Origin of the sequence: Streptococcus zalophi (assembly GCF_016481285.1) — a bacterium.
In the GTDB taxonomy this organism is placed as follows: Bacteria; Bacillota; Bacilli; order Lactobacillales; family Streptococcaceae; genus Streptococcus; species Streptococcus zalophi.
In genome coordinates this window covers 1-57671 of sequence record NZ_JAENBP010000005.1, presented here as the reverse complement: position 1 = coordinate 57671, position 57671 = coordinate 1, and the positions used below count along the sequence as shown (strand labels likewise).

Sequence of the window (57671 nt, the reverse complement as noted above, 5' to 3'; positions counted from 1 at the left end):
GACTTCAAGTTTGACTTTACACCAGTTGGTAAGCCTGCTGATCTTCACAAAATGGCTGCTTTAGGAGAAGAAGGTGTTTTACTTCTCTTGTCAGATTCAACCAACGCTGAGATACCAACCTTTACCAATTCTGAAAAAGTTGTTGGACAATCCATCACAAAAATCATCGAAGGCATTCATGGACGGATCATCTTTGCCTCTTTTGCCTCAAACATTTTCCGATTGCAACAAGCAGCTCAAGCAGCGGTTAAAACAGGACGAAAAATTGTGGTCTTTGGTCGATCAATGGAAAAAGCCATGGTCAATGGGACAGAACTCGGCTACATTAAGGTGCCAAAAGGAACCTTTATTGAACCAAAAGACATTAAAAACTACAATGCTAGTGACATCATGATTCTTTGTACGGGAAGTCAAGGAGAATCAATGGCTGCTCTATCTCGTATCGCAAATGGTACCCATAGACAAGTTTCCCTTCAACACGGCGATACTGTTATCTTCTCATCTAGTCCAATCCCTGGTAATACAACCAGTGTTAATAAACTGATTAATACCATCCAAGAAGCTGGTGTAGAAGTTATCCACAGTAAAGTCAATACCGTTCATACCTCTGGACATGGTGGCCAACAAGAGCAAAAACTCATGCTTAGCCTTATCAAACCAAAATTCTTTATGCCTGTCCATGGTGAATACCGTATGCAAAAAGTGCATGCAGGACTAGCTAATGATACTGGTATTCCAAAAGAAAACATCTTTATCATGGAAAATGGTGATGTCTTAGCGGTTACAAGAGATTCAGCTAGAATGGCTGGAAAATTCAATGCCCAAGACATCTACGTTGATGGTAAGGGGATTGGTGATATCGGTGCTGCCGTCTTAAAAGACCGTCGTGATCTATCAGAAGATGGTGTCGTATTAGCTGTTGCCACTGTTGATTTTGATTCTCAAATGATTTTAGCTGGACCAGATATTTTGAGTCGTGGCTTTATCTATATGAGAGAATCTGGTGACTTAATTCGTGAAGCACAACGCTTACTGTTTAATACCATTCGCATTGCTTTAAAAAATAAAGATGCCAGTATTCAATCCTTAAATGGTTCGATTGTTAATGCTCTTCGTCCGTTCTTATACGAAAAAACTGAACGTGAACCAATCATCATTCCGATGATTCTAACACCTGATAAATAATAATAAGCTCTAGACAAATGTCTAGAGCTTATTATAAATCTTTCTTTCTAGCAAAGCATCATAAAAACGCTCATCTTTTGAATGAGCGTTTTTACGGTACCATTTAATAAGGATAGATATAAGTCACTTCACCTGGTGTAACCCCATCATAAGGATTAAACCAGCCTCTATAATTGTCAATCCATTGTTGACCATTAAAGTTTGCCTCTAATACTTGAATGCTTGTTTCACTTTGAACATCAATAACATAGGCCACATGACCATAGCCACCATCTGTCCAGCAAATGATAGAGCCAACCATTGGTGTTGTACCAATCTGGTAACCTAACCAAGAAGCTGTACCAGCCCAGTCACCACCATTTCCCCACCATTCACCAACCCAAGGTGCTAATTGTTGAACACCCCAAGTACATTGACCAATCGGATAACTACCAGTATATTCTTCATTGTCTTCATCAACTGCCACAACTGCAGGTGTTGGATTTGCTACTGTCAATACTTGGCCAGGGAGAATGAGACTTGAAACATCAAGATTATTCATCGCTGCCAATTCATACATATCCATACCATATTGCTGTGCAATACTATAGAAAGAATCACCACTTTGAATGACATGCTCATCTGCCATAGCTACTTGACTGGTTAAAAGAGTCGTTGCTGACACTGCACCAAACAGCATTAATTGTTGTAACCATAATTTTGATGTTTGTCTGACTTTTCTCATTTCTTTCTCCTTATAAACTTGACTTTATACTCATCATAAGCTATTAGTATGTCAAACTATTTAAAATCAAATAACAGTTATAAAGAAAATCGTTAACAAAAAAAGACAAGTCCAATAAGAAAGACTGCCTTTTAAATAAAATTTAATATAATTCAAGATAGTTATCAATTTCCCACTGCGATACGTAAGAAGCATAGCTAGCCCATTCAATACGCTTAGCATCATAAAAATTAGTATAGATATGATCTCCAAGTGCTTCTCTAACAACTGTTGATTTTTTCAAGGCTTTTAAAGCATTATGAAGGGTTGAAGGAAGATCGATAATACCTGCTTTCTTACGTTCTTCAGCCGTCATAGCATAAATATTAGTCTCAATTGGTTTTGGTGCTTCTATTTTATTAACAATACCATCTAAACCAGAAGCCAATAAAACAGCCATGGCTAAATAAGGGTTTGCTGTTGGGTCAACTGAACGTAGTTCCAAACGGGTGCTAGCCCCTCTTGAAGCCGGAACACGGATTAAAGGAGAACGATTACGACCAGCCCAAGCGATATAAACAGGAGCTTCATAGCCTGGTACTAAACGCTTATAAGAATTAACGGTTGGATTTGTAATCGCCGTATAGCTATAAGCATGTGTCATTAAACCGCCAAGGAAATGATAAGCTGTTTTTGACAGTTGCATGCCTCTTTTATCGTCCTCATCGAAAAAGGCATTTCCTTCTTCAGTAAACAATGACATGTTACAATGCATACCAGAACCCGCTATTCCAAATTTAGGTTTAGCCATAAATGTAGCATACATACCATGCTTTCTGGCAATCGTTTTAACAACAAGCTTAAATAACTGAATATTATCACAAGCTGCCAAAACATCGGCATATTTAAAATCAATTTCGTGCTGACCAACAGCACACTCATGATGACTCGCTTCCACTTCAAATCCCATTTCTGTTAGAACACGTACAATTTCACGACGCGTGTTGTCAGCTAAGTCTGTAGGAGCAAGATCGAAATAGCCACCATGGTCATTCGCTTCTAAAGTAGGTTTACCGTTCTCATCCATTTTGAAAAGGAAAAATTCTGGTTCTGGACCAAGGTTAAAGGACTTGAAGCCCAGTTCTTCCATTCGCTTAATATTACGTTTTAAATTGCCTCTTGGGTCACCAGCAAAAGGTTGACCTTCAGCAGTATAAACATCACAAATGAGGCCACCAACTGCGCCATTTTCATCTCCCCATGGAAAGACTGTCCATGTTGATAGATCAGGATAAAGGTACATATCAGATTCATTAATCCGAACAAAACCTTCAATAGAAGATCCATCAAACATTGCTTTATTAGATAGTACTTTATCTAATTGTTCTTTTGTTGCTGGTATTTCAACATTTTTCATGGTTCCCAAAATATCAGTAAACATGAGACGTAAAAATGTCACATTTTTTTCTTCAATCTCACGGCGAATGGTTTTTTCTGTAATTGTCATCATATCTCCTTTTTAATTATAAGAGGCTAAGGTCATTAATAGCAGTTGAAGGGTTAGAAAAACCGCTTTGTTTAGTAAATTCATCATGTAAAATGCGTCGAACTTCTGCATCAGAAAGTGATTTATCTTCTATAAACCGACTTTCATCACGATGCTCGTATTGTTTTTTAATGTCAGCAATCAACATGCCTTCATTGATAAAATCTTTAATTTCTAACAACAAATCCATATCATTGAGTGAATAGAGTCTTCTATTTCCCGTTGATCTTTCTGGTTTGATTAGACCCTGATCTTCATAATAGCGAATTTGTCGTGCTGTTAAATCAGTTAACTTCATAACAGCTCCCATCGGAAAAACAGCTAAGGAACGCCTTAATTCTTTTTCTCTCATGCCGATTCCCCCTTTCTTCTTGTTCATTATATAAGGAAAAAAAATAAAAGTCAACTATTCATGTCATAAAATATAACATAAATAACCAACTTCTATTTTCTAGTTAAATACTGACGTAACTTGTCAACATCGCTATTAATAATAATAGCAATAAAAACACCAACGAAGGTTTCAAAAACTCTAGCAAAGACATAGATAATCGTATCCCCTGAAGGCACAGATAAAGTGATAATCAAAAGTGCTGCTGTTGCACCAATAATACCTGATTTATTATTAATAGCAACATTTAAAACAATGGTTAGCATGGTTAGGATAGGAACAAGAAATAAAGTGACCAAAAAAGAACTGTGAAAGAAGCCATCAACTAAATAGAAAATGAGAGCTAAAAACCCTCCTATACTGTTTCCGATAATACGAGACCAACCAAATGATAAACTTTTATCAAAATCTTCTCTGAGACTAAACACAGTTGTTAAAGCAGCAATCTGAGTCCCTTCCCAGCCTAGAAAATGAAAAAGTAATAAAACAGTAAAGACCGACAAACCTGTCTTTGCCGTTCGCATGCCTATTTTCATCTCTTGTCGATTAAATCTATACTTCATTATATCCACCTTATTTTTGGTATCAAGCACTTAAATTCTAAGATAATCTCATTTGTTTGTCAAGGTATTACTTTTCCTATAAGAAGAACAAATGAAAAACAGCAGACACAAAATCTGCTGTTTGATAGAGATTACATCTTATTTTTCAGTTAATGCTGAAAGACCTGGTAATTCTTTTCCTTCAAGGAGTTCCATTGAAGCACCACCACCAGTTGAAATCCATGAGAACTTGTCAGCACGACCAAGATTGATAGCTGCCGCTGCAGAATCTCCGCCACCAATGATTGATTTGACACCAGGTTGTTTCACGATGGCATCCATAACACCAATTGTTCCAGCTTGGAAATCAGGGTTTTCAAAGACGCCCATAGGACCATTCCAGACAACTGTTTTAGCACCAGTCAAAGCTTCTTCAAATTGAGCAATTGATTTTGGTCCAATGTCCAGTCCAAGGAAACCTTCTGAAACTGCTTCCCCTTCAGTATCACGAACTTCAGTATAATCAGCAAAAGCATTGGCTTCTTTTGAGTCAACTGGTAAGATTAATTTACCATTAGCTTTTTCAAGAAGCGCTTTAGCAATAGCTAATTTATCTTCTTCGACTAATGAATTACCAATCTCAATACCTTGAGCTTTGTAGAAAGTATAAGTCATTCCACCACCGATAAGGACCTTGTCAGCCTTATCTAGGAGATTTTCGATAACACCAATCTTATCAGATACTTTTGAGCCACCTAAAATAGCAACAAAAGGACGCTCAGGTGTTTCAACTGCTTCTTTAATATAGGCAATTTCATTTTCTAATAGGAATCCTGCAACAGCTTTGTCAACGTTAGCAGAAATACCAACGTTTGAAGCATGGGCACGGTGAGCTGTACCAAAGGCATCATTAACAAAGATATCATCACCAAGACTTGCCCAGTATTTACCAAGTTCAGGGTCATTTTTTGATTCTTTTTTACCATCAACATCTTCAAAACGAGTGTTTTCAACAAGAAGCACATCACCGTCTTTTAATTCAGCAATAGCTGCTTCTAATTTTTCACCACGAGTTACACCAGGAAAGACAACATCTTTTCCTAATTTCTTACCAAGATCAAGAGCTACTGGAGCAAGTGATTTGCCTTCTTTATCTGCTTCTTCTTTCACACGACCTAAGTGAGAGAATAAAATCGCACGACCACCATTTTCAACAATATATTTGATAGTAGGAAGTGCAGCAGAAATACGATTATCATTGGTAATAACACCGTCTTTTAAAGGAACATTAAAGTCAACACGAACGAGAACTTTTTTACCTTTTAAATCAACATCTTTAACAGTTAGTTTAGCCATTTCATTAAGACTCCTTATTTTTTAATAAGATAATTATATCACAAATTCATTAAAAGCGATATAAAAAGTAAAGATAGCAAGGATTTTCTGATTTTTTTCAGCAAAAAAGAGATGCTTTATGCATCTCTCTTATTTAAGCTTATTTAGACAATTTTGCAAAGTACTCAAGAGTACGAACAAGTTGTGCAGTGTAAGACATTTCATTGTCGTACCATGAAACTGTTTTAACTAATTGTTGTCCATCAGCAGACTCAGTTACTTCAGTTTGAGTAGCATCAAACAATGAACCATAAGTCATACCAATGATATCTGATGAAACAATTTCATCTTCAGTGTAGCCATAACTTTCGTTTGCTACAGCTTCCATTGCTTTGTTTACTTCTTCAACAGTTACTTTTTTATCTAAGATTGTAACAAGTTCTGTTAATGAACCAACTGGTACAGGAACACGTTGTGCATGTCCTTGAAGTTTACCATTTAATTCTGGGATAACTAAACCAATAGCTTTAGCAGCACCTGTTGAGTTAGGTACAATGTTTTCAGCAGCTGCACGTGCACGACGGAAGTCACCTTTACGGTGTGGACCATCAAGAGTCATTTGGTCACCAGTGTAAGCATGGATTGTTGTCATAGTACCAACTTTAACACCAAAAGCGTCATTCAAAGCTGCTGCCATTGGTGCTAAACAGTTTGTAGTACATGAAGCACCAGAAATAACTGTTTCACTACCATCTAAAACATCATGGTTTGTGTTAAATACGATTGTTTTAACATCGTTTCCACCAGGAGCTGTGATAACAACTTTTTTAGCACCATTTTCATGCAAATGTTTTTCAGCGCCAGCTTTGCTTGCAAAGAATCCAGTTGCTTCAAGAACGATTTCAACACCATCGTTAGCCCAATCAATGTTTTCTGGATTGCTTTCAGCAGAAACTTTTACAAATTTTCCGTTAACTGTAAAGCCATCTTCTTTAACTTCAACGTCACCATCAAAACGACCTTGAGTTGTGTCATATTTTAATAGATGAGCAAGCATTTTAGGGTCAGTAAGGTCGTTAATACGAGCTACTTCAATACCTTCTACATTTTGAATACGACGAAATGCAAGACGTCCGATACGTCCAAATCCGTTAATACCAACTTTAACTACCATTAAAGATTTCCTCCTTATGAAAATCAAATTATTATTTTAGAGAACAATTTTCTCTAATTTGTGAAAAGATTAACTTGTGTTCCTACACAAATACCTTTCGACTATTTATTATATACTTATTTGGTAAAAAATGCAACTAATTAAAATCTAGATCGTTTGATAGATTCATCTATGACAGTGTCGGAAAAAGCAGTATTAACAAGTATCTGGACGTTTTTAACATTGATGAAAAGTTGATTTTTTATGTTATGATAATCTTTTTATAATGAATTGAAATCATTTATCTTTAATCATTCCATCAATAATATCAATCTCATAAATAGAATGCTTGCTACCTTCACTAACCACTAAAGCAATGGCTTTTGCAACTGTTTCCACTGAAAGTGGTCTGCTTGACCATGAAGGACTATTTTTATCAAGTTTTTTTAAGATTTTTTCAGCCAATTTAACTGTGCTTGGTTTTAAAGGACCATACATTAATCCTGGACGGAAAATGGTAGTTTCAAATGATTGTTGCGTCAAATAATTTTCTGACTCTCTCTTAGCTTTGAGATAGTCTTTTGGATTGTTTTCATTAGATAAATCAACCGAAACATAGATAAAGCGAGAAACATCACTTTTAGCGACCTCATCAGCAATAGCTTTTGCTGATTGATAGATGACACGATCAAAAGTGATTCCTTTTTCAGGATCTTCAGCATAAATACCTACTAAATCAATTACCACATCAACATCTTCTAATAGGTGTTGCCACTCTTTACTATTATATAAGTCTGCTTCTACCCAGTTAACTTGAGAGTTAAAACGCTCTGTATTATCAGGATCAACAGCTCTTGTTACAGCTGTTACTTTGATATCTTTTTTTAATAATTCTTTTACCACTGATTGTCCTAAAAAGCCACTAGCACCAAAAATTAAACTATGTGTCATAGGAAAATCCTCCTTTAACTTTTATTATAGAGGCATTATATTCCTTTTTTTATCGCTTGTCATAAAAAATGCTCTCACTCTCATCAGTCTCTTAGCAATCTCTATGATGTCTTTTATCTGAGTCTTTAATCCTATATCAAAAAAAGGTTTACCGAAGTAAACCTTTTAGTGAATGCTATTAAGCATTGCCACCATTTTTCTTAATAATTTCTTCTTGAACTGATTTAGGCACATCTTCATAGTGGTCAAATACCATCATGAATGTTCCACGTCCTTGAGTTGCAGAACGAAGGATAGTTGCATATCCAAACATCTCAGCAAGTGGGACATAAGCACGAACAATTTGGCTTGTTCCATGTGCTTCCATACCATCAACACGTCCACGACGAGCTGTCACGTGTCCCATAACATCCCCAAGATTTTCTTCTGGAGCTGTAATAGTTACTAACATCATTGGCTCAAGAATAACTGGTTGAGCTGACTTAGCTGCTTCTCTTAAAGCAAGTGATGCTGCAATCTTGAAGGCTGTTTCAGATGAGTCGACATCATGGTAAGAACCGTCATAAAGTTTTGCTTTAACGTCAACCATAGGGTAACCAGCAAGAACACCGTTAGCCATAGATTCAATCAATCCTTTTTCAACGGCAGGAACAAATTCACGAGGAACCACACCACCGACGATAGCATTTTCAAATTCGAAGCCTTTACCTTCTTCATTTGGTGTAAATTCAATCCAAACATCACCGAATTGTCCTTTACCACCAGATTGGCGTTTGAAGAATCCACGTGCTTGCGTTGAAGCACGGAATGTTTCACGATATGATACTTGAGGAGCACCAACGTTAGCTTCTACTTTGAATTCACGACGCATACGGTCAACAAGGACATCCAAGTGAAGTTCTCCCATACCAGAGATAACAGTTTCACCTGTTTCAGGGTTAGTTTCAACACGGAAAGTTGGATCTTCTTCTGCTAATTTTTGAAGGGCAATACCCATCTTATCTTGGTCAGCTTTAGACTTAGGTTCAACCATCAATTGGATAACTGGTTCTGGTACTTCAATAGACTCAAGAATAACTTTTGCTTTTTCATCTGTTAATGAATCACCTGTTGTTGTGTCTTTAAGACCAACTGCAGCAGCGATATCACCAGCGTAAACTGTTTCAATTTCTTGACGGCTGTTCGCATGCATTTGAAGGATACGACCAATACGTTCGCGTTTACCTTTAGTTGTATTCATAACATATGAACCACTGTTAAGGACACCTGAATACACACGGAAGAATGATAAACGTCCAACAAATGGGTCTGTCATGATCTTGAAGGCAAGTGCAGCAAATGGTGCGTCATCTGAAGCTGGACGAGTTGTTTCTTCTTCAGTATCAGGATCAATCCCTTTAATGGCAGGAATATCAACTGGACTTGGAAGGTAATCAATAACCGCATCAAGCATCAATTGAACACCTTTGTTTTTGAAGGCTGAACCACAAAGTACTGGGTAAAATTCAACATTGATTGTTGCTTTACGGATACCAGCTTTTAATTCAGCTTCAGTGATTTCTTCACCTTCAAGGTATTTCATGGTTAAGTCTTCATCAGTTTCAGCAACCGCTTCAACTAATTTTTCACGCCATTCTTGTGCTAATTCAAGATATTCTTCTGGAATTTCTTCTTCACGAATATCAGTTCCCAAGTCATTAGTGTAAATCTCAGCCTTCATCGTAACAAGGTCGATAATACCAACAAAGTCATCTTCTGCACCAATAGGTAATTGAATTGGGTGAGCATTAGCTTGTAAACGATCATGGAGTGTACTTACTGAGTAAAGGAAGTCAGCTCCCACTTTATCCATTTTGTTAGCAAATACAATACGAGGAACTTTATATTCAGTTGCTTGACGCCAAACTGTTTCTGTTTGAGGTTCTACACCTGATTGTGAGTCAAGAACGGTTACCGCACCGTCAAGAACACGAAGAGAACGTTGCACTTCAATGGTGAAGTCCACGTGTCCTGGTGTGTCGATAATGTTAACACGGTGGTTTTTCCATTGAGCAGTTGTTGCCGCAGAAGTGATTGTGATTCCACGCTCTTGCTCTTGTTCCATCCAGTCCATTTGTGAGGCACCTTCATGAGTTTCACCGATTTTATGGATTTTACCAGTGTAGTAAAGGATACGCTCTGTTGTTGTTGTTTTACCAGCATCAACGTGAGCCATGATACCGATATTACGTGTTTTTTCTAATGAAAATTCGCGAGCCATTAATTTAGTCTCCTATTTTATTTTTTTCTATTCTTATTATATCATTATTTAGAAAAGACGGATAGGCAGGACCTACCCGTTTTTTAGTCTTAATGGATATATGGTGATATGCCAGCTAAGATTACCAACGGAAGTGAGCGAATGCACGGTTTGCTTCAGCCATTTTGTGAGTGTCTTCACGTTTTTTAACTGAGGCACCAGTGTTATTTGCTGCATCCATAATTTCTTTAGCAAGACGATCTTGCATAGTGTGTTCACCACGTAAACGTGATGCATTAACTAACCAACGAAGACCTAATGTTGTACGACGTTCTGGACGTACTTCAACAGGTACTTGGTAGTTAGAACCACCAACACGACGTGCACGTACTTCAAGTACAGGCATAATATTTTCCATAGCTGTTTCAAATACTTCATTAGCATCTGTTCCAGTTGCTTCTTTAATTTGATCAAATGCACCATAAACAATATTTGAAGCTGTTCCACGTTTTCCATCAAGCATGACGCGGTTGATAAGACGTGTTACAAGTTTTGAGTGGTACAATGGATCTGGTAATACTTCGCGCTTAGGCGCTTGGTTTTTACGACTCATTTCTTATTCTCCCTTCTTAGCCTTTTGGACGCTTAGTACCGTATTTAGAACGGCCTTGTTTACGATCAGTAACACCTGCAGTATCAAGTGCTCCACGAACGATATGGTAACGTACCCCTGGAAGGTCTTTTACACGTCCACCACGAATAAGCACAACACTGTGTTCTTGTAAGTTGTGACCGATTCCTGGAATATATGCAGTTACTTCGATAAGGTTACTTAAACGTACACGAGCAAATTTACGAAGAGCTGAGTTAGGTTTTTTTGGTGTCATTGTTCCAACACGAGTTGCAACACCACGTTTTTGAGGTGATGACAATTTGGTTTGAACTTTTTTATGACTATTATAACCAATGTTCAAAGCTGGTGAGTCAGATTTTTCTACTTTAGATTTACGTGGTTTACGTACCAACTGATTAATTGTAGGCATCTACATTCTCCTGTATTTTTTTATTTTTGGTTGATTAAGCGATTGGTGACATCCTTAATCTTGGTGTACTTTTGCAACATTTGTCAGCACGTCTCTGTACACTTTTGAGAGACCAAAAGTAAAAAGTACCGTCTTATATGGTAACACAAGAATAGCTATTTTGTCAATGATTTTATAAAGAAAAAGGATTCCCAAAGGAAATCCTTTTAGTTATTAAATAGATTACCCAATTCCACATCTATTATCTGATTGTCAATATCAATTTTAGAAATGTGCAAGAGAGATTTGTAATCAAATTGGTAGTGCTTTTGTTGATTATTATCTGCAAAGACGGCCACGCCAACCAAAGTACTTTCAAACTCTTTTAGTAGACTAATCATTCCAGAGATGGTCCCACCACCCTTTAAAAAGTCATCAACGATTAATACTTTACTGTTTGGTTTTAAACTCCGTTTTGAAAGAAACATTTTTTCAATACGATCACTTGACCCACTCGCATAGTTGACACTCACCGTAGAACCTTCAGTAATTTTTAAATCGCGTCTAACAATGACAAATGGTACATTTAAAACATTAGCAACAGCATTTGCTAAAGGAACACCTTTGGTTGCTACTGTCATTACCACATCTATCTTTTCTTCTTTAAACGCATCAGCAATGATACGTCCAATGTTTCTTAGAATTTCAGGTGTGCTTAGTAAATCCGATAAGTAAATATAACCACCCGGAAGGATACGATCACTATTTGAAAGACTAGTCGATAATTCTTCAGTGATTAAACGCGCTTCTTTTTCTGAAATAGTTGGTGTGAAAATAACACCACCGTTAGCACCGGTAATGGTATCGATCTTACCAATAGCACTTTCTTCAAAGGCTTTTTTAATGATAGCAATATCTTCAGAAATGGATGACTTGGCAGATTCGTATTTCTCAGAAAAAGTACTCAAACTCGTTATCTTATAAGGATTATTAATTAAGTAGTTAGAAATAACTACCATGCGTTCACTACGACGTAACTTCATCTTTTCAACCTCAAGTGTTTATTTGTTATATTATATCATAGGATTAAGAAAAAACGAACCTTTTCTCTAAAAAAAGGCTCATTTTTCGTGATTTATGATTCAAAACGAGGTTTATAGAAGGAACGATTGTCCATGGCGAAGATTTTATTGGTCATCTCACCAGGTCCCACACTTTTTAGAGCGGTTGTCATCATCATCATTTCTGCATCGATATTATCAATAAAGTGAAGGATTTCAGCTTCCATAATTTTTGGACGAACAGGGCTACCGTATTCTAATTGTCCGTGATGACTTAAAATAAGATGTCTTAAAACGGTAACCTCTTCTTTACTATCATCAATCCCTAATTCATTAATGACTTTTGTGATTTCCTCATCAATAAGAGCGATATGACCGATAAGGTTCCCTCTTATGGTGTATTGCGTATTTTCTGAACCGGTTAACTCGATGACTTTTGCTAAGTCGTGTAGCATAACACCTGCAAAGAGTAAGCTTTTATTAAGTGCTGGGTAAATATCGCCAATCGCATCTGCTAAACGAACCATAGTTGCTGTGTGATAGGCAAGACCGGACTCAAAAGCATGATGATTGGTTTTTGCTGCTGGAAAAGTGAAAAATTCCTTATCAAATTTACGATAAAGAGCACGAACAATCCTTTGCCAAGTCGCATTTTCAATCTTGAACATCATCTGTTCTAAATAATCCTTAACATCTTCTAGATCAATATCTGATTTTGGTTTGAAGTCACTTGGATTATTTGGTTCCCCGTGACGGACATTTCTAAGGGTAATTTGATTAACTTGAGGTGAACCGTTATAAACTTCACGGCGTCCAGTCATGTGGACAACCTTTCCTGCAACAAACTCATCAACATTATAGGGTTGAGCGTCCCAAAGATTACCATTAATTTCACCCGTATCATCTTGAAAAGTCATAGCGATAAAGTCTTTACCTGCACGGGTTTTTCGAAGTTCTGCTGATTTAATCAAGTAAAAGCCTTCAAATAACTCATCTTTTTTCATCTGATTAATTTTCATTGTCTTCCTCATTTTCTAAGAACGGCGTTTGGAGAAGTGATCGTGTGTAATCATCTTCATAGAGTTCAATATTTCTAAGCGCACGGTCAATCGCATGACTTCTTGTGGTTAATAATTTATCAATATTATTGCTAGCTTGGTTCAATTGTTTTTGAGCTGTCTGTAAGAGACCACCAAATTTACCAAATTCAGATTTGACGTTGCCCAAAACCTTACTAATATCATCGGCATTTTTTTGAATGTTGAGCGTTTTAAAGCCAACAGACAGTGAATTTAAAATGGCTGATAAGGTTGATGGACCTGCCACGACAATATTTTCGTCTCTTCTTAAACTATCAAAAAAGCTGGCATGACGCACCACTTCTGAGTAGAGGCCCTCAGTTGGTAAAAACATAATAGCAAAATTGGTTGTTTGTGGTGGATTAAGGTATTTTTGTTTAATATCCTTGGCAAAACGTTTGATACTCATCAAAAGTGATTTTCTATAACGCTCTATGAGTTCTTTGTCTCCTGATTCGTAGGCATCTTCAAGACGATAATAATCTTCTAGAGGGAACTTTGAGTCAACAGGCAGATAGACATATTCTCCTTGCTGATTACCCGGCAGTTTGATAGCATACTCAACGCGGTCATTAGAGCCTTTAACGGTCGAAAATTCTCTTTCATATTGATTTTCTGTCATGATATCTTCAATGATTTGACCTAGTTGCAGTTCTCCTAAAATACCTCTTGTTTTGGTATTAGATAAGACTTTATTGAGAGTGCCGACATCACGCGCCACCGTCTTCATTTCTCCTAACCCTTTATTAACACTTTCAAGTTGTCTAGAAACAGACTCAAATGACGTTTTAAGGCGACTATGTAAAGTTTTTTCTAATTTTTCTTCCACAGTTTGTCGCATCTCTTCCAAACGTTTTTCGTTGGATGTTTGCATGTCTTTTACAGATTGACCAAGAGATAACGTGATTTGTTCTAAACGTTTATCTGAACTATCTCGATTGGCTGTTAGATTTTGGTGAAGAACATCTCGCATCTCATTTAATTGCTGGTACAAATCCGTCTGTAAGTGATTGAGTTGTGCTTGATGGTCAATCAATTGATTTTTATTGGTCATCTCCATCTGATAGGACAACTGCTCAGAAAAGTGTTCAAGTTGCTGATTAACTGTTTTTGTCAACTGTTTTTCCAACTGGCTAATCTTGAGATAGCTTAACAGAATAACAATTAGACTTAAAAAAATCAGAACGATACTAATGATTAGCATACTAACTCCTATCTTTAGACTGAATCACAATAGCATAGCCTGATGAGACATCAATTGTAATCGGTTGATTGATAAATTCATTACTGGTGTAAATTTGTTTTTTAAAAAAAGTTTGCTTGGTTAATTCGTATTTTGCCCCTGTAATCGTGAGCTCGCTATCGTCATTTGTCATAAATGAGACATAAGTCATATTAGGAATTTTTTCAACAAGATGCTCACCCTTGGGATAAAAACGGATATTGTTTTGGGCATCACATAGAGTGATTTGCGTCATTAAAGGATAAAGATCAGGATCACTTGGTAAAAATAGATTACTCATCTCATGGTCAATCCGACCACCAAGAGCACCAAAAACGGTCACATGAGCCTTGGGATAGGTTTTGAAAATGATTTTCAAAGCCATTTCTGTATCGGTATCATTTTTTTCTGGTTTAGCAAGATAAAGTTTTTGAGCTTGCTTTTTAATGCGCTCAAACTCTGTCTCACTGACAGAATCAAAGTCTCCAATTGCCATGTTCAAAGGAAGGTTTTGTTCCAGTAGAAACAAACTGCCACGGTCAACACCAACATAGAAATCAAAGTTCCCTTGCCAGGTATCAAGAACTCCTCCTGTAAATAAAGCAATATTAATCATTTAAAGCCTCACGTAAAGCTGCAACACGTGCCTTGAAATCATCTTTAAAAAGATAAGAACCTGCAACGAAAACATTAGCACCAGCTTTTTTTGCTAACTTAATGGTCTCATGGTCAATACCACCATCCACTTCAATATCAAAGGCTAAACCTTTTGCTTCTCTTAGTGCAGCCACTTTTTCAACCTTACTCATCATTTCAGGAATAAAGGCTTGACCACCAAAACCAGGATTAACGGTCATGACAAGCACTTGATCAACGAGTTCTAAAACTGATTCAACCATCTCAACAGGTGTTCCTGGGTTTATCACGACACCTGCTTTCATGCCAGCTGCTTTAATTTTTTGTAGCGCACCGTGGATATGTGGGGTACTTTCTACATGAATCGTCATCATGTCTGCTCCTGCTTGGGCAAACTCTTCAACGTAACGTTCAGGATTAACAATCATCAAATGACAATCAAAAAATAGTTTGCTATGTTGACGCATGCTTGCGACAACACCTGCTCCAAAGGTGATATTAGGAACGAATTGGCCATCCATGATATCAATATGGACATACTCTACATCAGTTTCTTCAATTCGTCTTAATTCAGAAGCAAAATTAGCATAATCAGCAGATAAGATTGATGGGGCAATTTTATATTTCACGATGGGTGACCTACTTTCTTTTAATGGTTTTTTTATATGTTTCGCGACGATTTTGAATTTCACTTAGCAGTTGCAGATAAGTATCATAACGTTTTTGCCATAACTCTCCGCTTGCTAAAGCATCTTTTACTGAACAACTTGGTTCGTGAGTATGTGTGCAACTTCTAAATTTACAGGTTTGACTGAGTTGATAGATTTCTGGAAAGGCTTTATTGAGATCTTCACTAGTTGTAATTTCATAATCAAGTGAGCTAAATCCTGGCGTGTCAGCAATTTTACCACCATTAAGGTCATAAAAACTAACCGATCTTGTGGTGTGTTTACCTCTTCCTAAACTGTCAGAAATTTCACCCGTTTCAAGTGCCAAGTCGGGAGCCATTTTATTAAGAAGTGTTGATTTACCTACTCCTGTTTGTCCCATAAAAACAGTGATTTTATCTTTTAGTAGAGGCAACAACTCCTCTAACGTATATAAAAAAGGATAACCGATTTTTTGATACTCAGCACGCACAATAGCCATTTCAGACATGTCTGATAGTAAATCAAGTTTTGTGATATAAATAATTGGTTTGATTTTTTTGTGTTCTAGTAAAACCAAAAAACGATCTAAGAGATTATGATTGAAATCTGGTTCTTTGGCGCTCATGATAACAACTGCTTGATCAATGTTAACAATGGGTGGTCTAACAAGAGCATTTTTTCGTTCCAAAATCTCTAAGATATAGCCTTCAGAATTTTCTTCGGCTGAAAAAACCACTCTGTCCCCAACATAGGGTGTTTGGCCTTTCTTGCGAAAATTACCACGTGCTCTCGTTTGATACACTTGTCCATCTGACTCAACATAGTAAAAACCTGCAAGAGCTTTTATAATTTTTCCTTCCAAGTGAACTCCTTTAAAAGTAATACCTTCATTATATCAAAAAACTCAATTTGTAGCCATTCTCAATAAGGAATATCTCTTTAAAAAATCAAAAAGCATCGCCTATTAAATAAACATCCAATAGACAAATGCTTTACTTTTCTTATTATTCGTAATCGTCTTGAATTTAAAGTCCGTGATGTTTTAGCTGATCAGCTAAGCTAGCAAATTCTCTGATACTCAATGCTTCTCCTCTAATCTTTGAAGAAATGTCAGCATCAGTCAGCGCCTTTTCTAGCGCGTCTTTAACAGCTTCACTTTTACCAAAATAGTTAGTTAAATTATTCCAAAGGGTTTTCCTACGATGCACAAAGCTAGCTTTGGTCACCTTGAAAAAGAAGTCCTCATCTAAAACAGACACCAACGGTTCTGGACGTCTAACCATTTTTAAAATGGCAGAGTCAACGTTTGGTGCAGGAACAAAAACTGTTCTCGGGACAATAAAAGCAACTTTGGCTGTCATATAATATTGGACTGCTATAGATAAACTCCCATAAGCCTTGGTGTTTGGTTGAGCTGAAATCCGATCAGCCACTTCTTTTTGCATCATGACGACAAACTCGCTAAAAGGGATTTTACTAGCAATCAAATGCATGAGAATTGGGGTTGTGATGTAGTAGGGTAAATTAGCTACAACTTTAATGGGAAGATTGGGATTTTTAAAGTGTTTGATATGAGTGGCTAAATCTGTTTTTAAAATATCTTCATTAATAATAGTCACATTATCAAAATCTCTTAGCGTATCTGATAGGATGGGAACTAGACGCTCATCAATCTCAAAAGCCATCACTTCTGCCGCACTTTCAGCTAAAAACTCAGTTAGCGCACCAATTCCTGGACCAATTTCAATGACATTAACGTTGTCATCAATCTCTGCTGTTGCAACGATTTTTTGAAGAATATTAGTATCGGTTAAAAAATTTTGACCAAATGATTTCTTAAAAGTAAAACCATATCTCTCTAAAATGGCTCTTGTCACACTATAATCTGCTATTCTCATGTTCTTCCTTCTCATACTTTGTCATCGACTCTTCCACATCTTTTAATAAAATGCCGAAAAGTTCTAATCGATTTAATAGTTGTTTGCCGTTACTATAGCCAATACGTAACTCTTGCCCGAGAAATTCTCTACGTCTGCGACTATCCTCAGATAAGATTAATCGAAGACGAACAAGGTCTGATCTTTTAATGTCAAACTGATTGTCATCATCAAATGACTGTGTCACACCTTTTAATGCTTTTTCAAGGTCTTCAAAGCTAGCATGCTCCACACCAAGCGAACGCCCTTTGGTTTTAGATTTGGGTCTTGCTTCATTTTGATTTAAAAAGGCATGCTTAAGAGTTGGTATAGCAGTCATAAGCCTTTTTCTAATTCGCTCACCACTATAATCTGGATCGGTAAACACAATCACTCCTCGCAAGTGATGCAAGCGTTCAATCCTTTCAATATCGTCTTCTGTTAGGGCAGACCCTTTCGTTTCATAGGTATCCACGTCATAAAAACGTCTCAGATTGGTCGTATCATCCTTACCTTCAACCACAACAACTTCTTGTATCTTAATTTTCTTAGTCAAGTTTAAATATCCTTTTTGCATTTTGATAAGAGGCATCTGCCACTTCTTCCACTGATATTCCTCTTAATTCAGCAATTTTCTCAACAACATAACGTGTATAGGCTGGCTTGTTTTCACGACCTCTTTTTGGAACAGGGGCTAGATAAGGGGCATCTGTCTCAACCAATAATTTATCTAAGGGGATATTTTTAGCTGTTTCTTGAACCTCTAAGGCTTTTTTAAAGGTAACAACACCTGAAAACGAAATCATCATCCCGAGAGCAATCAATTTTTCAGCCATTTCTAATGAACCTGAATAAGAGTGCATAATGCCTCCATTTTCTCCAACACCTTCTTCTTTCAAAACCTGATAAGTGTCTTCTAGAGCGTCTCTTGTGTGAATAACAAAAGGCAACTCATGGTCTTTAGCAAGCTTGAGTTGACGTTTAAAAACGGTTTTTTGAACTTCTTTTGATGCTGTCATCCAGTGGTAATCAAGACCAATCTCACCAACAGCGACCACTTTTTCATCTGACAAATGAGACTTGATAAAAGCTTCCACCTCATCTGTGTAAGTGCCTGCTTCTGTGGGATGCCACCCAATGGTTGAGTATAAATTGGGGTATTTTTGAGAAAGTTCAAGACTTCTTTCAATCGTTTCTTGATCAAAACCAACGATATTCATCTTAACCACACCAAATTCTTTGGCAATGGCTATCTCTTCTTCTTCACGATTAAAAAAATGAGAAACATTTAAATGGGTATGGGTGTCAAAAATCTTCATCATTATTATAAAATAAGTGATTTTCTAGTGATGCTAGAACACCTATTTTCTTCCTTTCTAACGCTTACTTTAATATTTATCTAAGGGTAGGTTTTATTTATTATATCATACTTTCTATTTTCTTTAGCTCACCTATTAAATAAGAGGTTTTTCAACAAAAAAATCAACAGGCTCGAGTTCCCGCTGATTTTTGTTTTATTATCTTCTGTTATTATGCAGACAATACTTTGCGTCCTTTACGACGACGGCTTGCTAATACGCGACGTCCGTTTTTTGTTGCCATACGATGACGGAAACCATGTTTACGTTGACGACGGATTTTACTTGGTTGAAAAGTACGTTTCACTTTGAATACCTCCTCATTAGATTTTTGTATTCGTTTAGCCGGCTATTTCTTTGATCAGTTACTAAACATACTAAACCATTCTATAATAAATGAGAGGACTTGTCAAGCTAGCCTTTCTTTTTTTTGAGTTTGTCATTGATTTCTTGTACCTGCTTTTTAGAAATTAAAAACATGATAAAGGAAATGGCAAAATAAATGATGAAAAACTGGATAATGAAACCCAAGTAAACGCCCAAATTAGCACCAAAATCAACCCAATGATTAAAATAGTTCATTGCAAAAACGATAAGAAAAACAACCGTCAAATGACTAAGAGATTTTTGTAAAAAGGACCAGCGTTCTATCTCATAAAATAGTGATGCCAAGCCGATAAAGCCACTTAAAACAACAGTTATTATAATTTGTTGAACAGTTTGTACGGGTGTTTTAAACACTAAAAGGAATAAAATGTAGATAATCATCCCAATTCCTATGCCAAAAATAAAATGATTCCAATATTTTTTCATGATATTTCTCCTTATAAGCCTAAACGCGCTTCTAAATCTTTCAAATACCTGCGACTAACAATGGTTCTAATATTTCTATCTAGTCTAGCCGTCATATTTCCTGAAAAACTGGCTTCTAAATAATTTAAATGATTGATGTTGATAAGGCTTTGTTTTGAAACTTGGACAAAATCAGGATTTTTCAAGCGGTCCTTAAACTTATAAAGACGGTCATTTGTGCGAAGTGTCCCTGTCATAGTTTCTAAAATGAGATGCGTAGCGTCAACATCGACTAAAATCAAGTCTTCCACTTTTAGGAGGACAATGCGATCTTCTGTTTTAACCGGAATGACATTTGGTGTGATGTCTGAAAAAAGTTCTAGATAGTGAAACAAATCAGCCACTTCTTTATCATAGCTAGCTTTTTTGATGATAATTTCTAACTGTTTTTTTGAACGATCTTCTTCAAAGCGACAATCCATTTGCAACAACCTCCTTTTTCACTAATTTGTTTAAACTAATCAGTATAACACTAATAAAAACAACAATAATCACTAATACTATGGCATCTTCTCTAATAGTTGTCAAGTGCTCCCATTTCACTCCAATACCAAGAAATTCTCTCATTGGTTTTGTAAGACCATGAAAATGATTGTCTAAAAGAATCTGACGGTACAAGGAAGATAAGTAAAGGGCGGGTGTGTAGCTCAAAATTTTTTGAGCAAGAGTTGGTAAGACACCAATACTAATGTAAGTACCCGCTAAAAATCCAGCCAAAGTTCCTACGATATTACCCAAAACCTCCAAGGTACTGCTTTTTTTAATAAAATAGAGTACTAGCATGGCCATTAACGAGCAAACAAGAGAAGTCAAACAAATGGCTAAAAACAATAAAATCAATTGTTGAGCAGACAAGATTAGTTGATAGTGGAGATAAAAAGTGACTAGACTCACTAGAGAAACAAGTAGTTGCATCACTATTCCAATCATCGTAGCACTTAAAAAATAAGACAGTTGCAAGCGAAATAATCCAATTTCAGTTAATAATAAATCCGCAAAGACTTGACGTTCTCTATCATAGACAAAACGTGAAACCGCAGATAAAGTGGTACTAATAGCAGCCGTTGCTAGAACACCTCCCATCATCCACAAGTCTAATAATTGATCAGAGTCAGCTAGTGTAGAAAAAGATTTTAGCAGATCATCTCGTAGAAATAAAAGATATAGTCCATAACCGATAAGGGCTCCTAACATTGAAAAGAAGACTCTCGCTTTATTACTAAAATAAAGACTGATGTGACGTTTCATTAAAGTATATATCATTTGATCTCCTTTCCGGTTAGCGCCATAAAAGCGTCACTCAAAGTGGCCTTTTGATAGTTAAAATCAAAAATATCATCCTTGTGATAACTTAAAATAGTGATAGCATCTTTTATTGTCATATCTTCAAAAACAAAAGTATCTGCCTCTATCAGCCTTGCCTTTTCAAAATGATGATGAGACTTTGGATGACAAGTAATGGTGAGACGATTTTTAGCATAAGTGGCTACCAAATCAGAGACTTTCCCTTGAGCAAGGAGTCTTCCTTCTTCCAGAATATAAACCTTATCTGCTTCTTGAGCTTCTTCGAGATAATGAGTGGTTAGAAAAATGGTTAATCCTTTTTCTTTCAAACGACTCAAAAATTGCCACAAAAGTGTTCTCGTTTGTATATCTAAGCCCGTTGTCGGCTCATCTAAGAATAAAATATCTGGTTGATGAAGGAGGGCTCTTGCAATATCAACACGACGTCTTTGTCCTCCAGATAATAGACCATAGCGTTTTAACAAAAGTGGCTTTATTTCTAATAAGTCAAGTAACTCGTCATACCATTGCTCATTTTTGTGTTGATATAAGGCAAAGCGCGTTTTTAAATTTTGTGCCACAGTTAAATCACTGTCTAAAACACTATCTTGAAAAACAACACCAACGGTCAATCCTTCTTTTTTAATCATTTGACCTGAACTAGCCTCTAAAAGACCAGTCAATAATTTCATTGTTGTTGATTTTCCTGCCCCGTTTGTTCCTAGGTAGGCGACCAATTCTCCTTCAAGCAATTCAATGGTGAGATCTTTCAGTGCTTGATTTGTTCCAAACGATTTACTGAGATGATTTGTTTTGATAAGCATCGTACTTCTCCTTACAGTCTTATCATAGCAAAAAGAAAAAACCTTGACACAAGAATCAAGGTAAGTGGTCCATTTTTCGCGATAAGTGGTTTAAAAAAGATATTAAAAAGATTTTCAACTAAGAGAAAAGTCGTTAGAATACTCTAACGACTTTTTATTATCATTTGCTAATTATTCAACACTCATCAAGTATGGATAAACAGGTTGATCTCCTTGGTGAACTTCAATGTCTAAATCATCATAAGTTTCCTCAAGATAACTAACAATCTTGTCTGATATTTCTTTTGAACCGTCTTCACCGACGTAGATGCTAATAATCTCACTATCTTCATCAATCATCTGATTGAAGGTTTCTTTAAGAGCACTCTCCATATCAGGGTTTGAGACAACAATTTTACCATTAACCATTCCTAAAATGTCATCTTTTTTAATCGCTAATCCATCAATGGTGGTGTCTCTAACCGCTAATGTCACACTACCACTAGTCACATCTGATAGACTCTCAGTCATAGCTTCAAAATTTTCTTCAAGAGGATTTGAAGGATTAAAGGCTAATAGACTGGTAAAGCCTTGAGGAATGGTTCTTGATTCTACAACTACTGTAGGGACATCAACAACCTCAGCCGCTGTTTGAGCAGCCATAAAAATATTTTTATTGTTTGGTAAGATAATAATATTATCAGCATTAACTGCTTCAATTGCTTTAACAATATCTTCTGTAGAGGGGTTCATTGTTTGCCCTCCAGAAATCACATGATCAACACCTTGCGATTTAAAGATATTTGCTAGTCCTTCACCTGCAACAACGGCAATAATACCATATTCTTTACGCTCTTTTGGTTCATTGTCGTTTACTTTTTGGACTTGTGTATCATGTTGATTTCTCATATTGTCCACTTTAACTTTCATTAAAGCACCATATTTGAGACCTTCTTGAATGACAAGACCTGGATCTTCTGTATGGACATGGACTTTTACAATCTCATCATCATTAACCACTAAAAGAGAATCACCGAGATTGCTGAGGTAATTTTGAAAATCATTGTAATCAAATTCTTTGACATAGGTTGGTCCTTGTTTAAGACCTACCATAATTTCTGTACAATAACCGTATGTAATGTCCTCAGTTGCCACATGTCCCACAACCGCTTTATGGTGCTCAGCGTTTATCATCTCACTCATAATCGCTGGAGTGGCTTCAAACTCTTCTGACACCATATAATCACCTGTCAATGCAGATAAAAAGCCCTCATAGATGTAGACAAGACCTTGACCGCCCGAATCAACAACACCAACTTCTTTAAGAACTGGCAGTAAATCGGGAGTCTTAGCTAAAGCAGCTTTTGCACCATCAAGTGCAGCACGCATAATTTCAACAGCATCATCTGTTTCTTCAGATTTTTTAATGGCAGCTCTTGCTGCTCCTCGAGAGACTGTTAAAATAGTCCCTTCAACAGGTTTCATAACAGCATTATAGGCAACCTCAACCCCAGATTGAAGAGCTTGTGCCAAGTCCTTGCCATCAAGTTCTTCTTTTCCTTTGATGCTTTGACCAAAACCACGAAATAGTTGTGAAGTGATTACCCCAGAGTTTCCCCTGGCTCCCATTAAAAGACCTTTTGAGAGAATTTCTCCCACTTCACCAACTGTTTTAGCAGGTTTTCCTGCAACTTCTTTGGCACCATTTTCCATGGTCATACCCATATTAGTTCCAGTATCACCATCTGGTACTGGAAAAACGTTTAATGAGTTGACGTATTCAGCTTGTTTGTTAAGACGAGTACTTGCTGCTTGTACCATTCCTTGGAATAAACTTGTTGTAATATTTGACACTAGTCTTCTCCTACCACCTTGATATTTTGGACATAGACATTGACCATATCCACTGAAATTCCCAATTGGTTTTCAAGATTAAATTTAACACGTTCTTGAATGTTTTTTGACACTTCACTAATTTTAACACCATAACTCATAACAGTGTACACATCGACAGAAATGCCTTCTTCTGTTGATTTCACAACAACACCTTTTGCGTAGTTTTCTTTGCGCAAAAGAGCTTGAAAATTATCTTTTAGTGTACTTTTGCTTGCCATTCCAACAACACCAAAAATTTCTGTTGCTGAACCGCCAACAACTGTTGCAATAACATCGTCTGACAATTCAATTTGACCATCTTTTGTATTAATTTTTACAGTCATATTCACTACCTCAAAAGTTTTTATTACTTTATTTTATCATATTATCAAGACATTGTAAAAAAATCCCTGTCTTTTCATTAACTTGCTTATCTTTCTTTGTTTTTGAGTAATAAAAAAAGAGCTTTCGCCCTTTCTATTAAACACGTTCTACTTTTCCAGATTTAAGTGCACGAGCTGAGACCCAAACTTTTTTAGGTTTTCCATCAATCAAAACAGTTACTTTTTGAAGATTTGGTTTAACAGTACGTTTTGTTTGGTTCATCGCGTGTGAACGGTTGTTTCCTGATACAGTCTTACGACCTGTAAAGTAACATACTTTAGACATTTGTGTTTCCTCCTACGTAGAATATATAAGGATGTGCTAGCACCACATACCGTAGTATTATAACATAAGCTAAAAAAGATAGCAAGGACATTTTCTTGAAATGTTTGTTATCAAAGTCTTTACATAAAGAATTTGAGCTAATTTCAAATAAAAAAGAGTCCACCTTATAAGGCAGACTCTCATAATAACTTATGGCTAAGCTTTGTTTTAATAAGAATGAACATTTCTAATACAGAATTTTATATTTAACGTGCTGGTTGCTGTTGAGTAATACAGTGAATATTTCCTCCTCCATATGCAACCTCTTCTGTACGAACACCTATAATTTTATGCTCTGGGAACATTTCTTGTACTTGTTGGACAGCAAGTTTATCATTTTCATCTCCATATTGAGGTAAAATGATACCACCGTTTACAATAAGAAAGTTCATGTAAGAGGCAATCGATACTTCTCCTTCTTCACGAGGTAAAGTACCTTGTACAAAATCAATAGTGTCTGCTCCTTGTAGATAACAAGGTTTTTTTGTCAAACAAAGTTTATGAATTTTTAATTGACGACCCTTAGCATCTGTTGCTTGTGAAAGAGTTTCATAAGCTGCTTTTGCTTCTTTGTAGAAAGGATGATTGACATCATCTGTATAAATGCAAGCTACTTCTCCCGGGCGAATAAAACAAGCCACATCATCAATATGACCATTTGTTTCATAAGGGTCAATACCATCTTTTATCCAGATAATTTTTTCAAGGTTGAGATGCTCTTTCAATTTTTCTTCAATTTCTTCTTTTGTCATTTCAGGATTGCGCCCCTCACTTAGAAGACACATTTCAGTTGTAATAAGAGTTCCCTCTCCATCTACTGTAATCGATCCTCCTTCTAAAACAAAATCCTCTGTTCTATAACTATCTACATTTTCAATTTCACAAATTTTTTGGGCAACTTGATCATCATTTGCCCAAGGAAAATAAAGTCCGTCAAAAAGCCCTCCCCAAGCATTAAAAGTCCAATCGTTTGCCCTTATTTCTCCTTTGTCATTGATGACAAAGGTTGGGCCTGAATCTCTAACCCATGAATCATCACTAGTAATTTCCACTACTCGAATATCTTCTGGCAATTGCGCACGCGCATTTTGATATTGACTAGGATTAACACACATGGTCACTGGTTCAAATTGACGAATAGCTTTTGCTACATTTACAAAAGCTTTCTGAGCCGGCTTAGCACCTTCTCGCCAGTTATCCGTTCTTTCTGGCCAGACCATCCAAACTTGTTCTTGTTTTTCAAATTCTGCTGGCATTCTAAAGCCATCTTGTTTAGGGGTTGTCCCTTCAATACGTTTAGCCATAATGGGCTCCTTTCATTTTTTGATTTTTTTTACTGTTATTATGACTTCACCTAATATAATAAAGATAAATGATCCTATTGTTATCGGTAACATAGATGTTAGTGTTTCTGTGTCAAAAGATAACGGAAATGCTGTAAAAATTAAAGAAATTAAAATGATAATCATAGGAACAATCACCATGATTTTTAACATCAAATCATTTCCACCAACTTTAAATGGACGAGGTGTATCAGGGTCAATTTTCCGTAAACGATAAAAGGCTGGAAATACTGGTACATATGATAGTAGGAACATGACTAGATTTAATGAAAAGAAGGACCAGAATAAGTCTTGATTGGGTAAAAACGGTGCTATAATCACTACAAAACTTGCGACAAAACCATTCATAAGAGCTGCACCGGTTGGCATATTATCTTTTCCACTACGCTTTGAGAAGAAAGATGGCATATCGCCATTTTCCGCAGCGTAACAAGCAGTATTATTAATACCTAGAGACCATGAAATCATATTACCAAATAATGTTAACAAGAATAAAAGAGCCATTAGAATGATAAACCAGCCACTTGTGGAATTTGTTAACAATTTGAAACTATCCATCATACCACTACTTGTTGAAATTTCATCAACAGGAATAGCTACTCCAATTCCAAAAGCAGAAAAAATATAAATTGCTGCAATAACGATACCAGCCACGATAATTGACTGTGGAATTTGTTTCTTTGGATTTTCCATATCATCTGCAAAAGTACAAATAACTTCAAAGCCTAATAAGTTAAAAATGATAACAGATATGAAAGATAAACTATTCAAATCAAAGCTTGGTAACAACGATTTAAGACTCATTTCATTAGCCATTCCTTTTGTAAAAGCAACATAAAGGCCTAACAAGCCCACAAGCATCGCTAAAATCATTTTTATAACAGCAGCACTATTTAATATCCATAGACTATCACTAACAGGATAAAAACTAATCCATACAATAATCCAAATAAAAACCAACTCTATCACTATTGCCCATATGGTAGAGAATTCAATACCTGTTATCGTTGTCAATAAATCAGGAACCATAACAGCTAAAGAAGCTAACCACAATGGAAAATTAATCCAATAATACCATGAAACACGTGATCCCCATCTATGACCGAATGCTTTTGTAACCCAATCATAAATCCCACCCTCACCAATATAGGTCGTTCCTAATTCTGAAGAGATTAAACCATATGGTAAAAGAAATGCAATTAAAAGAAAGAGCCACCAAAAAAACTGTGAACTCCCAATAGCTGCAACAGGTGCTGCGGCCTCAGCTACAAATACCACACAAATAACAGATAAAACTGCACTAAATAAACTAAATTTTTTCTTACCTTCCATCTTACTCATCCTTTCTGATAAGTAGGGAAGCAGGAGAACAATCTATGAAGGTTCTCCAACCTCTAATTGCTTATTTCTTAATAAAGCTTCCAAATCTACCTTTGCTTTTGCTTGTTTGTCTAAATCATATGGATTTTGCTCATAATAATCATTCAACAAGTAAACTAATAAACCGCGAATAGAAGTCAATCGATTTTCAGCTTCATCAAAACAGATAGAATTAACACCATCCATAACTTCATCCGTTACTTCTTCACCACGAGTCGCGGGCAAACAATGCATGAACTTACAATTTTTACCAGCTTTTGCCATCATTTCAGCATCAACTTGATATTTAGGGAAAAATACTCTCATACGTTCTTCTTCAGATAATTCAGCTTCATAAAGACCATACCAGACATCCGTATAAAGGAAATCTGCACCTACAATAGATTCTTCATTATCAGTTACAGTATATCTTCCACCCGAAACCGCACAAATTTCATCTAATTTTCCTTTGTGCATATCATTCAATTGGAATCCTTTAGGACCAAAATGAACAAATTCCATCCCCATTTTGGTTGTGATTAGACCAAGTGAAAAACATACTTGCGTTGCATCTCCAACAAACACAACCTTGCAGTCTTCCAATTTTTTACCTTTCGGTATATTTTCCACTATTGTACACAAATCTCCCAATTCTTGAGTTGGATGATTATAATCAGACATCCCATTAATGACTGGTACAGAAGAGTATTTAGCTAAATCAACAATACTTTTATGTCGCTCAACTCTACTCATAATAATGTCTGTTAAGCGAGATATTACTATAGATGTATCCTCAATTGTTTCATGGCCTCCAAGTTGAATCTGTCCAGGTGCCAGGTATTGGGCGTGTCCTCCAAGTTGTGTCATCGCAGTTTCAAATGATACTCGAGTACGTGTTGAGGATTGTTGAAAAATCATTCCTAATGTTTTATTTTTCAAAAGCGGGGGATAATAACCGTTCTTGATACATGCTTTAATTTTGAGGGATAATTCTACCAGATAGAGCAACTCCTCTTTTGTATAGGTTTCTGTTGTAATATAGTCACGTTTTGTCATACTCAACGACCTCCTGTATTTGATAGTCTCACTTTACAACACATTGTAAGCGTTTACAATAAACTTTCTGGTATAATCTAGGATTAAATCATTTATCTCACCGAGACAATGATTTCAATAATAGTTTAATAAAGGTTTATAGAGATAACCCATGAGTTTAAGTCTCTTATATATTAAATTATGTTATAATTTAATAAAAGGTTTACGGGGGTGGAGTAATATATGGCTGAATTAACTTATCTATACAATACTTTCATCATAATTGCTTATGTAGCAGTTTTTACACTAGCAATTGCCCAAAGTTTAAAAGAAGACAATCCTTCTAAAAAAATCTTTCATCAAATACTAGCACTCTATTTTATATTCTTTATAATTGATAATACTATCATTTCAATGACAGAGTTAATCTTCTCATTTTCGAAAGTCTATAATCAAACCTTTTCCGGTATGCCTTTTATAAAAACTATTGTTTTTACCGTCAATAATTTTTGCCAATTCTGGTTAATTCAATACATTGGAAAAACAAAACTAAGGAGCTCTCACTATGTACTGGTCATACTAATTTCATTATGGATGGCACTCTGCTCATTATTTCCAAATTCTGCTTATACTGTATTTTTTTATTATTTCCCCAACCAATTACTCTTATTTTATACTGGAGTTTTAGCTTTTAAGAATTTCAATAAAAATCAAACAATCTTCTATTTAAAGCAACTAGGATGGATTTGTATTGTTTTTGCAACTCTAATCTCCATAGAGGATCTCTTTGTTATCTTCAATATAGATAATTATCATTTTCTTAATATCAAAATACAAAATCGTAATTTTTCAGAAGATATTTTTTCCCTTTTTATTTCTGGAGAAGCATTATATTACTACTTGATAGATAAACAATATAGTTTATTTTCAAAACATCCAACAGGAAATAATGAATTATCTGAGTCCAATGATTTTCTTAACTTATTCTTTGATAATTACCAATTAACCGATCGCGAAAAAGAAATTTGTGAACTTATCCTTAAAGGAAAGAATAATCAAGAAACCGCACAACAACTTTTCTTATCTGTCGGTACCGTAAAAGCTCATATTCATAATATTTATTCAAAAATGAATATCCATACTCGAAAAGAATTCTTTGATTTAAAAGAAAATTTTTTAAAATCATATCGCAAATAATTTATTATCAAGCTTTGTTATTATTAAAAAACCTGTCATTCAATTGATGACAGGTTTTATTTATTATTTTCTATGTTTAATATTAATTCTAAAAATTTCATTATAAATAATAAAAAAGAGTCCACCTTATAAGGCAGACTCTCATAATAACTTATGGCTAAGCTTTGTTTTCTGATCCGAAAACATCGATACGTTCTTCAATAGCATCTTGAACGGCTTTGATACCTGGTGCTAAGAATTTACGTGGATCAAATAATTTTTTCTTGTCGTATTCTGCTGCGTTAGCATTGTATTCTGCTGCAAACTTACGAGTAGCATCTGAAAAGGCAATTTGGCCTTCAGTGTTAACGTTAACTTTAGCAACACCTAACTTGATAGCTTCTTTGATTTGCTCATCAGGAATACCTGAACCACCATGTAAAACGATTGGCACACCTGGAAGAGCTTCTGTTAATTTCTTCAAGTGGTCAAGGTCTAATCCTTCCCAGTTTTCTGGGTATGGACCATGAATATTACCAATACCAGCTGCTAAGAAGTCAACACCTGTTGCAACCATTTCTTTAGCGTCTTCAATTGGAGCAAGCTCGCCCTTACCAATGATACCATCTTCTTCACCACCGATAGTACCTACTTCAGCTTCAACTGAAATACCTTTTGAATGTGCTAAAGCAACTACTTCACGCGCTTTTTCAAGGTTTTCTTCAATTGGTAAATGAGAACCATCAAACATGATTGATGTGTAACCAACTTCGATAGCTTCTAGGGCATCTTCGTAGTGACCATGGTCTAAATGAATAGCTACAGGCACTGTGATATTCATTGCTTCAACCAAGTTAGCAATAAGGTTACGAGCAACGCGGTAACCACCCATGTATTTAGCTGCTCCCATAGATGTTTGGATAAGAACTGGAGCTTTTTTAGCTTCTGCGGCACGCAAGATAGCTTGTGTCCATTCAAGGTTATTTGTATTAAATCCACCAACAGCATAGCCGTTTTCACGTGCTGCTTTAACGAATTTTTCTGCTGAAACGATTGGCATTTTAAGAGCCTCCTCAATATTTTTTAGGATAATTCCTATTACTCGTTCATTTTATCACATTCTCCCTAAAAATACCAGTCTTTAGGAATCAGAAAAAACGCTTTCTTAATGAGAAAACAAAAAAACCAGCAAAGCTGGTCCTTAATTTGCGGAGAGAGGGACTTGAACCCTCACGACCTAAAGCGGTCACAGGATCCTTAGTCCTGCGCGTCTGCCAATTCCGCCATCCCCGCGATTGACAACATAGTAGATTATATCAATTTCACTCTTATCTGTCAATATTATTTATCATATTTCTTTAAAAAGCTGGCAATTTTTTCTTCATAGGCCCTAATATCTGTCGAAAAGGTTTTGGCGTGGTCTGCTCCCTCAACAATGTAGAGTTCTTTAGGGGCTGTTGTCGCCTCATAATTCTCATAAACCATCTCAGTTGGAACAAACTTGTCTGCTGAGCCGTGAATAAAGAGAATTGGTCTGGTATTTTTTTCTAATTGTTTAATAGAACTAGCTTCTCCATAGGTAAATCCTGCGCGAATTTTTGACATGGCAGAAACTTGATATAGAAGTGGAAAAGCTGGTAAGTTGTACATGTCTTTTGCTTGATAAACCAATTCATCCCAAACACTTGTATAGCCAGCATCTTCGATAATTGCGGTAACTTGTTTAGGGAGTTCTTCTTCTCCACTAGCCATCATGACAGTAGCACCTCCCATGGATAAACCATAAAGGATGATTTGACTATTTGGTTTAGAATCTATTAAAATTTCTGACCACTTGATAATATTTAAACGATCATTCCAGCCATAACCAATGATACGTCCTTCACTGTCTCCTGCAGCAATATTATCTGGTATCAGAACGTTATAGCCTAATTTGTGAAACAACCAGCCATAAGCCATCATTCTTTCCTTACTTGACGAAAAACCATGGACAACAATAACAGTTTTATCAGTCTTTTTAGGAGCCTCTACGTACCAAGCCACCTGTTTAAGTCCACCATTTGTCATTTCTAGGGTTGTCTTTTCTAAGGTTGCAAATTCTTTCTCATAGACATATAGAGGATCTGTTTCAGGTGTTGGTTTATTATTAATAAACGATTTCTCAGCTCTTACTTGTGCTTCATTGAAAAAATAGAAGGTTGCTGCGAGAGAAAGCATACTGATAAGTCCTATAAAAATAATGATGATTTTTGATAAGGTTAACTTTTTCATAGTTGTTATTATAACTTATTTCAAGCAAAAGATAAAGAACTCCAATCTACTTGAAGTTCTTTGTTTTCATTTATTGGCCATTTGTTACAGCAGCTGTAACAAAGGCTGTGTATAATTCTTCTGGACGATTTGGACGACTATGAAGCTCAGGATGATATTGCGCTGCCACAAAGAATTTTTTATCAGGCAATTCAACAACTTCCATTAAGCGATTGTCTGGTGAGACACCTGAAAAGACAAAACCTGCTGCTTCAAATTGTTCACGGAATTTAGTATTAAATTCATAACGGTGACGGTGACGTCTTTGAATAACCTCTTGATTGTTGTAAGCTTTAGCAGCAACACTACCGTTTTTTAGTTTACATGGATAAAGACCAAGTCTTAAAGTTCCTCCCATGTTTTCAATATCAACTTGATCACGCATGATATCAATAATTGGATAGTTAGTCTCAGGATTCAGTTCTGAAGAATTAGCATCTTCTAAGTGTAAAACATTTCTTGCAAATTCAACACAGGCAAGTTGCATGCCAAGACAAATTCCTAGCATAGGAACATCATTTTCACGTGCATAACGAATGGCCTCAATTTTTCCTTCGGTTCCCCTTTCTCCAAATCCACCAGGAACAATGATACCATCTGCCTCAGATAATAATGAGTCAACAGTCTCTTTTGTGACATCGTTAGAGTTTACCCATTTCAAGTCAATCATTGAATCATTGACATAACCAGAGTGTTTGAGTGCTTCAACAACAGATAAATAAGCATCAGGAAGTTCAACATATTTTCCAACAAGAGCAATTCTAGTTTTCTTTTTAAGCGACATAACTTTATCAACCATTGCTGTCCATTCACTCATATCAGCTTCTGGAACATCAAGATGAAGATGATCACAAACAATTTGATCCATATTCTGAGCTTGCATGTTTAAAGGGATTTGGTAAAGATGTTCAACATCACGTGATTCGATAACCGCTTCTGGTGCTACATCACAAAATTGGGCTAGTTTATTTTTAATGCCCTGCTCAACTGGTTTTTCTGTTCGAATAACTAACATGTTAGGTTGAATCCCCAACCCTCGTAATTCTTTAACCGAATGTTGTGTTGGCTTGGTTTTCATTTCACCAGCTGCTTTTAAATAAGGTAGGAGTGTTGTATGGATATACATCACATTATCACTACCAACATCTGATTTCATTTGGCGAAGAGCTTCTAAAAACGGTAAGCTTTCAATATCACCAACAGTACCACCAACTTCTGTAATAATAACATCAGAGTCTGTTGTTGAAGCAGCTCTTTTAATTTTTTCTTTTAAGGCATCAGTAATATGAGGAATGACTTGAACAGTTGCACCAAGATATTCCCCTTTACGTTCTTTTTTAAGAACCTCACTATATATCTTACCTGTTGTGACGTTAGAATATTTGTTAAGGTTAATGTCAATAAAACGTTCATAATGACCCAAGTCAAGATCGGTCTCAGCACCATCATCTGTTACATAGACTTCTCCGTGCTGATAAGGACTCATGGTTCCTGGATCAATATTGATATAAGGATCAAACTTTTGAATCGTTACTTTTAAACCACGATTTTTAAGCAATCTTCCCAAACTAGCTGCTACAATCCCTTTACCAATAGAACTAACAACACCACCTGTCACAAAAATATACTTTGTCATCTTTTGCTCCTTTAATAGATTTTAAAAAATAAAAAATGCTCCCTAATTGCTTAGGGAGCTTAGTTGACCTCAAAAAGAGGTGCCCAGTAAATAATATAAACTATATTAATAAATTTGTCAATCTCTAATTACTAAATATCATCAGAATTATCAGCATCAGAATAGTCATCATCATCGTCATCTTCTTCATTGATGTCAACATCTTCTTCAAGATCTTCTTCTGGGATGATTTCATTTAATTCTGAATCATAAGATTCAACTTCTGATTTTTCATCATCTGGATCATCATCGTCATATTCTAAATCATCATCATTAGTCTCAAAATCCTCATCTTCTGGATCATCATCGCTATAGTCGATAGCATCATCATCACCATCCATAAAGGCGTTGACTCTCTTTTTCTTACGTTTTGGAGCACCATCTTCTTCATCTTCTAGAGTGATAATTTCTTCATCAATCTCATCAACCGCATACCAAGAACGAAGTCCCCATTTGTTTTCTCCTAATGGAATAAAACTACCGTCTGTATTTAAATCCGCATAAAAATAGGGTAAGCCCTCACGGATGTCAGCGTCTGATTTATCCAAATAGCTTTGAATGGTGTTAACAAGATCACTAAAGTGCATTTCATTGTCTCGGCCACGCTCTTCCAAAATGGCACGTGCCACCTCAATCATTGATAATTCACTTTTTTCTTGTCCAGCAAATACTTTTAATTCCAAAGTTATTCTCCTTATCCTTGTCATTATTCTTTATTTTACGCTAAATTTAATGTTTCGTCAAAACTTTTTGCCAAAAACAAGATTATTAAAAAGTTTTCCATTATCATGGTAAATAGTTAAACTAGCGCTAAAACAAATTATCTGACTATCACAAATGAAAAAGCCACGGCTAATCATATGATAGCCTGACTTTTAAGAATTGATATTATTTTACTTTAACTGTGCTTGTAATAAGTTCTACAGCTTTTTTCATCATAATATCATGTTTTAACATATCTTCTGAGAGTAGTGAACGCACTTGTTTAACATCCATATTGTAGTCTGATGCCAATGTTGTGATTTCATTTTCAATTTCTTCTTCAGTTGTTTCAAAGTTTTCTTGTTTTGCAATAGCTTCAATCACAAGATTGGTTTTTGTACGTTTTTCAGCATCTTCTTCATATTGTTTATGAAGATCATCTTCGGTTGTACCTGTTAATTGATAGTACATTTCTGGTGAAATGCCTTGACGTTGCATATTGCCCATAAATTCGTTCATTGCTCTATGTACTTCATCATGAACCATTTCTTCTGGCAATTCAACAATCTCAGCATTTTCAACAGCAAGTTCCAAAGCTGCTGCTTCTACAGCATCTTGATAAGCTGTTTCTTTAGCTTCTTCTAATTCTTTACGATATTTTGCTTTTAATTCGTCAAGTGTTTCCACTTCTTCATCAATATCTTTTGCCAACTCATCATCAATTTCTGGCACTTCTTTAGTTTTCACTTCGTGAATAGTTGTCTCAAACTTAGCATCTTTTCCAGCCAAGTCTGCTGCTTGATAGTCTTCAGGGAAGGTCACTTCAACCGTTACACTATCACCAGCTTTAGCACCAACTAATTGGTCTTCAAAGCCTGGGATAAATTGACCGCTACCAAGTTCAAGTGAGAAGTTTTCGCCTTTCCCACCATCAAATTCTTCGCCATCAACTGAACCAACAAAGTCAATAACAACGGTATCACCGTTTTCTGCAGCTTCTTCTTTGATGATTAATTCGGCAAGATTTTGACGCTCACGTTCAATTTTGTCATCAATTTCACTATCAGCAACGTCTTTTGTTTCTTCTACTGATACTTCAAGTTCTTTATAATCTCCAAGTTTCACTTCAGGTTTAGTTACTACTTCAGCAGTTAAAACCCAGTCTTTTCCTTTTTCCATTGAAACGATGTCGATTTTTGGCTGAGCCACAACATCTAAACCTAGTTCAGCAACAGCAGCTTCATAAGCCTCTGGTAGAACGCTATTTAAAGACTTTTCATACAATGCTTCTTCACCAAAACGTTGGTTAAAGACTGAACGTGGAATGTGTCCTTTACGAAATCCTGGAACAGCTAAATCTTTCTTTAATTGATTAAATGTTTTATCAAGAGCAGGTTTAATTTTGTCTTGACCAATCGTAAATGTAATAACACCTCGATTTGTTGATTTGTTTTCAAACGATGTAGACATGAAGTCATTCTCCTTAAATAATATGATTACAGTTTAGTTTATCATATTTATTGCTTTTTTTAAACTATTTTATATGAATTCATTAGATTTTTCCTATTTGAAAATGATAACAACTTTCAAAGCTTTTGCTTATCAAAATAAATTTTTCTATGTTAATTATGATTTCTTAAAAAAATTTTGTTACACTAGTAGAGATAGAAAAAGGAGTTATTATGTCTCAATTTACAACTTATTGGAATCAATTTTTTACTAGTGAGGTGATAGAAAGTATCATTTCAAAAAGTATTTCTTTAATCATTCTCATTATCTGTTTTTATATTGGCAAATGGATTTTTCAATTCTTAGTTCATCATATTCTTGATAAGGTTTTAATGGCTTCTAAGGTCGATGACAAAAGAAGAAAAACTTTGTTAAAACTCTTTCAAAACTTATTGAATTATCTTCTCTATTTCTTTCTCATTTATTCCATCTTAATTATTCTAGGAGTGCCTGTCTCTGGTCTATTAGCTGGTGCAGGGATTGCCGGAGTTGCTATAGGTCTAGGAGCTCAAGGCTTTCTAACTGACGTTGTCAACGGAATATTTATTCTTAGTGAACGCCAATTGGATGTTGGTGAAAATGTTGTTTTAGGAAACATTGATGGTATCGTCACAAGAGTAGGGATTAGAACTACTCAAGTCAAAGATTTTGATGGTACTATGCATTTTATTCCCAATCGCAACATCACTGTTGTTAGTAATCTATCACGCTATCCGATTCGTGCAAGAATTGATATTCCCATCTTTCCTAACACAGATGTTACCGAGGTGAGACGTGTCATAGAACAAGTGAATCAAGAAGAAACTCCTCACTATCCTAAAATTACTAAAGCGCCTGAAATCTTAGGAATCACAACTCTACCTAATGGTCAGCTCGTTTTTAGAATTGATATTTTTGCTAAAAGCGGTTTTCAATTACCGATAGAATATACTTTTTATACCCTTTATCAAAAAGCCTTAACACAGGCAGGTGTTTATAAAGAAGGAGAATTGCCCTTACTGCACAAACAATAAGTTGAATGTTCATCAGTAAGTCGATTCAATCAACAATATTCACTTATTTTTCAACAAACCTATTAACTAAAAAAGCCAGGATTTTAATCCTAGCTTTTTCTTGTTTAAAATTTTCGAATAGGATCTTTAGCATACTGAGCTCTTTGACCACCAATTAATTTAGGACGACTAGATAGAGCTGTCACATGGGCCTTACCTAATTCTTTCATCACTGGTCGAAGTGGTACTTGAACATGCTTAATATGCATACCGATGCTAGTATCTCCTATATCAAGACCAGCAAAAGCAACCACGTGTTCCACCTCAACAGGATCCTTCATGTATTTAAAAGCTGCCATCTGTCCACTCCCACCAGCATGAAGAGTTGGTAAGACACTGACAATTTCAAGATTGTGTTTTTCAGCAAACTCGCGCTCCACAACAAGTGCACGATTAATATGTTCACAACCCTGTACCGCTAAATAAATGCCTTTTTCTGATAAGGTATCTAAAAGCTCTTTCACAACAACTTCACCAATTTCAAGACTTGAAGTTGTTCCAATATGATGTCCTAAAATTTCACTACTTGATAGACCCAAAACAAATAATTGACCACTTCTTATCTGACTTCGTTCAATGATATCAAGGCTTATTTTTTGAGTCTCTTTTTTTAATTCTTGTAAGTCCATTTTTTAACCTCTTACTCTTTTTTGTTAGTCGTCAGTGGCATGATTTTTTATTTTTTAAGTCGTTTTAGAGCTTGACTGACACTGAAACCGACGGCCATGCCGACCATGTTTTGCAATAAATTACCATAAATACCTGATAAAGCAGCTCCGTAGCCATACATCACAATGCTAGCTAAAAAATAACAAAGCACCATGGTTAGTGTCGCCAAAATTAATCCGACAACTCTTTTTTGACCTGTCCATCCGGCAAAGAAACCTTGTCCACCATGAGCAATCAAACTAATAAACATCCAATTGGGATAGCCTAAAATAAGATCAATGAGAAAACCAGATAAACCACCAACAATGGCACCTTCTTTACTACCAAAATAAAAAGCAGTGAAGAAAATCCCAGCATCGAGTAGGGTTAAAAAGCCTGTTGGTGTTTTAATTTGAATATAAATTCCCATAATAATACTAAGTGAGGTAATGATAGCAAGTGTCGTTAATTGTGATAGATTAGTTTTTTTCATCTTGTTGTAAAACTCCATATTCATTAGCATTAGCAATTGCTTGATAGACAAAATCTTTAGCAAAACGGGTTGCCAAAAGAGGGGTTTCTCCCTTGGCTAAATAGCTTGATAAGGTGGAAGCAAACGTGCAACCAGCACCTGTATTATTCATGGTCAAAAGTGGTTTTGTAAGGTCTACATAGCTTTCCCCATCATAAAAAAGATCAATTGCTTCGTTTTGATTGAAACGTGAACCACCTTTAATGACTACCATTTTGGCCCCAGCTTCATTTAACTGTTTGGCTGCTTTTTTCATGTCTGAAAGAGTAGCAATTTTAATACCAGACAGAAGTTCAGCTTCTTTTAAGTTAGGTGTAATGATCGTTGTATAAGGGAAAAATGATAAGAGACGTTCACGCATACTAGACACTTCATCATCATTATTTTCCTTAAAAACAAGGACTGGATCTAAAATAATAGGTATATCTTTCTTTGTTTTTAGAAATGCCAATGTTTTTTTAGCAATTGCTTCATTGGGTAAAAGACCTATTTTGATGGCAGAAAATGAAATATCTTTCAAACTATCCAGTTGTTTTTGAAAAACAGTCTCATCAATCGCTGTTATTTCAAATCCTGACTCAGAAACAGTCGCAATGCTTGTGAGCGCTAAAAAACCAAAGAGGTGAAAGTGATGAAAGGTGGCTAAATCAGCTTGTAAACCACCACCACTCAACACATCACTTCCAGCAATGGTTAATATATAATTAGTCTTCATAACTAATCTCCTTTAGGTAAAGACCATTTGGTGCAGCCGTAGGTCCAGCTAGGTGACGATCTTTTGAAGCAATAATCTTTTGAATTTGATTGACAGGCATTCGTTTGTTACCAATCTTCAAAAGTGTACCGACCATATTTCTCACTTGCTTGTATAAAAAGCCGTTTCCTGTGAAAACAAAAGTGAGAAAGTGACGACTCTCATCATAGCTGACTTTAGCTGTTGTGATTGTTCGTACTTTATTTTCAATAGACGTTCCTGCTGCTGTAAATCCTGTAAAATCATGTGTTCCCTCTAAATCTTTTATGGCTTCTTCTATTAAAGAAACATCAATCGGATAGGGGAAATGAGTGGCATAATGGCGCATCATTGGATTTTTTGGTCTGCCAACATCAACTAAAAATTCGTAAGTTTTGGTGTGTTTTTGATAGCGACAGTGAAAATCATCAGAAACGACTTCGATTTTTTTGACATCGATATCATCAGGTGTCTGAGTATCAAGCGCAAAACGCAGTTTTTCAAGGTCACGAAGATTAGAAAGGTCAAAATGGATGACTTGACCATAAGCATGAACGCCTGCATCTGTTCGACCGGCTCCCTGAATAAGAACTTCTCGGCCACTATTTAATTTTAATAAGGTTTTTTCAATCTCTTCTTGAATGGTTCTTTGATGAGATTGTCTTTGAAAACCAGAAAACTGAGTACCATCATAGGCAATAATAGCTTTGTATCTTGTCATGCTTAAGATTATAACAAGATGCCTATAAATAAGCAACTATGTTTCACCAATAAGATAATTTTTTAGAAAACTATTCATTTAGGATTGAAAGAACTTAAAAAGCCTAGATAAACTAGACTTTTAAGTATTTTATTCTCCTTCAAAAACATCTTTTACTTTATCAAAAAGACCTTTTTTCTTAGGATGAACTTCTTGACCACTAGCCTTAGCAAAGTCTTTCAAGGCTTGTTTTTGCGCATCATTTAATTTGGTAGGTGTGACGACATTAATCGTTACATGTTGATCTCCTTGAGCGCCACCTCTTAATCTTGGTGCCCCTTTGCCTTTTAGACGGAAAATTTTACCTGTCTGAGTACCGGCTGGGATTGCCATATCAACAGATCCATGTACCGTTGGAATCTCAACTGTATCGCCTAAGGCTGCTTGCACAAAATTAATATTTAATGTGTAGTAAATCGTTGATCCTTCTCGTTCGAATTGTTTAGATGGTTTCACATTAACAACAATGTAAAGGTCACCATAAGGGCCTCCGTTAAAGCCTGCTTCTCCTTGACCTTGGAGACGAATTTGTTGGCCGGTTTCAACGCCGGCAGGGACTTTGACAGACACTTTATGAGCTTGTTTTTCATGTCCTGTTCCATGACATGTTTGACAAGGGTCTTTGATTTCTTTACCGGTACCACGACAGACATCACAAGTCACCTGACGACGCATCATACCTAAAGGTGTTTGCGTGTCAACATTGATAACACCTGACCCATGACACTTATGACAGGTTACTGGACTAGTTCCTGGTTTAGCACCTGATCCACTACAAGTATGACAGACCGCTTCTCGATTATAGCGAACCTCTTTTTCGGCACCAAAGACAGCCTCTTCAAAGCTTAAATCAACACGGTATTGTAAATCATCTCCCTGACGTGGTGCATTAGGATTGCGGCTAGCGCCACCACCAAAGAAGCTTGAGAAAATATCCTCAAAGCCACCAAAGCCGGAACTGTCAAAACCGCCAAAGCCAGAGCCACCAAAGCCATTACCGAAACCACCACTAGCACCAGCAGAACCAAATTGATCGTAATTAGCTCTCTTTTGCTCATCGCCCAAGGTTTCATAAGCTTCTTGAACATCCTTGTATTTTTCTTCGGCACCTGGTTCTTTATTAATATCTGGATGATATTTTTTTGATAATTTACGATAGGCTTTCTTGATTTCATCTTGTGAAGCATTCTTTGAAACACCTAATCGATCATAATATTCTGTATTATTCATCTTCTATCCTTTACTATTGAAAAATTTAGACGAAGCGACTGCCTCGTCTAAATTATAATCAGAAATTATTTTTCTGTAAATTCACCATCAACCACATCATCACCTGAGTCAGTTTTTTCTGTAGCGCCAGGGTTTTCTGCACCAGCTTGTGCTTGTTGAGCCGCTGCTGCTTGTTCATACATTTTAACAGCAAGAGCTTGTGCTTTTTCATTTAAAGCTTCAAGCTTAGCTTTCATATCTTCAAGATTTCCTGATTCTTGTGCAGTTTTTAATTCATCAAGAGCTGATTGTGCAGCATCTCTTTCTGTATCAAAGCCTTTTCCTTCAGTTTCTTTAAGTGTTTTTTCTGTTGCAAAGATAGTTTGATCTACATCATTTTTGAGATCAACTTCTTCTTTACGTTTAGCATCTGCTTCTGCGTTAGCTTCAGCATCTTTCATCATTTTTTCAATTTCTTCATCTGTTAAACCACTATTTGATTGGATAACAATAGTTTGTTCTTTTTGAGTACCAAGGTCTTTTGCTTTAACAGAAACAATACCGTTTTTGTCGATATCAAATGTTACCTCAATTTGTGGAATACCACGTGGTGCTGCTGGTATATCTGTCAATTGGAAACGACCAAGTGTTTTGTTATCAGCAGCCATTGGGCGCTCACCTTGAAGAACATGAATATCAACGGCTGGTTGGTTGTCTGCTGCTGTTGAGAAGACTTGAGATTTAGACGTTGGGATAGTGGTGTTGCGATCAATTAATTTAGTAAAGACACCACCCATTGTTTCAATACCAAGTGATAGTGGAGTAACATCAAGAAGGACAACATCTTTCACATCACCAGTAATCACACCACCTTGAATAGCTGCACCCATAGCAACCACTTCATCAGGGTTAACAGATTTGTTTGGTTCTTTACCAGTTTCTTTACGAACAGCTTCAACAACTGCTGGGATACGAGTTGAACCACCAACCAAGATTACTTCATTGATGTCGCTTGCTGAAAGGCCAGCATCTGAAAGGGCTTGACGAACAGGGCCTTTAGTGCGTTCAACAAGATCAAATGTCAACTCATCAAATTTAGCACGTGTTAAAGTCATCTCTAAGTGAAGAGGACCAGCATCTCCGGCTGTGATAAATGGTAAACTGATTTGTGTTGATGTCACACCTGACAAATCTTTCTTAGCTTTTTCAGCAGCATCTTTCAAACGTTGAACAGCCATTTTGTCTTTAGAAAGATCGATACCATTTTCTTTTTTGAATTCTGCAACAAGATGATCGATAATTTTTTGGTCAAAGTCATCCCCACCAAGTTTGTTGTCTCCTGATGTTGCTAATACATCAAAGACACCATCACCAAGTTCAAGGATAGAAACGTCAAATGTTCCACCACCAAGGTCAAAGACAAGCACTTTTTCTTCGTGGTCAGTTTTATCAAGACCATAAGCTAAAGCAGCTGCGGTTGGTTCATTGACAATACGTTCTACTTCAAGACCTGCAATTTTACCAGCATCTTTTGTTGCTTGACGTTGTGCATCATTAAAGTAAGCAGGTACAGTGATAACAGCCTTAGTCACTTTTTCACCAAGATAGTCTTCTGCGTACCCTTTAAGGTATTGAAGAATCATTGCTGAAATTTCTTGTGGAGTGTATTCTTTGCCGTTAGCAGAAACTTTTTCACTTGTTCCCATTTTTGATTTAATGGAAAGAATTGTATCTGGATTAGTCACTGCTTGACGTTTTGCTGCATCACCAACAATGATTTCTCCATTTTTGAATGAGACTACTGATGGTGTTGTGCGATTTCCTTCTGGATTAGCAATAATTTTACTTTCTGACCCTTCAAGAAGAGCAACTGCTGAGTTGGTTGTTCCTAAGTCAATACCGATAATTTTAGACATGTAAGTTACCTCTTTATTTTTATTTTCTTTCTTACTAGTTTTATGACGTTGCGGTCAAAGTGATTTGTTAATAGTCGTTACTACTTAATTATAGACAATAACCATTGCTGGTCTTAATAGCCTATCGTGAAGTTTATAACCTTTTTGGAAAACTTCAGCAATAGTGTCTGCCGGGTGGTCTTCGTCAGCTGGTAAGGTTTGTACAGCCATGTGAAGATTGTGATCAAAGTTTTCTGTTTCAACGACCTCAATTCCCTCTTCTTTAAGCGCTTGTAAAAGACTTTCTTGAACCATCTCAAGCCCTTTTTTGACATCATCTGTTAGTCCTTCAACTTGAAGAGCGCGTTCTAGATTATCAAGACTCGGTAAGATTTTTTTAGCCAAATCTTGTGAACGATAACGTTGCAAAGTTTGGCGTTCTTCATTACTACGACGTTGAATGTTTTGTGTTTCTGCTATAGCTCTTAAGTATTTATTTTCAAAGTCCTCTGCTTTTTCTTGAGCTAATTCTAATTCTGTTTTTTGAGGTTGTTCTTCTACCGTTTTTTCTTGTTCTACAGCTTCATCAATCTCTTTTACTTCCTCTTCTGACTGTTTTTTCTTTTCTTCTTTTTTTGACACGTCCTGCCTCCTTTAGTTAACTTCATAATGATTGCTATTAAGATAGCGGTAATAATCTCCTAGTTTAACAGCTAGGACTTTAGTGACAATTGTTATAATACTAAGCATTTTTTTATAATCCATATCGATTGGACCAATTAAACTCATGGTTGCAAAACCTCGATAAGGGATTAAAAACTTTTGACTAATAATACTAACATTGGCTAGCGCTTTTTCTGAACTATCAGCCACTCGAATACTTGACATTTCTTCTTCTTGCATACTATTTCTAATCTCTAAGGAAACTAATTGAGGATTATCCAAGTATTGGTAAGTGGTCAAATCAGCATACGAGAGTGATGCAACCTTACCTGAGATAAAAATCAATTCTTTAAATAGCTGTTCAAAGATATAATCAAATAAATCAAGGACATTGTCGGTTGTGGTAAAATATTTCTGAATAACCTGAGGAATTTCTGTTCTCAAATTATAATGAATATCTAAGACTGTTTTAGAAACCAATCTTGTTTCAACCAACATCTTAACCGTCTCTAAATCTCTGGCTAAGAAATTTTTCGGAATGGCAAATTGAACTGTTACTGGCTTTGAGTCATCTAAGGTTAATATCGCAAGAGCATCATGACTACTCAACTGAACAATATCAAATGATGTTAAGTGTTGTCTTGTTGGAACAACATCTAAGACAATACCAGTATAGCCAGTCAAATCAGCTAATATCTGAGAAGCTTTCTCAAGAATATCTTCCAGTTTAAAGGCTTCAAAATCAAAGGCTTTTACCACTTGGTAGACATCTTTTTCATCTAGGCTATCAATACGTAAGGAATGTTCCACAAAATACTGAAAACCTGACTTGCTTGGCATTCGCCCACTAGAGGTGTGAGCTTTTTCTAGTAAACCGAGTTGCTCTAGTCTCGCCATGTCATTTCTGATGGTTGCACTGCTAGAAGAAATCGTTTCTTGCAAGGTCTTTGAACCAACTGGCTCATGGGTTTGTGTGAACAACTCGACAATGAGATTTAAAATATCATTTTGACGTGGTGTAATCATAAACCCTCCTTACTAATCACAAATCACTAGTTTCTATTTGCTAGTTTTAGCACTCTAACCTATAGACTGCTAATCTATACTCTCATTATACGCTATTCTAAAAACTTGTCAAGGAAAAAACATAAAAATTTAGCACTCTATTATTTAGAGTGCTAAATTTTTAATTACTAGCAATATCTTCACATTTATTCTGAATCATATCGTGTTAAATCTTCTTCGTCAATCAAGTCAATAATTTTTTCAGCGTATTGCGGATCGCTACTAAAACCTATATCTTGTAGTAGTCTTGCTGTGCTTTGATAATCTTTAGCATTAACTAAGGCAGAATACACATCCTCTCCCCAAAAATCATCTTCTTGGATGATTAACATATAATCATAGACAGATTCTTCCCATGATGGATAAACTTTGAAAGGTTTTTGGGTGTCTTTCCATTCAATGCCATCATATTCTTTGACAAATAGTTTAATGGTTGGTTCCTCTTTTTTTGCCAAAAGACCAAATAAATTGTGGTAATTTCTTGCTAAATAGCTGGTACCATTCTTTGAAGATAGAATAGCTTGAGCGATAACAACTGATGCTCTAATGCCATAGGCCTGTGCCACTTCTTCAATTGTTGGTGCTATTTGTTGAATAAACTGGTCACGACTAATAGTAGGCATGGTCTCTTTATCTGCAAATATCATTTTAGGCTTTGAAAAAACGACATACACACTACCTAGAAAAAATAAGATAACCAAAATAAGAACAATAAATCGTGAGAGTCTTCTTCTCATTAGTTATTTCCTCTTAACCTTTCTACATATTCTTCCAAACTAAGATTGTTTTCCACCATATATTTGGCAGACACAACTCCCACATATCTAAAGTGCCAATCTTCATAACCGATACCAGTAAAAGGTTTTTTCTCTTCATTAAACCGAAGAACAAAACCATAATCTGGCGCCAAAGCAACCACTTGTGCGACAACTCCTGGATCACTTTGGTTGAGTAAATCGACTGTGCTCATATCAATAGCTAAGCCAGTTTGATGCTCACTTGCTCCAGCAGGTTGTGAATATTCTTTAGCAAAATTTTCAGCTTCTTCTCTACTAATACCGCGTTCTGCCATTTCTTGTTCGACATAGCCATTAAACACCTGTTCTTGATAAGCGACACTACGATAACCTGATATCAAATGTTCACTCGGGTCAATAGCTTGAGCTGCTGCTAGAAAGCCTCGAACATTTTCAGCAATGCGTGCATCCACTAAAATACCTGCGACTTCTTCTAATTGTGGATTTAATTCTGGAGTGATATTATCACGGTTAACAAGTACCAATTCCCAATCGTCTGCTGAAACATTAGGAAGATTTGTTGCTTTGTCTTGATTGGTTGTTTCTGATGTTTCTGTTTTAGTCGTTTCTTCTTGTGTTACTTTATCTTTTGGCGTTGTATTGTCTGCTGGTTGTGTTTGATGCCAAAAGAAAGCAAAATAAAGGCCAATAAAGACTATTATGACAACAACAATGGCGATGATTAAGCCTAGAGACGATTTTTTTTGCGCTCTTCTATGACGTCTTTTTTCCATTTTTTGCTCTCAACTCCCTTCCTTTATGACGGTAACTCATATCAGCAACTTTTTCTATCGTAAATTGACCATTTTCATAGCTGACTACTGTCACACTTCCATTATCAATTTCTGTTTTTTCTTGTTGATGATCGATTAACCACATCAAAGTACCAATGGTTAAACCATGACAAACAACGATGGCATTGCCACCGCCTTGACTTTCTAGTTTTTTAGCAATAGCTGTAAAACCATCGATAATACGCTCGCTTAATACTTCCCAAGGTTCTGCCCAATTAGCCGTATCAACCTCAACAATACTTTGTGCCAATTCTTCATAGGAAACATCTTTCAAAGAACGACCATCTTTAAAGGCATCTGTTCGAGGTAAGACTCCATAAAACAGCTCACCATCATAGGCACCATCTAAACTACCAAAGCACCATTCGCGAATTCTTTTATCACGAGAATAAGGCAAATCCTCTTTATCTAGTTCTTCTAAAATAATCGACATCGTTTCTAAAGTTCTACCACTATCACTTGAAAAAGCTTCTTTAAAAGGGATAGCTGCAGCTTTTAAACCAACTCCAAGTTCTCTTATTCCTTCTATCCCAGTTTCTGTAAGTGGTGTATCACTCCATCCTTGCGCTCTTCCTAAGGTATTAAACATGGTTTTACCATGACGAGCAATATACAAACGTACTTTTTCCATTACTTTACCTCAAACCTTATTTTCTTCTATTATATCAAAAATAAAAAAGACATAAAAGATTGGAGCCTATGAGTCTCAATCTTTTATGTCTTAATTTTTAAAACTATGAATAGGAGCAGGAATTTGCCCTCCTCTTTGAATAAATGTAGCACTAGAATGATGATTAACTTTCATAACAGGTGCTGACCCAAGTAAACCACCAAAGGTAATCATGTCGCCTTCTTTACCCTTTGGAATAATACGCACAGCTGTTGTTTTATGATTAATAACCCCAATGGCTGCTTCATCAGCAATCATGGCAGCAATTGTTTCATAAGGAGTGTCTTCAGGAATGGCAACCATATCAAGACCAACCGAACAAATCGCTGTCATGGCTTCTAATTTTTCAAGATTTAAAGAACCACTTTTAACAGCCTCTATCATCCCTTCATCTTCTGAGACGGGAATAAAGGCACCTGACAGACCCCCGACTTGGTTACAAGCCATGACGCCACCTTTTTTCACCTGGTCATTTAAAAGAGCAAGGGCTGCTGTTGTACCATGTGTCCCTACAGCTTCGAGCCCCATTTCCTCAAGAACTCTTGCCACTGAATCACCTATTTTAGGTGTTGGGGCTAAGCTAAGATCTACAATACCAAACTTTACCCCTAAACGCTCACTAGCCATTTGACCAACTAATTGCCCAATCCTTGTAATTTTAAAAGCTGTCTTTTTAACAGTTTCAGCGACAACATCAAAGCTTTCACCTCTAACTTTTTCTAAAGCACGTTTAACGACTCCAGGTCCTGAGACACCAACATTAATCACAACATCTGCCTCACCAACACCATGAAAAGCTCCTGCCATAAAAGGATTATCTTCTACAGCGTTAGCAAAGACAACCAATTTAGCTGCTCCTAGATCAGATAATTGAGCTGTTTCCTTAATAATTCGTCCCATATCACTCACAGCTGTCATATTAATACCTGATTTGCTACTACCAATATTAACGGATGCGCAGACTTTATTTGTAGCTGCTAAAGCTCTAGGAATTGAGTTGATGAGTATTTCATCACCTTTTTGATAACCCTTTTGAACTAAAGCAGAAAAACCACCAATAAAATCAATGCCAATTGTTTCTGCTGCTCTATCTAGCGCATGAGCTAAAGGAAGATAATCTTCACTATCAGTAGCAGCACCAATGATGGCTATTGGCGTCACACTGACACGTTTATTAACAATTGGAATGCCCAATTCATTTGAAATCTCTTCTCCAGTTGCCACTAATCTACCAGCTTTGTTAACAATTTTTTGGTAAATCTTTTCAGCAGCCTTGTTGATATCAGAATCAATACAATCTAATAATGAGATTCCCATTGTGATGGTTCTGATATCAAAGTTTTGTTCATCAATCATTTCAATTGTTTCTAAAACTTGCCTTAAATCCATACTTATCCCCTTAACTCTTATAAATGATGCATTGATTCAAAAATTGTCGTACTTTGAATTTTAATAGAAACATTAATTTCTTTCCCATAGTCACTCAATTCTTGGCGTAACAATGCAAAATCCATTTGTTTTGAACTGGATACCACCATCATCATTGTAAAAAAATCATCTAAAACGGTCTGAGAAATGTCATCAATATTTAAATTTAAATCAGCTATTTTAGTAGCTACTTTAGCCACAATACCTGTCCTATCCTTACCAATAACTGTAACAATTGCTTTCATCTTTTTCTCCTTGTAAATCATTGCAACATCTTATGAATGGGTAGCTAAATTTACTATCCTTATAATGTATTCATTTTATCATAGCTTTACCTAAAAAAATAGCTTTTTAGAGATTAGCACTCATATTGAAGTAGCCTGAAATAATTATTAGTAGTTTTCTCATTTTATAAAGATGATATTTAAAAAGTAAGAAAATCTTTTTTTATCACAAATAATTGATTTAAATCTCATCGTTTAATCACTCTATAGTATGTTACACACCACGGATTCTCTCCACAAGTTTATTTTTTTATTAATTTTAAACCAAGTAAAAAAATCCAATTTAAAATAAAGATAATAAGTAAGTTTCTAGATAACAAATAATATTCTATTATATCCCCATCAGGTGAAAAAATAGATCTATCATTTAAAATGACATAACCACTAATAAAAGCTGAAGCAATTAATATTACACCAATAATTTTCGCTATATAATCCTTATAATCCTTATCATTTTTCATAACAATACTCCTTATACTTTTGAAAATATTATACACTAAAAAAAACTTAAAAAACATAATTTTTATAATTTTTTTAGTATATCTAAATTATAAGTATATAAATCTGATACATAATACATGATAAGCTATCTTATATACATTTCTAGCGTTTTTATTATAAGTAGTTGCTATTAATAACCCCCCTCTTTGAAACGATGAAAGGCTCTTTCAACTTCTCTTATAATCTGACTATTTTTTTAGTGTTTAGATTATTGAAAAGTCTTCTTATGCTTTAAATATATTTCATTAGCATCAAGTAACTTTTTGTAATAGTCATCATAACTTTTACTAAATTTTCTAATCAACGGTATCGCAATCTCATAGTAGTTATTAGCCAATAGAAATGTTTGTAATTTATCTTGGATATGCTTCATTGGACTATTTTGATACGCTATACTATTTTTAAATGTTTCATACTGTAAGATGGTATCTTCATTTTCATTTAACCACTCTTTAGCATTATTGATTGCTTTAATCTTAGTGTTATTAACTTCTTGCAAACTCTCCATATCAAATACTGAACTAACCTTCTCAATATAAATTTTTTCATCTTTGGTTAATTTAAATGACGGTAACTTGTCTAAGTAGTCTATGTAATTGGAAAAAGCCTCCTCTCCAGATTTTTCTATGGGCTCATTTAAAAAGGGCTGATATGCCGAAAAAAGTAATTGTCCAAAATATCCAGGAAATGCTTTTTCTAATCTTTGGTAAATGGATTCTTCGTTTTCAATTACCTTCAGTTTTTCATTGATAAGCTTTTGATTTGTTCCTTTTATCATCAATTCCAAGACTGTCTTTCTTTTTTCCTCAAGATCTAATTGGTGTTGTTTTTTTCTTAGAATTGATGGTAGAAAACTACTGTTTGTAGATAATAATTCTTTTATTTCAGTAACACTCATTCCTATCTTTCTAAATAATGATATCTTGGTAAGAACAGCTAAATCTTTCTCACTATAATTTCTATAACCATTTTCAAATTTTTGAGGTTTGATTAGTCCCATTTCTTCGTAATATTCAATAGCTTTTCTCGTTAAACCGGTTTTATTTTGAATCTCGTTTCTCAACATGATTCACCACCTCCTTTATTTAAAGGATAACATTGCCCCAAAGGGACAGGTCAAGTTTTATATCTATTATCATATAAAAAAGAGAGGGAGCTCCTCTCTTTCTTTAAATTAAAATTATTTTTTCAAACCATCAATAACGCCTTCTACAGCATCTTTAGCATCTGAAGCTAAATCCTTTGCTTTATCAGCAACATCTGCAGCTACTTCTTTAGCTTTTCCAGCTACTTTTTCAACAGTGCCTTCAGCTTTCATTTTTTTATCACCAGTAACATCTCCAGCAAATTCCTTAACAGAACCTGAAGCTTTTTCAAGAGTACCTTCTAATTTTTCTTTAGACATTTGCAACACCTCTTTTTGTTTATTTAAATAATCATATCTCCTAAAAAATAATAATTATTTAAGTATATTGTAGCATGCTGACACATATTCTTCAAATATTATGCATTCTTTTGTCACCCTAAAATATTTAGAAAACAAGCTAGAAATCCTTTTAATATAAGATTTCTTTTACTTTAAGAATAATCTGTTGGATTAAAAATCAGTCTTAAGACCGATATGATTGTTCTATTTTAGTAGTACAATAGAAATATAAAAAAATAGAAAGAAAAATGTTATGAATGCTAAACACTTTCCAATTATTTCTAACAAACAAGTCATTCAGATAATTACTCTATTAGGACTCTGTTTATCCGTTGCGCTTGCCATTTATATTAAAGTCAATCCTCACCTTTTTGCGATAAATGGTAGTTTTACTCACTTTCTTAGAAACATAGGGTTTTGGGGACCAGTAGGATTTATCCTCATTCAAGTGATTCAAGTCGTTTATCCCGTTATTCCTGGTGGCCTAACTTGTGTAATTGGTCACGCTCTTTTTGGACCACTGTATGGTTTTCTTTATAATTTTATCGGTATTTTTATTGGTTCTATCTTAGCTTTCCTACTAGCTAGACGATTTGGAGATTGTTTTGTAAAAGCTTTTGTGTCTGAGGAAACCTACGATAAGTATATTGCTTATTTGGACAAAGGACACTATTTTGATTACTTTTTGTCGACAGCTTTTATTTTACCGGGCTTCCCAGATGATTTTTTATGTATGGTTGCAGGCCTTAGTAAAATGTCATTGAAGAAATTTACCCTTATCACACTTCTTTCTAAACCTGCCACCTTATATCTTTATACCTATATTGCCTTTGAAGGCATTCAACTCCTTGATAAAGTTGTTTTCTAACGATTGGCCACTATTGAAAAAACCTTCTGAAATCCAGAAGGTTTATTTTGTTGCAGTGATTAAGTGTGTTTTCGGAAAATAAAGGCTAACTTTAGTATATTGATTCTCTTTTGAATCTATAGCCATGTGATAGTCTTCGCCAAATTGTAATTTTAAGCGTTGATCAACATTTTTTAAGCCAACACCACCACGACTTAGTTTGGTTTGACTACTCTCATAAGATGGAGCAGTTGTAGTCATCCCCTTACCATTGTCATAGACGCTAACAACCAGATGCTTGTCTGTTTCAGTCACCGAAATCTTGATCAGCCCAGGACGATTGACTTCTTTAATGCCATGGTAAATCGCATTTTCAACGATGGGCTGTAGAATCAGTTTTGGCAACTGATAATCACTATAAGCCTCTATTGAAGAAATCTCATAGGACAGTTTATCACCGTAACGTTGTTTTTGAATGAAAAGGTATTGTTTAACATGTTCTAACTCATCTTTTAAGGCAATTTTTTCATTGCCTTTATTTAAGGCAAGTCTGAAATACTTGGCTAATGATTTGGTAGTTTCAACAACCTTCTCACTGTCATTAAATTCTGCCATCCAAACAATGGTATCAAGCGTATTATAGAGAAAATGAGGATTGATTTGACTAGCCAATGCCTCTAATTCAAAGCGTCTAATGTCTTGTTCTTTTTCCTTAATAGCCGTCATCAAACTATCAATTCTATCCAGCATATTGTTAAATTGATGAGATAACTGCACTAACTCAGGAGAACCTTTTTCAGTAGCTCTTAGATGGGCATTGCCTTGACCAATTTCTAAAATGATGGCTTGTAGATCACGGATAGGCTGCAACCATAATTTTAAGATAAACCACATGACAAAACCACTAATGATGACCGTTAGTAAGCCAATCCCAACAAATGACAAGAGAATTTGCTGTTGAATCATTTGTAAGGAATCAAGCGATGCCACACCAATGAGTGTCCACTGACTATCAGACACTGGCAGTTGGTAGACAAAATAGTGATTATCTTTGGTATACCCATCTTTTTGTGTGATAAAGGGTGTCATCTCATCCATCTCTTCTTTAGACGAATAGACACTTTTTTGAGGATGGTAGATAAAGTCTTTTTGGTCATTAACAATAAAAGTAAAACCACTAAATCCTAGTTTTAATTGATCTAGATAAGTTTCTAAAGTTTCATAACCAGTATCAAGACGAAGAACACCTAGATTTTCACCCTTGTCATCCACCACTTCCTGAGTGATTGAAATCACCCATTCCTCGTTTGAAACATCGGACATTTTTCTAAACGGCATAAGGACTGGCATTCCATTTTGATGGATGGCTTCTTGGTACCAAGATTCTTTCATCATGTCATCAGAAGTTGCCATCACCAAATCTTCATTTGTGGAAATGGTGTCGCCATTTTTACCGACAAAGATGATTGATACAAAATCCTTGTCCGTCTCTAAAATGGTTTGAAAGAGTTGATTGAGGTCTTCTTTCTTGCGACTATCAGCTTCTAAGGCATAATCTTTTAACTCTTGATTGGTTGCCAAACTATTAGTCGTCTGTTGTAGTTTTTGAAGATAGGTACTAATAAATTGTTACCCTTGATTAAGGGTATCTCTGGTATTTTGTTCAGTTGTTTGACGAATGGCTGATGAACTGGTTTGGTAGTAAAGACCACCAACAGTGACAAGCAAGACAAAAACAATAATAAAAACATAAATCACTAATTGCACTAATAGTGGGTAGCGTTTCATTACTGTTCTCCTTTTTTAAATTGACTTGGCGTGACACCAACAATCTGCTTGAACCGTTGTGAAAAGTAGTTCATGTCCTCAAAACCCACTTGTTCAGCAATTTCATAAATTTTTAAATGCGTTGTTAATAAAAGCCGTTTGGCTTTTTTTAGGCGCTCTTGAATCAAATAGTCTTGAAAACTCATCCCCAAGTCTTTTTTGATTAAGACACTTAGATAATTTGGACTAAAAGACAGCTGTTTGGCAAGGGATTTAAGAGACAAATTCACATCAGATAGTTGGTCTTGAATCAATTGCTCGATTTCTGATTGTGGTGATTGTTCCATAAGGCTTTCCAGTTGCGTCTTTTTTTTAGCCTGTTCTATTTTTGGAATGATTTGATGAAGAATCTGAAGCACATCTTCTTTTGAGAAGGGTTTTAAGAGATAATCATCAGCTCCAAGTTTTAAGGCAGATAAGGCATAATCAAAATCATCATAACCTGTTAAAAAGACAATGTGAGTCTGGGGTGAGTTTTCTTTGATGAGTTGAGCTAATTGAATCCCGTTCATGACAGGCATATTAATATCTGTCAGGATAATATCATAGTGTTTCTCTTCAAAGAGTTGCCAGGCTTCTTGGCCATTTTCTGCCTCATCAACACAAGTAATAGATAGTTTTTCAAAATCAACTAAAGAACGAATACCACGTCTTACTAGAGGTTCATCTTCAACAATTAATAATGAATACACATCTGACTCCTTATCCATTAATCAACATACTCAAGGAGATAACCATAACCTTGGCTTTCCATTTCAGCTTTTGGAATGAATTTGACTGATAAGCTGTTGATACAATATCTGAGACCACCTGCTTCTTTTGGACCATCAGTAAAGACATGTCCTAAATGAGAGTCTCCCACACGACTACGTGCTTCAATTCTTTCCATGTTAAAGCTGGTATCTTTTTCATAGTCAACCACATCAGGACTAATTGGACGGCTAAAGCTTGGCCAACCACAACCTGACTCAAATTTATCTTTAGATGAAAAGAGAGGTTCTCCAGTAGCAATATCAACATAAATGCCTGGCTCAAAATTATCCCAGTAACGATTTGAAAAAGCTCTTTCTGTCGCATTTTTTTGAGTGACATCATATTCTTCTGGAGTGAGTTTTTCTTTTAATTCAGCATCACTAGGTTTTTGATATTGGCTATCATCAATGACAGGATAAGAGGCTTGATTAACATTGATATGGCAGTAACCACCTGGATTTTTCTTTAGATAATCTTGGTGATACTCTTCAGCTAACACATAATGTTTTAATGGCTTTTTTTCAACCACAATCGGCTTGTCATATTTTTGTCCTTGTTGTTCAAAGACTTGATCGATCACCTGAACATCTGATGGATCGGTATAGTAAACACCAGTACGGTATTGTGTCCCACGGTCATTACCTTGTTTGTTAAGGCTGGTTGGGTCAATAATTCTAAAATAATGAAGGAGAATTTCTTTTAAAGAAATGGTATCGGCATCATAGGTCACGTGAACTGTTTCGGCGTGTCCTGTTTGGGAAACCAATTCATATTGAGTGGTGTCGCTTTTACCATTGGCATAGCCAGAAGTGGCATCGAGCACCCCGTCAACACGTGAAAAGTACTCTTCGACACCCCAGAAACAACCACCTGCTAAATAAATGTCTTTTTGATTTGTTGCTGTCATTTTTTTACCTTTCTTTTCTTTTGTGTCATCATTATTAGAATGATTCACAACAGTCTTTTTAATGTTCTCAATTGAGGATTGGAGGTCATCTGATTTTTTCCAAAAAACCAAATCACTAAACCTAGTAGTATGAGACCACTCACAGCCATTAGGATGATTTTAAATTTGTTATCCATATTGTCCTCCTTATCATTATACCATTACTTTATTTCTTTTAAGGTTTTTTCAATATCACTTTTTTCCATAAATCCGATATGTGTTTTGACTAAAACACCATCACTTCCAATAAAAGCTGATGTTGGATAGGAACGAACACCGTAAGCTTTTAGTAGCTCGCCATCATTATCCAGTAAAACTGGCAGTTGATCATAACCTAATCCTTGGTACCATTTTTTAAATTCACTTTGCGTTTTTTCACCATTATGAGTTGGGGCTACAACTGATAACACAACATAATCGTCATCAGCCATCTCAGAGAGTTCAACAGTATCTTCTAAAGTCGCTAAACAAATAGAACACCATGAGGCCCAGAATTTAAGATAGACTTTTTTACCCTTATAATCTGAAAGATGATAGGTTTTTCCATCAACACCTGTTAGAGTGAAATCATAAGCCATCTCACCATCATTCATTGTTGCCATATCATCTGAATCCTTCATTTCTGAGTCTTTCATTTCAGTGTCTGAGTCCTTGGCCATCTCGTCTTTTTTAGTCATATTGCTAGTTGTTTTAGCCTCTTTAGGCATATTTTCTTGAGTCGTGTTTGAACATGCACCAAGAAGGCCTAAACAAACAAGACCTGTTGTTAATAATGTGATTTTTTTCATTGTTTTTCTCCTTTTATAAAGATGATTCAAAGAATGCTGCAAGAGCACCTAGTTGCCCAGTCATTAATAGAATTCCCATTAAAATAATTAAGGCACCGCCAATTTTTTTCATTGTGCTTAGATAAGGTTTTAGACGGTTAAAATGTTTAAGCATAGATGTTGAGGCCAGTGCCATCAACAAGAACGGTAAAGCCATCCCCAAAGTATAAGCAAGCATCAAAAAGCCACCTTGAACCGCACCACTTCCACCAGAAGCAGCAATCGCTAATACCGAGCTAAGAACTGGTCCAACACAAGGTGTCCAACCAAAACTAAAGGTAATCCCTAGTAAGAAGGCACCATAAATATCGTTTCTTTTTTTGGCGGGGTTAAACGCAATACTTTTTTGCATTTGTAGTTTCTTAATAGTAATGATGTCCATTTGGTGAATACCAAGAATGATAACGATAGTGCCTAGCACGTAACGGAACCAATCGGCATATAAAACAGCTCCTAAAAAGCCCGCACCATATCCTAGGATTAGAAAAATAGTTGATAGTCCAGCAATAAACGAGAGGGTTTTAATGAGGCCATGCCAATAGACCTTCCTCCCTAAAATAGTGATGGTTCTCTCGTCATCTGAATCCAATAAAATACCGACATAAACCGGAAGTAGTGGAAAAATACAGGGTGAGAAAAATGATAATACTCCGGCTAGGAAAACCGAAATTAAAAATATAATCGTTTCCATACTGTCTCCTTTCTTTCGTTACCTTTAGTATAGTCTTCTTGTAAAGAATAAAATAGGAAGATTCTGATGGAAAAACTTGAATTTGATACGATAATGAAAAAAAATAAAAAGAAATTGAATTGTCAAAAACCTTAATATTATAGCTTTTTAAGAGGTTTTTATGTTTATTTTCAATATTTGAAGCTTTTTGGTATACATTGCTCCTCATTCGTGTTAGTATAAGAGAGTAGAGTTTCAAGAGTTATATTTGTGGTAACATATTTTTTCTCAAGAGTTTACAAATAATAGGAGAGGAAGTATGTTCAATGACACAAGGTACAGTAAAATGGTTTAACGCTGAAAAAGGCTTCGGTTTTATCAGCACTGAAGAAAGTGGCGATGTTTTCGCACATTTCTCAGCCATTCAAACAGATGGTTTTAAAACCATGGATGAAGGCCAAAAAGTAACATTTGATATTGAAGAAGGCGCACGCGGACTTCAAGCAGCAAATATTACATTAAGCTAAAAAATCGTCTCCCTTTGGGAGACTTTTTTGTTACTTGATTTAACAATAAAAGCCCTAGCAAATTGCTAGAGCTTTTCAGCTTTTAATGATTTTTTCTTTTTAAGAATTGATTAAATAAGATTGACCAGCCAACCAAGAAACTACCAATAATTGTAATAAATTGTCGATTATCTCCTGTTTTAGGGAGAGTCTTTGAAGTGGATTTAGAAGTTTCTTTTTGGTTATTTTTTAATACTTCATTATTGTTAATAGTAGCTTCTGGCAAGTCATAACCTGGGGCAGTAGCTGGTACCCTAGTTTCTGGTACAAAGTCCGAGACTGGTAGGTCATGGCTTGGAGCTTTGTCTGGTACTCTAGTTTCTGGTACAAAATCTGAAACTGGTAAGTCATAGCTTGGAGCAGTATCTGGTACCTTGGTGTCTGCTTTAAAGTCTGAAACTGGTAAGTCATAACTTGGAGCTTTGTCTGGTATTCTAGTTTCTGGTACAAAGTCTGAAATTGGTAAATCATAACTTGGGGCAGTATCTGGTACCTTGGTTTCTGCTTTAAAGTCCGAGACTGGTAAGTCATAACTTGGAGCAGTATCTGGTACCCTAGTTTCTGGTACAAAATCTGAAACCGGTAAGTCATAACTTGGAGCAGTGCTTGGAATCTTAAACTGACCTGGTACTATGATAGTAGCCATTGGACCTACTTCGCCAAAGGTATTAGTGATATAGGCTGTTACAGTGGCTCCCGGTTTAACTTCTAACATTTGACCATTATCTAGAAGAGATTGTGTTACCTCATAATCTTTACCGTCAATGGTTAACATATCACCAACTGCTGTACCTGTAGGTACTTTAACAGTTACGGTCACAGTGCCATCTGAGCCTACTTCGTCTTGACTGTAAACACCATCAACTCCCGGATCTTCATGGGTCAGTGTTGGTGCTTCTGGTACTGGCGCTAGAGTATAGGTTTTGGTTGCTACAATTGTTCCTTGATTACCAACTGCATTAGTTGCGAGTATAGAAGCATCAATGATTTTATCGCTATCTGCTACTAAATCAGAACCTTTAACGGCGATACTAAAGTTGCCTTTATCATCCACTTGACCTTGGTAATAAACATCATTGATAGTAAGAGAAATGTAATCACCTGCCATAAATACGCCACTAGCTTGACCAGTAATCACAATATCTGCTTGAGCTTCTT

61 protein-coding genes, 1 tRNA gene and 2 pseudogenes (1 of these 64 running past the window's edge) are annotated in these 57671 nt (G+C 35.9%); 5 read left to right on the top strand and 59 right to left on the bottom strand.

The window, feature by feature from the left end; translation table 11 throughout:
• A protein-coding gene (gene rnjA / locus JHK64_RS04975; RefSeq protein ID WP_199567898.1) for a ribonuclease J1 crosses the window boundary here: on the top strand, positions 1-1185 show its 3' portion. It extends 495 nt beyond the left edge of the window; the window shows 1185 of its 1680 coding nt (coding positions 496-1680); its start codon lies off the left edge, out of view; its stop codon occupies positions 1183-1185.
• 103 nt (positions 1186-1288) lie between these two features.
• Here rnjA and JHK64_RS04970 read toward each other — a convergent pair whose 3' ends face one another.
• From JHK64_RS04970 to ptcA, 30 genes are all read right to left on the bottom strand, one after another.
• A complete protein-coding gene (locus JHK64_RS04970) occupies positions 1289-1909 on the bottom strand; it encodes a CHAP domain-containing protein (protein ID WP_199567897.1) in 621 nt (206 codons plus the stop codon).
• Between the two features lie 142 nt (positions 1910-2051).
• Positions 2052-3395 carry a type I glutamate--ammonia ligase gene (gene glnA, locus JHK64_RS04965; protein ID WP_199567896.1) on the bottom strand — a complete coding sequence of 448 codons (1344 nt, stop codon included), beginning with the start codon at positions 3393-3395 and terminating at the stop codon, positions 2052-2054.
• Between the two features lie 16 nt (positions 3396-3411).
• Positions 3412-3786: a MerR family transcriptional regulator gene (locus JHK64_RS04960; protein WP_199567895.1), complete on the bottom strand. Its 375-nt coding sequence runs from the start codon at positions 3784-3786 to the stop codon at positions 3412-3414.
• A gap of 92 nt (positions 3787-3878) precedes the next feature.
• On the bottom strand, positions 3879-4388 hold the full coding sequence (locus tag JHK64_RS04955) for an FUSC family protein (RefSeq protein WP_199567894.1): 510 nt from the start codon (positions 4386-4388) through the stop codon (positions 3879-3881).
• Between the two features lie 138 nt (positions 4389-4526).
• Positions 4527-5723, bottom strand: coding sequence for a phosphoglycerate kinase (locus JHK64_RS04950; RefSeq protein ID WP_199567893.1), 1197 nt, complete (start codon positions 5721-5723; stop codon positions 4527-4529).
• A gap of 139 nt (positions 5724-5862) precedes the next feature.
• Positions 5863-6876: a type I glyceraldehyde-3-phosphate dehydrogenase gene (gap, locus tag JHK64_RS04945; protein ID WP_199567892.1), complete on the bottom strand. Its 1014-nt coding sequence runs from the start codon at positions 6874-6876 to the stop codon at positions 5863-5865.
• A 276-nt stretch (positions 6877-7152) separates the two neighbouring features.
• Positions 7153-7806, bottom strand: coding sequence for an SDR family oxidoreductase (locus tag JHK64_RS04940; RefSeq protein WP_199567891.1), 654 nt, complete (start codon positions 7804-7806; stop codon positions 7153-7155).
• Positions 7807-7984: 178 nt separating this feature from the next.
• Complete coding sequence (gene fusA, locus JHK64_RS04935) at positions 7985-10066, bottom strand: elongation factor G (RefSeq protein ID WP_199567890.1); 2082 nt, start codon at positions 10064-10066, stop codon at positions 7985-7987.
• Between the two features lie 121 nt (positions 10067-10187).
• Positions 10188-10658 (bottom strand): 30S ribosomal protein S7, encoded by a 471-nt coding sequence (gene rpsG, locus JHK64_RS04930; protein WP_199567889.1) that lies wholly within the window; start codon positions 10656-10658, stop codon positions 10188-10190.
• Between the two features lie 16 nt (positions 10659-10674).
• Entirely contained in the window at positions 10675-11088 is a 414-nt protein-coding gene (rpsL, locus tag JHK64_RS04925) for a 30S ribosomal protein S12 (RefSeq protein ID WP_018370315.1), read from the bottom strand.
• Positions 11089-11294: 206 nt separating this feature from the next.
• A complete protein-coding gene (gene purR / locus JHK64_RS04920) occupies positions 11295-12110 on the bottom strand; it encodes a pur operon repressor (RefSeq protein WP_199567888.1) in 816 nt (271 codons plus the stop codon).
• A gap of 92 nt (positions 12111-12202) precedes the next feature.
• A complete protein-coding gene (locus JHK64_RS04915; protein ID WP_199567887.1) occupies positions 12203-13147 on the bottom strand; it encodes a 3'-5' exoribonuclease YhaM family protein in 945 nt (314 codons plus the stop codon).
• Positions 13137-14411 carry a DNA recombination protein RmuC gene (locus tag JHK64_RS04910; RefSeq protein ID WP_199567886.1) on the bottom strand — a complete coding sequence of 425 codons (1275 nt, stop codon included), beginning with the start codon at positions 14409-14411 and terminating at the stop codon, positions 13137-13139. The genes JHK64_RS04915 and JHK64_RS04910 overlap by 11 nt, the downstream gene beginning before the upstream one ends.
• A 1-nt stretch (position 14412) precedes the next feature.
• Positions 14413-15045 (bottom strand): thiamine diphosphokinase, encoded by a 633-nt coding sequence (locus tag JHK64_RS04905; protein WP_199567885.1) that lies wholly within the window; start codon positions 15043-15045, stop codon positions 14413-14415.
• On the bottom strand, positions 15038-15697 hold the full coding sequence (gene rpe, locus JHK64_RS04900; RefSeq protein ID WP_199567963.1) for a ribulose-phosphate 3-epimerase: 660 nt from the start codon (positions 15695-15697) through the stop codon (positions 15038-15040). Before rpe ends, JHK64_RS04905 begins: the two co-directional genes overlap by 8 nt.
• Before the next feature lie 7 nt (positions 15698-15704).
• A complete protein-coding gene (gene rsgA, locus JHK64_RS04895) occupies positions 15705-16577 on the bottom strand; it encodes a ribosome small subunit-dependent GTPase A (protein WP_199567884.1) in 873 nt (290 codons plus the stop codon).
• A gap of 163 nt (positions 16578-16740) precedes the next feature.
• Positions 16741-17613, bottom strand: a complete 873-nt coding sequence (gene rsmA / locus JHK64_RS04890; protein WP_199567883.1) for a 16S rRNA (adenine(1518)-N(6)/adenine(1519)-N(6))-dimethyltransferase RsmA — start codon at positions 17611-17613, stop codon at positions 16741-16743.
• Positions 17594-18208: a ribonuclease M5 gene (rnmV, locus tag JHK64_RS04885; RefSeq protein ID WP_199567962.1), complete on the bottom strand. Its 615-nt coding sequence runs from the start codon at positions 18206-18208 to the stop codon at positions 17594-17596. The genes rsmA and rnmV overlap by 20 nt, the downstream gene beginning before the upstream one ends.
• Positions 18180-18953, bottom strand: coding sequence for a TatD family hydrolase (locus JHK64_RS04880; RefSeq protein ID WP_199567882.1), 774 nt, complete (start codon positions 18951-18953; stop codon positions 18180-18182). Before JHK64_RS04880 ends, rnmV begins: the two co-directional genes overlap by 29 nt.
• Before the next feature lie 208 nt (positions 18954-19161).
• The gene (gene rpmH, locus JHK64_RS04875) at positions 19162-19296 is read right to left on the bottom strand and encodes a 50S ribosomal protein L34 (protein WP_018370325.1); all 135 of its coding nucleotides are present in this window, start codon (positions 19294-19296) and stop codon (positions 19162-19164) included.
• Between the two features lie 107 nt (positions 19297-19403).
• A complete protein-coding gene (locus tag JHK64_RS04870; protein ID WP_199567881.1) occupies positions 19404-19802 on the bottom strand; it encodes a DUF3021 domain-containing protein in 399 nt (132 codons plus the stop codon).
• 11 nt (positions 19803-19813) lie between these two features.
• On the bottom strand, positions 19814-20263 hold the full coding sequence (locus JHK64_RS04865; protein ID WP_199567880.1) for a LytTR family DNA-binding domain-containing protein: 450 nt from the start codon (positions 20261-20263) through the stop codon (positions 19814-19816).
• Positions 20247-21104 carry an ABC transporter permease gene (locus JHK64_RS04860; protein ID WP_199567879.1) on the bottom strand — a complete coding sequence of 286 codons (858 nt, stop codon included), beginning with the start codon at positions 21102-21104 and terminating at the stop codon, positions 20247-20249. The genes JHK64_RS04865 and JHK64_RS04860 overlap by 17 nt, the downstream gene beginning before the upstream one ends.
• A complete protein-coding gene (locus JHK64_RS04855; RefSeq protein WP_199567878.1) occupies positions 21101-21949 on the bottom strand; it encodes an ABC transporter ATP-binding protein in 849 nt (282 codons plus the stop codon). Before JHK64_RS04855 ends, JHK64_RS04860 begins: the two co-directional genes overlap by 4 nt.
• Positions 21950-22120: 171 nt before the next feature.
• Complete coding sequence (locus JHK64_RS04850; protein ID WP_199567877.1) at positions 22121-23782, bottom strand: DAK2 domain-containing protein; 1662 nt, start codon at positions 23780-23782, stop codon at positions 22121-22123.
• The gene (locus JHK64_RS04845) at positions 23782-24147 is read right to left on the bottom strand and encodes an Asp23/Gls24 family envelope stress response protein (protein ID WP_199567876.1); all 366 of its coding nucleotides are present in this window, start codon (positions 24145-24147) and stop codon (positions 23782-23784) included. Before JHK64_RS04845 ends, JHK64_RS04850 begins: the two co-directional genes overlap by 1 nt.
• 136 nt (positions 24148-24283) lie before the next feature.
• The gene (gene rpmB, locus JHK64_RS04840) at positions 24284-24472 is read right to left on the bottom strand and encodes a 50S ribosomal protein L28 (RefSeq protein WP_018370332.1); all 189 of its coding nucleotides are present in this window, start codon (positions 24470-24472) and stop codon (positions 24284-24286) included.
• A 245-nt stretch (positions 24473-24717) separates the two neighbouring features.
• Entirely contained in the window at positions 24718-25815 is a 1098-nt protein-coding gene (gene aguA, locus JHK64_RS04835; RefSeq protein WP_199567875.1) for an agmatine deiminase, read from the bottom strand.
• 12 nt (positions 25816-25827) lie between these two features.
• Positions 25828-27186 (bottom strand): APC family permease, encoded by a 1359-nt coding sequence (locus tag JHK64_RS04830; protein WP_199567874.1) that lies wholly within the window; start codon positions 27184-27186, stop codon positions 25828-25830.
• A 42-nt stretch (positions 27187-27228) separates the two neighbouring features.
• Positions 27229-28269 carry a putrescine carbamoyltransferase gene (ptcA, locus tag JHK64_RS04825; protein WP_199567873.1) on the bottom strand — a complete coding sequence of 347 codons (1041 nt, stop codon included), beginning with the start codon at positions 28267-28269 and terminating at the stop codon, positions 27229-27231.
• 222 nt (positions 28270-28491) lie between these two features.
• Here ptcA and JHK64_RS04820 point away from each other — a divergent pair, with 222 nt between their 5' ends.
• Positions 28492-29445 (top strand): helix-turn-helix transcriptional regulator, encoded by a 954-nt coding sequence (locus JHK64_RS04820; protein WP_199567872.1) that lies wholly within the window; start codon positions 28492-28494, stop codon positions 29443-29445.
• Between the two features lie 157 nt (positions 29446-29602).
• On the opposite strand, the gene JHK64_RS04815 is transcribed toward JHK64_RS04820, so the two are convergent.
• The 6 genes from JHK64_RS04815 to tig all read right to left on the bottom strand — a co-directional run bounded on the left by JHK64_RS04815 (position 29603) and on the right by tig (position 35581).
• Entirely contained in the window at positions 29603-30484 is an 882-nt protein-coding gene (locus JHK64_RS04815; RefSeq protein ID WP_199567871.1) for a class II fructose-bisphosphate aldolase, read from the bottom strand.
• Positions 30485-30631: 147 nt separating this feature from the next.
• Positions 30632-30717 (bottom strand) — tRNA-Leu (locus JHK64_RS04810).
• Between the two features lie 48 nt (positions 30718-30765).
• Positions 30766-31695 carry an alpha/beta hydrolase gene (locus JHK64_RS04805; protein ID WP_199567870.1) on the bottom strand — a complete coding sequence of 310 codons (930 nt, stop codon included), beginning with the start codon at positions 31693-31695 and terminating at the stop codon, positions 30766-30768.
• Between the two features lie 70 nt (positions 31696-31765).
• A complete protein-coding gene (gene pyrG / locus JHK64_RS04800; protein ID WP_199567869.1) occupies positions 31766-33370 on the bottom strand; it encodes a CTP synthase in 1605 nt (534 codons plus the stop codon).
• Between the two features lie 131 nt (positions 33371-33501).
• The gene (rpoE, locus tag JHK64_RS04795; RefSeq protein ID WP_199567868.1) at positions 33502-34092 is read right to left on the bottom strand and encodes a DNA-directed RNA polymerase subunit delta; all 591 of its coding nucleotides are present in this window, start codon (positions 34090-34092) and stop codon (positions 33502-33504) included.
• Between the two features lie 205 nt (positions 34093-34297).
• Positions 34298-35581 carry a trigger factor gene (tig, locus tag JHK64_RS04790; RefSeq protein ID WP_199567867.1) on the bottom strand — a complete coding sequence of 428 codons (1284 nt, stop codon included), beginning with the start codon at positions 35579-35581 and terminating at the stop codon, positions 34298-34300.
• A gap of 212 nt (positions 35582-35793) precedes the next feature.
• Between tig and JHK64_RS04785 the strand changes: the two genes are divergently transcribed.
• Positions 35794-36633, top strand: coding sequence for a mechanosensitive ion channel family protein (locus tag JHK64_RS04785; protein WP_199567866.1), 840 nt, complete (start codon positions 35794-35796; stop codon positions 36631-36633).
• Between the two features lie 104 nt (positions 36634-36737).
• Here JHK64_RS04785 and JHK64_RS04780 read toward each other — a convergent pair whose 3' ends face one another.
• From JHK64_RS04780 to JHK64_RS04705, 16 genes are all read right to left on the bottom strand, one after another.
• Entirely contained in the window at positions 36738-37301 is a 564-nt protein-coding gene (locus JHK64_RS04780; protein ID WP_199567865.1) for a TIGR01440 family protein, read from the bottom strand.
• 47 nt (positions 37302-37348) lie between these two features.
• A complete protein-coding gene (locus JHK64_RS04775) occupies positions 37349-37813 on the bottom strand; it encodes an ECF transporter S component (RefSeq protein ID WP_199567864.1) in 465 nt (154 codons plus the stop codon).
• Positions 37800-38567 carry a bifunctional hydroxymethylpyrimidine kinase/phosphomethylpyrimidine kinase gene (locus tag JHK64_RS04770; RefSeq protein WP_199567863.1) on the bottom strand — a complete coding sequence of 256 codons (768 nt, stop codon included), beginning with the start codon at positions 38565-38567 and terminating at the stop codon, positions 37800-37802. Before JHK64_RS04770 ends, JHK64_RS04775 begins: the two co-directional genes overlap by 14 nt.
• On the bottom strand, positions 38557-39306 hold the full coding sequence (gene truA / locus JHK64_RS04765; protein ID WP_199567862.1) for a tRNA pseudouridine(38-40) synthase TruA: 750 nt from the start codon (positions 39304-39306) through the stop codon (positions 38557-38559). Before truA ends, JHK64_RS04770 begins: the two co-directional genes overlap by 11 nt.
• A gap of 129 nt (positions 39307-39435) precedes the next feature.
• A complete protein-coding gene (dnaJ, locus tag JHK64_RS04760) occupies positions 39436-40575 on the bottom strand; it encodes a molecular chaperone DnaJ (RefSeq protein ID WP_199567861.1) in 1140 nt (379 codons plus the stop codon).
• Positions 40576-40640: 65 nt separating this feature from the next.
• Entirely contained in the window at positions 40641-42470 is a 1830-nt protein-coding gene (dnaK, locus tag JHK64_RS04755) for a molecular chaperone DnaK (protein ID WP_199567860.1), read from the bottom strand.
• Positions 42471-42554: 84 nt separating this feature from the next.
• On the bottom strand, positions 42555-43091 hold the full coding sequence (gene grpE, locus JHK64_RS04750) for a nucleotide exchange factor GrpE (RefSeq protein WP_199567859.1): 537 nt from the start codon (positions 43089-43091) through the stop codon (positions 42555-42557).
• A gap of 12 nt (positions 43092-43103) precedes the next feature.
• Entirely contained in the window at positions 43104-44138 is a 1035-nt protein-coding gene (gene hrcA, locus JHK64_RS04745) for a heat-inducible transcriptional repressor HrcA (RefSeq protein WP_199567858.1), read from the bottom strand.
• A 185-nt stretch (positions 44139-44323) separates the two neighbouring features.
• Entirely contained in the window at positions 44324-44914 is a 591-nt protein-coding gene (locus tag JHK64_RS04740; protein ID WP_199567857.1) for a glycoside hydrolase family 73 protein, read from the bottom strand.
• Positions 44914-45708 carry a M15 family metallopeptidase gene (locus tag JHK64_RS04735; RefSeq protein ID WP_199567856.1) on the bottom strand — a complete coding sequence of 265 codons (795 nt, stop codon included), beginning with the start codon at positions 45706-45708 and terminating at the stop codon, positions 44914-44916. The genes JHK64_RS04740 and JHK64_RS04735 overlap by 1 nt, the downstream gene beginning before the upstream one ends.
• Complete coding sequence (locus JHK64_RS04730) at positions 45689-46399, bottom strand: histidine phosphatase family protein (protein WP_199567855.1); 711 nt, start codon at positions 46397-46399, stop codon at positions 45689-45691. The genes JHK64_RS04735 and JHK64_RS04730 overlap by 20 nt, the downstream gene beginning before the upstream one ends.
• Positions 46400-46489: 90 nt before the next feature.
• The gene (locus JHK64_RS04725; RefSeq protein WP_199567854.1) at positions 46490-47827 is read right to left on the bottom strand and encodes a PFL family protein; all 1338 of its coding nucleotides are present in this window, start codon (positions 47825-47827) and stop codon (positions 46490-46492) included.
• Between the two features lie 17 nt (positions 47828-47844).
• Positions 47845-48111, bottom strand: coding sequence for an ACT domain-containing protein (locus tag JHK64_RS04720; protein ID WP_199567853.1), 267 nt, complete (start codon positions 48109-48111; stop codon positions 47845-47847).
• A gap of 281 nt (positions 48112-48392) precedes the next feature.
• The gene (locus JHK64_RS04715) at positions 48393-48611 is read right to left on the bottom strand and encodes a hypothetical protein (RefSeq protein WP_199567852.1); all 219 of its coding nucleotides are present in this window, start codon (positions 48609-48611) and stop codon (positions 48393-48395) included.
• A gap of 248 nt (positions 48612-48859) precedes the next feature.
• Positions 48860-49717, bottom strand: a complete 858-nt coding sequence (locus JHK64_RS04710) for a MerR family transcriptional regulator (protein WP_199567851.1) — start codon at positions 49715-49717, stop codon at positions 48860-48862.
• A gap of 114 nt (positions 49718-49831) precedes the next feature.
• Positions 49832-50056 (bottom strand): CsbD family protein, encoded by a 225-nt coding sequence (locus JHK64_RS04705; RefSeq protein WP_199567850.1) that lies wholly within the window; start codon positions 50054-50056, stop codon positions 49832-49834.
• A gap of 274 nt (positions 50057-50330) precedes the next feature.
• Here JHK64_RS04705 and JHK64_RS04700 point away from each other — a divergent pair, with 274 nt between their 5' ends.
• Entirely contained in the window at positions 50331-50945 is a 615-nt protein-coding gene (locus JHK64_RS04700) for a TVP38/TMEM64 family protein (protein ID WP_199567849.1), read from the top strand.
• A 42-nt stretch (positions 50946-50987) separates the two neighbouring features.
• On the opposite strand, the pseudogene JHK64_RS04695 reads toward JHK64_RS04700, so the two are convergent.
• From JHK64_RS04695 to ccdA2, 6 genes and pseudogenes are all read right to left on the bottom strand, one after another.
• Positions 50988-52712, bottom strand: a pseudogene (locus JHK64_RS04695) (cache domain-containing sensor histidine kinase).
• Complete coding sequence (locus tag JHK64_RS04690; protein ID WP_199567848.1) at positions 52712-53443, bottom strand: response regulator transcription factor; 732 nt, start codon at positions 53441-53443, stop codon at positions 52712-52714. Before JHK64_RS04690 ends, JHK64_RS04695 begins: the two are co-directional and overlap by 1 nt.
• Before the next feature lie 17 nt (positions 53444-53460).
• Positions 53461-54390: pseudogene (gene msrB / locus JHK64_RS04685) on the bottom strand (peptide-methionine (R)-S-oxide reductase MsrB); the annotation flags it as partial.
• 65 nt (positions 54391-54455) lie between these two features.
• Complete coding sequence (locus tag JHK64_RS07585; RefSeq protein ID WP_425507305.1) at positions 54456-54587, bottom strand: hypothetical protein; 132 nt, start codon at positions 54585-54587, stop codon at positions 54456-54458.
• A gap of 24 nt (positions 54588-54611) precedes the next feature.
• Positions 54612-55238 (bottom strand): TlpA disulfide reductase family protein, encoded by a 627-nt coding sequence (locus JHK64_RS04680; protein WP_199567847.1) that lies wholly within the window; start codon positions 55236-55238, stop codon positions 54612-54614.
• Between the two features lie 13 nt (positions 55239-55251).
• Positions 55252-55968 carry a thiol-disulfide oxidoreductase-associated membrane protein CcdA2 gene (gene ccdA2, locus JHK64_RS04675; RefSeq protein WP_199567846.1) on the bottom strand — a complete coding sequence of 239 codons (717 nt, stop codon included), beginning with the start codon at positions 55966-55968 and terminating at the stop codon, positions 55252-55254.
• A gap of 305 nt (positions 55969-56273) precedes the next feature.
• On the opposite strand from ccdA2, the gene JHK64_RS04670 reads away from it, so the two are divergent.
• Positions 56274-56474, top strand: a complete 201-nt coding sequence (locus JHK64_RS04670) for a cold-shock protein (RefSeq protein WP_018370365.1) — start codon at positions 56274-56276, stop codon at positions 56472-56474.
• Positions 56475-56556: 82 nt separating this feature from the next.
• On the opposite strand, the gene JHK64_RS04665 is transcribed toward JHK64_RS04670, so the two are convergent.
• On the bottom strand, positions 56557-57671 hold a 1115-nt coding region (locus JHK64_RS04665), incomplete at its 5' end, for a hypothetical protein (RefSeq protein ID WP_199567845.1).

Excerpts from the sequence above, each read along its gene's own strand:
- JHK64_RS04970 (WP_199567897.1), bottom strand. The coding sequence starts at position 1,909 with ATGAGAAAAGTCAGACAAACATCAAAATTATGGTTACAACAATTAATG.
- glnA (WP_199567896.1), bottom strand. The coding sequence starts at position 3,395 with ATGACAATTACAGAAAAAACCATTCGCCGTGAGATTGAAGAAAAAAAT.
- JHK64_RS04960 (WP_199567895.1), bottom strand. The coding sequence starts at position 3,786 with ATGAGAGAAAAAGAATTAAGGCGTTCCTTAGCTGTTTTTCCGATGGGA.
- JHK64_RS04955 (WP_199567894.1), bottom strand. The coding sequence starts at position 4,388 with ATGAAGTATAGATTTAATCGACAAGAGATGAAAATAGGCATGCGAACG.
- JHK64_RS04950 (WP_199567893.1), bottom strand. The coding sequence starts at position 5,723 with ATGGCTAAACTAACTGTTAAAGATGTTGATTTAAAAGGTAAAAAAGTT.
- gap (WP_199567892.1), bottom strand. The coding sequence starts at position 6,876 with ATGGTAGTTAAAGTTGGTATTAACGGATTTGGACGTATCGGACGTCTT.
- JHK64_RS04940 (WP_199567891.1), bottom strand. The coding sequence starts at position 7,806 with ATGACACATAGTTTAATTTTTGGTGCTAGTGGCTTTTTAGGACAATCA.
- fusA (WP_199567890.1), bottom strand. The coding sequence starts at position 10,066 with ATGGCTCGCGAATTTTCATTAGAAAAAACACGTAATATCGGTATCATG.
- rpsG (WP_199567889.1), bottom strand. The coding sequence starts at position 10,658 with ATGAGTCGTAAAAACCAAGCGCCTAAGCGCGAAGTATTACCAGATCCA.
- rpsL (WP_018370315.1), bottom strand. The coding sequence starts at position 11,088 with ATGCCTACAATTAATCAGTTGGTACGTAAACCACGTAAATCTAAAGTA.
- purR (WP_199567888.1), bottom strand. The coding sequence starts at position 12,110 with ATGAAGTTACGTCGTAGTGAACGCATGGTAGTTATTTCTAACTACTTA.
- JHK64_RS04915 (WP_199567887.1), bottom strand. The coding sequence starts at position 13,147 with ATGAAAATTAATCAGATGAAAAAAGATGAGTTATTTGAAGGCTTTTAC.
- JHK64_RS04910 (WP_199567886.1), bottom strand. The coding sequence starts at position 14,411 with ATGCTAATCATTAGTATCGTTCTGATTTTTTTAAGTCTAATTGTTATT.
- JHK64_RS04905 (WP_199567885.1), bottom strand. The coding sequence starts at position 15,045 with ATGATTAATATTGCTTTATTTACAGGAGGAGTTCTTGATACCTGGCAA.
- rsmA (WP_199567883.1), bottom strand. The coding sequence starts at position 17,613 with ATGAGAATAGCAGATTATAGTGTGACAAGAGCCATTTTAGAGAGATAT.
- rnmV (WP_199567962.1), bottom strand. The coding sequence starts at position 18,208 with ATGCAAAAAGGATATTTAAACTTGACTAAGAAAATTAAGATACAAGAA.
- JHK64_RS04880 (WP_199567882.1), bottom strand. The coding sequence starts at position 18,953 with ATGATGAAGATTTTTGACACCCATACCCATTTAAATGTTTCTCATTTT.
- JHK64_RS04870 (WP_199567881.1), bottom strand. The coding sequence starts at position 19,802 with ATGAAAAAATATTGGAATCATTTTATTTTTGGCATAGGAATTGGGATG.
- JHK64_RS04865 (WP_199567880.1), bottom strand. The coding sequence starts at position 20,263 with ATGGATTGTCGCTTTGAAGAAGATCGTTCAAAAAAACAGTTAGAAATT.
- JHK64_RS04860 (WP_199567879.1), bottom strand. The coding sequence starts at position 21,104 with ATGATATATACTTTAATGAAACGTCACATCAGTCTTTATTTTAGTAAT.
- JHK64_RS04855 (WP_199567878.1), bottom strand. The coding sequence starts at position 21,949 with ATGCTTATCAAAACAAATCATCTCAGTAAATCGTTTGGAACAAATCAA.
- JHK64_RS04845 (WP_199567876.1), bottom strand. The coding sequence starts at position 24,147 with ATGACTGTAAAAATTAATACAAAAGATGGTCAAATTGAATTGTCAGAC.
- rpmB (WP_018370332.1), bottom strand. The coding sequence starts at position 24,472 with ATGTCTAAAGTATGTTACTTTACAGGTCGTAAGACTGTATCAGGAAAC.
- aguA (WP_199567875.1), bottom strand. The coding sequence starts at position 25,815 with ATGGCTAAACGTATTGAAGGGACAACCCCTAAACAAGATGGCTTTAGA.
- JHK64_RS04830 (WP_199567874.1), bottom strand. The coding sequence starts at position 27,186 with ATGGAAGGTAAGAAAAAATTTAGTTTATTTAGTGCAGTTTTATCTGTT.
- ptcA (WP_199567873.1), bottom strand. The coding sequence starts at position 28,269 with ATGACAAAACGTGACTATATTACAACAGAAACCTATACAAAAGAGGAG.
- JHK64_RS04820 (WP_199567872.1), top strand. The coding sequence starts at position 28,492 with ATGGCTGAATTAACTTATCTATACAATACTTTCATCATAATTGCTTAT.
- JHK64_RS04815 (WP_199567871.1), bottom strand. The coding sequence starts at position 30,484 with ATGCCAATCGTTTCAGCAGAAAAATTCGTTAAAGCAGCACGTGAAAAC.
- JHK64_RS04805 (WP_199567870.1), bottom strand. The coding sequence starts at position 31,695 with ATGAAAAAGTTAACCTTATCAAAAATCATCATTATTTTTATAGGACTT.
- pyrG (WP_199567869.1), bottom strand. The coding sequence starts at position 33,370 with ATGACAAAGTATATTTTTGTGACAGGTGGTGTTGTTAGTTCTATTGGT.
- tig (WP_199567867.1), bottom strand. The coding sequence starts at position 35,581 with ATGTCTACATCGTTTGAAAACAAATCAACAAATCGAGGTGTTATTACA.
- JHK64_RS04785 (WP_199567866.1), top strand. The coding sequence starts at position 35,794 with ATGTCTCAATTTACAACTTATTGGAATCAATTTTTTACTAGTGAGGTG.
- JHK64_RS04780 (WP_199567865.1), bottom strand. The coding sequence starts at position 37,301 with ATGGACTTACAAGAATTAAAAAAAGAGACTCAAAAAATAAGCCTTGAT.
- JHK64_RS04775 (WP_199567864.1), bottom strand. The coding sequence starts at position 37,813 with ATGAAAAAAACTAATCTATCACAATTAACGACACTTGCTATCATTACC.
- JHK64_RS04770 (WP_199567863.1), bottom strand. The coding sequence starts at position 38,567 with ATGAAGACTAATTATATATTAACCATTGCTGGAAGTGATGTGTTGAGT.
- truA (WP_199567862.1), bottom strand. The coding sequence starts at position 39,306 with ATGACAAGATACAAAGCTATTATTGCCTATGATGGTACTCAGTTTTCT.
- dnaJ (WP_199567861.1), bottom strand. The coding sequence starts at position 40,575 with ATGAATAATACAGAATATTATGATCGATTAGGTGTTTCAAAGAATGCT.
- dnaK (WP_199567860.1), bottom strand. The coding sequence starts at position 42,470 with ATGTCTAAAATTATCGGTATTGACTTAGGAACAACCAACTCAGCAGTT.
- hrcA (WP_199567858.1), bottom strand. The coding sequence starts at position 44,138 with ATGATTACACCACGTCAAAATGATATTTTAAATCTCATTGTCGAGTTG.
- JHK64_RS04740 (WP_199567857.1), bottom strand. The coding sequence starts at position 44,914 with ATGAGAAGAAGACTCTCACGATTTATTGTTCTTATTTTGGTTATCTTA.
- JHK64_RS04735 (WP_199567856.1), bottom strand. The coding sequence starts at position 45,708 with ATGGAAAAAAGACGTCATAGAAGAGCGCAAAAAAAATCGTCTCTAGGC.
- JHK64_RS04730 (WP_199567855.1), bottom strand. The coding sequence starts at position 46,399 with ATGGAAAAAGTACGTTTGTATATTGCTCGTCATGGTAAAACCATGTTT.
- JHK64_RS04725 (WP_199567854.1), bottom strand. The coding sequence starts at position 47,827 with ATGGATTTAAGGCAAGTTTTAGAAACAATTGAAATGATTGATGAACAA.
- JHK64_RS04720 (WP_199567853.1), bottom strand. The coding sequence starts at position 48,111 with ATGAAAGCAATTGTTACAGTTATTGGTAAGGATAGGACAGGTATTGTG.
- JHK64_RS04715 (WP_199567852.1), bottom strand. The coding sequence starts at position 48,611 with ATGAAAAATGATAAGGATTATAAGGATTATATAGCGAAAATTATTGGT.
- JHK64_RS04710 (WP_199567851.1), bottom strand. The coding sequence starts at position 49,717 with ATGTTGAGAAACGAGATTCAAAATAAAACCGGTTTAACGAGAAAAGCT.
- JHK64_RS04705 (WP_199567850.1), bottom strand. The coding sequence starts at position 50,056 with ATGTCTAAAGAAAAATTAGAAGGTACTCTTGAAAAAGCTTCAGGTTCT.
- JHK64_RS04700 (WP_199567849.1), top strand. The coding sequence starts at position 50,331 with ATGAATGCTAAACACTTTCCAATTATTTCTAACAAACAAGTCATTCAG.
- JHK64_RS07585 (WP_425507305.1), bottom strand. The coding sequence starts at position 54,587 with ATGGATAACAAATTTAAAATCATCCTAATGGCTGTGAGTGGTCTCATA.
- JHK64_RS04680 (WP_199567847.1), bottom strand. The coding sequence starts at position 55,238 with ATGAAAAAAATCACATTATTAACAACAGGTCTTGTTTGTTTAGGCCTT.
- ccdA2 (WP_199567846.1), bottom strand. The coding sequence starts at position 55,968 with ATGGAAACGATTATATTTTTAATTTCGGTTTTCCTAGCCGGAGTATTA.
- JHK64_RS04670 (WP_018370365.1), top strand. The coding sequence starts at position 56,274 with ATGACACAAGGTACAGTAAAATGGTTTAACGCTGAAAAAGGCTTCGGT.